The organism is Mycobacterium sp. NGS26 (assembly GCF_059813025.1).
Genome location: NZ_JCALDU010000008.1, coordinates 1 through 57,671, shown reverse-complemented (window position 1 = coordinate 57,671; position 57,671 = coordinate 1). Strand labels below are relative to the sequence as shown.

48 protein-coding genes and 3 pseudogenes are annotated in these 57,671 nt (G+C 67.2%); 35 read left to right on the top strand and 16 right to left on the bottom strand.

Translation table 11 applies throughout. From position 1 onward, the window contains the following. Positions 1-152 precede the first annotated feature (152 nt). The 6 genes from AC5Y6X_RS22980 to AC5Y6X_RS22955 all read left to right on the top strand — a co-directional run bounded on the left by AC5Y6X_RS22980 (position 153) and on the right by AC5Y6X_RS22955 (position 7,625). Complete coding sequence (locus AC5Y6X_RS22980; RefSeq protein WP_499989456.1) at positions 153-1,601, top strand: aldehyde dehydrogenase; 1,449 nt, start codon at positions 153-155, stop codon at positions 1,599-1,601. Positions 1,602-1,686: 85 nt separating this feature from the next. Beyond that, positions 1,687-2,769 carry an SMP-30/gluconolactonase/LRE family protein gene (locus AC5Y6X_RS22975; protein ID WP_499989455.1) on the top strand — a complete coding sequence of 361 codons (1,083 nt, stop codon included), beginning with the start codon at positions 1,687-1,689 and terminating at the stop codon, positions 2,767-2,769. Positions 2,770-2,820: 51 nt separating this feature from the next. Next, positions 2,821-4,071 carry a cytochrome P450 gene (locus AC5Y6X_RS22970; RefSeq protein ID WP_499989454.1) on the top strand — a complete coding sequence of 417 codons (1,251 nt, stop codon included), beginning with the start codon at positions 2,821-2,823 and terminating at the stop codon, positions 4,069-4,071. A gap of 30 nt (positions 4,072-4,101) precedes the next feature. Then, the gene (locus AC5Y6X_RS22965; protein ID WP_499989453.1) at positions 4,102-5,271 is read left to right on the top strand and encodes an acyl-CoA dehydrogenase family protein; all 1,170 of its coding nucleotides are present in this window, start codon (positions 4,102-4,104) and stop codon (positions 5,269-5,271) included. Between the two features lie 78 nt (positions 5,272-5,349). Further along, positions 5,350-6,546, top strand: a complete 1,197-nt coding sequence (locus AC5Y6X_RS22960; protein ID WP_499989452.1) for an acyl-CoA dehydrogenase family protein — start codon at positions 5,350-5,352, stop codon at positions 6,544-6,546. Continuing rightward, positions 6,543-7,625: an acyl-CoA dehydrogenase family protein gene (locus AC5Y6X_RS22955; RefSeq protein WP_499989451.1), complete on the top strand. Its 1,083-nt coding sequence runs from the start codon at positions 6,543-6,545 to the stop codon at positions 7,623-7,625. Before AC5Y6X_RS22960 ends, AC5Y6X_RS22955 begins: the two co-directional genes overlap by 4 nt. Positions 7,626-7,744: 119 nt before the next feature. Here the strand turns inward: AC5Y6X_RS22955 and AC5Y6X_RS22950 are convergent, their stop codons facing one another. After that, the gene (locus AC5Y6X_RS22950; RefSeq protein ID WP_499989674.1) at positions 7,745-10,561 is read right to left on the bottom strand and encodes an MMPL/RND family transporter; all 2,817 of its coding nucleotides are present in this window, start codon (positions 10,559-10,561) and stop codon (positions 7,745-7,747) included. Positions 10,562-10,620: 59 nt separating this feature from the next. Then, a complete protein-coding gene (locus AC5Y6X_RS22945) occupies positions 10,621-11,043 on the bottom strand; it encodes an MmpS family transport accessory protein (RefSeq protein WP_499989450.1) in 423 nt (140 codons plus the stop codon). A 183-nt stretch (positions 11,044-11,226) separates the two neighbouring features. Between AC5Y6X_RS22945 and AC5Y6X_RS22940 the strand changes: the two genes are divergently transcribed. From AC5Y6X_RS22940 to AC5Y6X_RS22925, 4 genes are all read left to right on the top strand, one after another. Continuing rightward, on the top strand, positions 11,227-11,919 hold the full coding sequence (locus AC5Y6X_RS22940) for a TetR/AcrR family transcriptional regulator (RefSeq protein WP_499989449.1): 693 nt from the start codon (positions 11,227-11,229) through the stop codon (positions 11,917-11,919). Positions 11,920-12,106: 187 nt separating this feature from the next. Further along, positions 12,107-12,652 (top strand): MmpS family transport accessory protein, encoded by a 546-nt coding sequence (locus tag AC5Y6X_RS22935; protein WP_499989448.1) that lies wholly within the window; start codon positions 12,107-12,109, stop codon positions 12,650-12,652. After that, positions 12,649-15,579, top strand: coding sequence for an MMPL/RND family transporter (locus tag AC5Y6X_RS22930; protein ID WP_499989447.1), 2,931 nt, complete (start codon positions 12,649-12,651; stop codon positions 15,577-15,579). The genes AC5Y6X_RS22935 and AC5Y6X_RS22930 overlap by 4 nt, the downstream gene beginning before the upstream one ends. A gap of 45 nt (positions 15,580-15,624) precedes the next feature. Then, positions 15,625-16,908 (top strand): acyl-CoA dehydrogenase family protein, encoded by a 1,284-nt coding sequence (locus AC5Y6X_RS22925; protein WP_499989446.1) that lies wholly within the window; start codon positions 15,625-15,627, stop codon positions 16,906-16,908. 22 nt (positions 16,909-16,930) lie between these two features. Here the strand turns inward: AC5Y6X_RS22925 and AC5Y6X_RS22920 are convergent, their stop codons facing one another. The 4 genes from AC5Y6X_RS22920 to AC5Y6X_RS22905 form a co-directional block, all read right to left on the bottom strand. Continuing rightward, complete coding sequence (locus AC5Y6X_RS22920) at positions 16,931-17,434, bottom strand: DUF5078 domain-containing protein (protein ID WP_499989445.1); 504 nt, start codon at positions 17,432-17,434, stop codon at positions 16,931-16,933. 65 nt (positions 17,435-17,499) lie between these two features. After that, entirely contained in the window at positions 17,500-18,414 is a 915-nt protein-coding gene (locus AC5Y6X_RS22915) for a crotonase/enoyl-CoA hydratase family protein (RefSeq protein WP_499989444.1), read from the bottom strand. Positions 18,415-18,429: 15 nt separating this feature from the next. After that, positions 18,430-18,750 (bottom strand): hypothetical protein, encoded by a 321-nt coding sequence (locus AC5Y6X_RS22910; RefSeq protein ID WP_499989673.1) that lies wholly within the window; start codon positions 18,748-18,750, stop codon positions 18,430-18,432. 2 nt (positions 18,751-18,752) lie between these two features. Further along, positions 18,753-20,759 (bottom strand): prolyl oligopeptidase family serine peptidase, encoded by a 2,007-nt coding sequence (locus AC5Y6X_RS22905; RefSeq protein ID WP_499989672.1) that lies wholly within the window; start codon positions 20,757-20,759, stop codon positions 18,753-18,755. 98 nt (positions 20,760-20,857) lie between these two features. Here AC5Y6X_RS22905 and exaC point away from each other — a divergent pair, with 98 nt between their 5' ends. The 6 genes from exaC (at position 20,858) to AC5Y6X_RS22875 (ending at position 25,514) form a co-directional block, all read left to right on the top strand. After that, complete coding sequence (gene exaC, locus AC5Y6X_RS22900; protein ID WP_499989443.1) at positions 20,858-22,381, top strand: acetaldehyde dehydrogenase ExaC; 1,524 nt, start codon at positions 20,858-20,860, stop codon at positions 22,379-22,381. Then, the gene (locus tag AC5Y6X_RS22895) at positions 22,382-22,903 is read left to right on the top strand and encodes a DUF779 domain-containing protein (RefSeq protein ID WP_499989442.1); all 522 of its coding nucleotides are present in this window, start codon (positions 22,382-22,384) and stop codon (positions 22,901-22,903) included. It abuts the gene before it with no gap. Positions 22,904-22,913: 10 nt separating this feature from the next. Further along, a complete protein-coding gene (locus AC5Y6X_RS22890) occupies positions 22,914-23,192 on the top strand; it encodes a putative holin (protein WP_499989441.1) in 279 nt (92 codons plus the stop codon). Between the two features lies 1 nt (position 23,193). Beyond that, a complete protein-coding gene (locus AC5Y6X_RS22885) occupies positions 23,194-23,733 on the top strand; it encodes a hypothetical protein (RefSeq protein WP_499989671.1) in 540 nt (179 codons plus the stop codon). A 105-nt stretch (positions 23,734-23,838) separates the two neighbouring features. Continuing rightward, positions 23,839-25,233, top strand: coding sequence for a dihydrolipoyl dehydrogenase (gene lpdA / locus AC5Y6X_RS22880; protein WP_499989440.1), 1,395 nt, complete (start codon positions 23,839-23,841; stop codon positions 25,231-25,233). Positions 25,234-25,235: 2 nt separating this feature from the next. Further along, positions 25,236-25,514, top strand: coding sequence for a hypothetical protein (locus AC5Y6X_RS22875; protein WP_499989439.1), 279 nt, complete (start codon positions 25,236-25,238; stop codon positions 25,512-25,514). Here AC5Y6X_RS22875 and AC5Y6X_RS22870 read toward each other — a convergent pair whose 3' ends face one another. Both AC5Y6X_RS22870 and ramB read right to left on the bottom strand, forming a co-directional pair. Then, on the bottom strand, positions 25,515-25,994 hold the full coding sequence (locus AC5Y6X_RS22870; RefSeq protein WP_499989670.1) for a carboxymuconolactone decarboxylase family protein: 480 nt from the start codon (positions 25,992-25,994) through the stop codon (positions 25,515-25,517). An 83-nt stretch (positions 25,995-26,077) separates the two neighbouring features. Further along, positions 26,078-27,493, bottom strand: a complete 1,416-nt coding sequence (gene ramB / locus AC5Y6X_RS22865; protein WP_324682020.1) for an acetate metabolism transcriptional regulator RamB — start codon at positions 27,491-27,493, stop codon at positions 26,078-26,080. Positions 27,494-27,655: 162 nt separating this feature from the next. Here ramB and AC5Y6X_RS22860 point away from each other — a divergent pair, with 162 nt between their 5' ends. The 4 genes from AC5Y6X_RS22860 (at position 27,656) to AC5Y6X_RS22845 (ending at position 31,885) form a co-directional block, all read left to right on the top strand. Then, entirely contained in the window at positions 27,656-28,450 is a 795-nt protein-coding gene (locus tag AC5Y6X_RS22860) for an acyl-ACP thioesterase domain-containing protein (protein ID WP_324682019.1), read from the top strand. A gap of 279 nt (positions 28,451-28,729) precedes the next feature. Further along, on the top strand, positions 28,730-30,016 hold the full coding sequence (aceA, locus tag AC5Y6X_RS22855) for an isocitrate lyase (protein ID WP_499989438.1): 1,287 nt from the start codon (positions 28,730-28,732) through the stop codon (positions 30,014-30,016). An 86-nt stretch (positions 30,017-30,102) separates the two neighbouring features. After that, on the top strand, positions 30,103-30,954 hold the full coding sequence (locus AC5Y6X_RS22850) for a 3-hydroxybutyryl-CoA dehydrogenase (protein WP_499989437.1): 852 nt from the start codon (positions 30,103-30,105) through the stop codon (positions 30,952-30,954). Between the two features lie 70 nt (positions 30,955-31,024). Beyond that, positions 31,025-31,885: a cyclopropane mycolic acid synthase family methyltransferase gene (locus AC5Y6X_RS22845; protein WP_499989436.1), complete on the top strand. Its 861-nt coding sequence runs from the start codon at positions 31,025-31,027 to the stop codon at positions 31,883-31,885. A 3-nt stretch (positions 31,886-31,888) separates the two neighbouring features. On the opposite strand, the gene pcaA is transcribed toward AC5Y6X_RS22845, so the two are convergent. From pcaA to AC5Y6X_RS22830, 3 genes are all read right to left on the bottom strand, one after another. After that, the gene (pcaA, locus tag AC5Y6X_RS22840) at positions 31,889-32,752 is read right to left on the bottom strand and encodes a cyclopropane mycolic acid synthase PcaA (RefSeq protein ID WP_499989435.1); all 864 of its coding nucleotides are present in this window, start codon (positions 32,750-32,752) and stop codon (positions 31,889-31,891) included. Between the two features lie 74 nt (positions 32,753-32,826). Beyond that, positions 32,827-33,837: a prenyltransferase gene (locus tag AC5Y6X_RS22835; RefSeq protein ID WP_499989434.1), complete on the bottom strand. Its 1,011-nt coding sequence runs from the start codon at positions 33,835-33,837 to the stop codon at positions 32,827-32,829. After that, on the bottom strand, positions 33,830-34,534 hold the full coding sequence (locus AC5Y6X_RS22830; RefSeq protein WP_324682011.1) for a TetR/AcrR family transcriptional regulator: 705 nt from the start codon (positions 34,532-34,534) through the stop codon (positions 33,830-33,832). Before AC5Y6X_RS22830 ends, AC5Y6X_RS22835 begins: the two co-directional genes overlap by 8 nt. Before the next feature lie 97 nt (positions 34,535-34,631). On the opposite strand from AC5Y6X_RS22830, the gene AC5Y6X_RS22825 reads away from it, so the two are divergent. The 6 genes and pseudogenes from AC5Y6X_RS22825 (at position 34,632) to deoC (ending at position 38,842) form a co-directional block, all read left to right on the top strand. Further along, positions 34,632-35,993 carry a DUF445 domain-containing protein gene (locus tag AC5Y6X_RS22825; RefSeq protein ID WP_499989433.1) on the top strand — a complete coding sequence of 454 codons (1,362 nt, stop codon included), beginning with the start codon at positions 34,632-34,634 and terminating at the stop codon, positions 35,991-35,993. A gap of 84 nt (positions 35,994-36,077) precedes the next feature. Further along, positions 36,078-36,498, top strand: a pseudogene (locus AC5Y6X_RS22820) (helix-turn-helix domain-containing protein); the annotation flags it as partial. Between the two features lie 233 nt (positions 36,499-36,731). Beyond that, entirely contained in the window at positions 36,732-37,322 is a 591-nt protein-coding gene (locus tag AC5Y6X_RS22815; protein ID WP_324682008.1) for a heparin-binding hemagglutinin, read from the top strand. A gap of 116 nt (positions 37,323-37,438) precedes the next feature. Continuing rightward, positions 37,439-37,726, top strand: coding sequence for a DUF2516 family protein (locus tag AC5Y6X_RS22810; protein ID WP_499989432.1), 288 nt, complete (start codon positions 37,439-37,441; stop codon positions 37,724-37,726). 4 nt (positions 37,727-37,730) lie between these two features. Then, complete coding sequence (locus AC5Y6X_RS22805) at positions 37,731-38,171, top strand: DUF2599 domain-containing protein (protein ID WP_499989431.1); 441 nt, start codon at positions 37,731-37,733, stop codon at positions 38,169-38,171. After that, complete coding sequence (gene deoC, locus AC5Y6X_RS22800) at positions 38,171-38,842, top strand: deoxyribose-phosphate aldolase (protein WP_499989430.1); 672 nt, start codon at positions 38,171-38,173, stop codon at positions 38,840-38,842. The genes AC5Y6X_RS22805 and deoC overlap by 1 nt, the downstream gene beginning before the upstream one ends. Before the next feature lie 29 nt (positions 38,843-38,871). Here deoC and AC5Y6X_RS22795 read toward each other — a convergent pair whose 3' ends face one another. The 3 genes from AC5Y6X_RS22795 to AC5Y6X_RS22785 are packed head-to-tail and all read right to left on the bottom strand — an operon-like array spanning position 38,872 to position 41,337. After that, positions 38,872-39,969, bottom strand: a complete 1,098-nt coding sequence (locus tag AC5Y6X_RS22795) for an LmeA family phospholipid-binding protein (protein ID WP_499989429.1) — start codon at positions 39,967-39,969, stop codon at positions 38,872-38,874. After that, positions 39,966-40,799: a carbon-nitrogen hydrolase family protein gene (locus AC5Y6X_RS22790; RefSeq protein ID WP_499989428.1), complete on the bottom strand. Its 834-nt coding sequence runs from the start codon at positions 40,797-40,799 to the stop codon at positions 39,966-39,968. Before AC5Y6X_RS22790 ends, AC5Y6X_RS22795 begins: the two co-directional genes overlap by 4 nt. Positions 40,800-40,809: 10 nt before the next feature. Further along, a complete protein-coding gene (locus tag AC5Y6X_RS22785; protein WP_499989427.1) occupies positions 40,810-41,337 on the bottom strand; it encodes a DUF2505 domain-containing protein in 528 nt (175 codons plus the stop codon). Between the two features lie 40 nt (positions 41,338-41,377). On the opposite strand from AC5Y6X_RS22785, the gene AC5Y6X_RS22780 reads away from it, so the two are divergent. Then, positions 41,378-42,475 (top strand): UDP-N-acetylmuramate dehydrogenase, encoded by a 1,098-nt coding sequence (locus tag AC5Y6X_RS22780; protein ID WP_499989426.1) that lies wholly within the window; start codon positions 41,378-41,380, stop codon positions 42,473-42,475. A gap of 81 nt (positions 42,476-42,556) precedes the next feature. Then, positions 42,557-43,876 (top strand): L,D-transpeptidase, encoded by a 1,320-nt coding sequence (locus AC5Y6X_RS22775; protein ID WP_324681998.1) that lies wholly within the window; start codon positions 42,557-42,559, stop codon positions 43,874-43,876. Here the strand turns inward: AC5Y6X_RS22775 and AC5Y6X_RS22770 are convergent. Continuing rightward, positions 43,860-44,603 (bottom strand): SDR family oxidoreductase, encoded by a 744-nt coding sequence (locus tag AC5Y6X_RS22770; RefSeq protein ID WP_324681997.1) that lies wholly within the window; start codon positions 44,601-44,603, stop codon positions 43,860-43,862. The two genes, AC5Y6X_RS22775 and AC5Y6X_RS22770, sit on opposite strands and share 17 nt — an antisense overlap. Positions 44,604-44,845: 242 nt before the next feature. Here AC5Y6X_RS22770 and AC5Y6X_RS22765 point away from each other — a divergent pair, with 242 nt between their 5' ends. The 6 genes and pseudogenes from AC5Y6X_RS22765 to regX all read left to right on the top strand — a co-directional run bounded on the left by AC5Y6X_RS22765 (position 44,846) and on the right by regX (position 50,953). Next, positions 44,846-46,081, top strand: coding sequence for an ROK family protein (locus AC5Y6X_RS22765; protein ID WP_324682058.1), 1,236 nt, complete (start codon positions 44,846-44,848; stop codon positions 46,079-46,081). 39 nt (positions 46,082-46,120) lie between these two features. Next, the gene (gene mshA / locus AC5Y6X_RS22760) at positions 46,121-47,464 is read left to right on the top strand and encodes a D-inositol-3-phosphate glycosyltransferase (RefSeq protein WP_324681995.1); all 1,344 of its coding nucleotides are present in this window, start codon (positions 46,121-46,123) and stop codon (positions 47,462-47,464) included. Beyond that, positions 47,461-48,046: pseudogene (locus AC5Y6X_RS22755) on the top strand (type III secretion system chaperone family protein); the annotation flags it as partial. The gene mshA and the pseudogene AC5Y6X_RS22755, both read left to right, overlap by 4 nt. A gap of 53 nt (positions 48,047-48,099) precedes the next feature. After that, a complete protein-coding gene (locus AC5Y6X_RS22750; protein WP_324681993.1) occupies positions 48,100-48,849 on the top strand; it encodes a phosphoglyceromutase in 750 nt (249 codons plus the stop codon). Positions 48,850-48,999: 150 nt separating this feature from the next. Then, entirely contained in the window at positions 49,000-50,220 is a 1,221-nt protein-coding gene (locus AC5Y6X_RS22745; RefSeq protein WP_324681991.1) for a sensor histidine kinase, read from the top strand. A 49-nt stretch (positions 50,221-50,269) separates the two neighbouring features. Continuing rightward, positions 50,270-50,953 carry a two-component sensory transduction protein RegX gene (gene regX / locus AC5Y6X_RS22740; protein ID WP_324681990.1) on the top strand — a complete coding sequence of 228 codons (684 nt, stop codon included), beginning with the start codon at positions 50,270-50,272 and terminating at the stop codon, positions 50,951-50,953. 11 nt (positions 50,954-50,964) lie between these two features. On the opposite strand, the gene AC5Y6X_RS22735 is transcribed toward regX, so the two are convergent. Beyond that, a complete protein-coding gene (locus tag AC5Y6X_RS22735; RefSeq protein WP_324681988.1) occupies positions 50,965-51,426 on the bottom strand; it encodes a DUF6941 family protein in 462 nt (153 codons plus the stop codon). 596 nt (positions 51,427-52,022) lie between these two features. On the opposite strand from AC5Y6X_RS22735, the pseudogene AC5Y6X_RS22730 reads away from it, so the two are divergent. Next, positions 52,023-52,691: pseudogene (locus tag AC5Y6X_RS22730) on the top strand (PPE family protein); the annotation flags it as partial. Positions 52,692-57,671: the final 4,980 nt, after the last annotated feature.

Sequence of the window (57,671 nt, the reverse complement as noted above, 5' to 3'; positions counted from 1 at the left end):
CGACTGGTGCGGGACGGCCGGCAGATCCCCTTGCCCTCAATTCCTGATACTTCGCGGAAGGCTGTATACCGGCAGTAGGCGGGCGCATCAGCGGCGCGTACGGCACAACGCCGCGTCGATCTTCTTTGCCCAGACAGGGATACGGAGTTGTGATGTTCAAGCGTGATCAGCTTTTCATCGGCGGTCAGTGGGCGACGCCCAGCAGTGGACAGACCATCACCGTCTATGACAGTGCCACCGAGGAGCCCGTCGGCGTGGTGCCTGAGCCCACCACTGCCGAAATCGATCGAGCTATTGCTGAGGCCCGGCACGCGTTCGACGAAGGCCCGTGGCCACGAATGATGCCCACTGAGCGCGCGGCGTACCTCATTCGCATCGCCAAAGCCCTAGATGAGCGCACTGAAGAGCTCGCTCGCACACAGACCCAAGAAGTGGGATGTCCCTACTTGTTCTGTCTCTACGGGCACGCCCGCGCCGGCGCCGGATGGTTCCGGTACTACGCCGAGATGGCCGACTCGGAATTGTGGACACAGACTCGATCGAGGTCCGACGGCCTTCCTACGTCGACGCTTGTCCGTGAACCGGTAGGCGTGGTTGCGGCGATCGCCCCCTGGAACGCGCCACACTATCTATGCTGCAGCAAGCTCGCTCCGGCGCTTCTTGCCGGCTGCACGGTTGTTCTCAAGCCGGCCGCTGAGGCCGCCTTGGACGGCTACCTGTTGGCCGATGCCGTCCATGCTGCCGGGTTGCCTCAGGGCGTTGTGAGCATTTTGCCTGGCGGCCGTGATGCCGGTGACCACCTCATCCGATCGACTCAGATCGATAAAGTCAGCTTTACCGGGAGTACAGCAGTAGGTCGGCATATCGCTGCCGTTGCCGGTCAAAACCTCGTTCGCGTGAGCCTCGAACTCGGCGGCAAAAGTGCTGCCATCATCGCCGATGATGCCGAACCCGACAAAGTTCTTCCCACGCTGGTGTTCGGCTCCACAGTCAACAACGGCCAAGCGTGTGCTGCGTTGACGCGAATCTTGGTTCCGCAGCCACGGCTGTCGGAGTGGACAGATGCGATCGGCGCCGCGTTCGACGCGATCGAAGTCGGCGATCCATTTGACGAGAAGGTAACGGTAGGCCCATTGGTCAGCAAGCGGCAGCAAGACCGAGTGCTCGGATACCTTTCACTCGCTAGGAAAGAAGGTGGCAAGTTTGTCGCCGGTGGTGGAACGCCTCCCGAACTCACCCGAGGTTGGTACATCGCTCCGACTGTCATCGCCGGACTCACAAACCACGCGCGTGTGTCTCGGGAAGAGATTTTCGGTCCGGTAGTAGTAGTCCTGCCGCACCAAGGGGACGAGGATGCCGTCCGTATCGCGAACGACTCCGAATACGGATTGTACAGTGCGGTCTACAGTTCTGACGAGGAAAGGGCGCGCTCGATCGCGGCAGGCGTGCGCGCCGGAGGCTGCGTCATCAACGGGGTCTTCCTCGACAACGCCACTCCATTCGGTGGATATAAGGCCTCTGGAATCGGGCGAGAGGGCGGACCTGAGGGGTTCTGCGAGTACACCGAAATCAAGAGCATCACAGTGCTTCCTCAAGGTTAACCGGCGCAGGAACGCGCGAGTCGAATGGTCGGCAGAGGAGTCGGGCGCGCGAACTCGACGCAACGCGGACAGCGAGGGTGAAGAAGTGACGGAACGACGCAGCGTCCGGTTAGTTGGCGTAATCGAGGGATGCACCAACCCCGAAAGCGCGGAACTTCTCGACGATGGTGAGACCATCGTGTTCGGTAATTGCGCACTAACGCTCGGTGTTTCGAGCTTCCGGGGCGGGATGGGGGTGGTCTACAGACGCGGAGAATCGTTCATCTCCCGCGCACGACTCAACGAGAGCGGCACGCTATCTGTTGAGGAACGCCGCCTGGTGGATGGGCTCACTGCAACCCTGGGTTGTGACGTATTGCGGACTGACACCGCGGCGTTTCCGCGAGGAACCGTTTTCCATGTCGCCGGCGGTGGCCCAGTTACTGCCGATGGCGTCGAGCTAGTCGATCCAGACCCCCACGTGCTGATCTACGACCCGGCTCGCGGCGAGGTTTTGGGACTGCTACCGCTGAATGCTGAAAGTCGAATTGGCGAGCGGTTCAACGGACTCGAACAACCGAACGGCTGTGCGGTCGATACCGGAGGCAACCTATTCGTCACCGATATTCCGAACACCAACCCCGATCCGGATCCGGCCGCACCGCCGCCGGTACCACCGGCGGTGTATCGCATCCCGGTCGATGCGATTGCACCTTTGATAGCTGGCGCTCGGGAATCAGCCGATGCCGTCCAACGCGTCGTAATGCCGGGGTATGTCAACGGGGTGACCGTCTCTCCGATCGATGGGCGTGCTTATGCGGTCAGCTGCTCGACAATCGACCCCGCAAATGGGGGACTGTATCGGCTCGATCATCAGGATTTTGAAACCGAGCTGCAGCCGCCGCCAGTTTACAGAGACTTGGGTGTCCTTGATGGCGTTGGGATTACGCGTCGCGGCACGGCCCTGGTATCAAACCCGCTGGAAGGAAACATCGTCGCGATACCGCCCGGCGGACGGCCAATGGTCCTTGATCAGGGCGCAGACTGTCCGGTCCGATTTCCCGCCGACTTCAATGTCGTCTACCCGCGGGTGCTGGAGGGCGAGCCGGCGCTCCTCGTACCCGACATCGGGATCGGCTCTGAACCGGGCGCCGCGACCGTCGCCGTGCTCGACATATCAGGCTTGTGATACCCGCTCTGAATACATCGCCGTCGAATTCTTTCGAAAGGTGCATCACACATGACGACCGACTTGAAGATTCCGAGTCACGTCCCGCCCGAACTCGTCGTTGACTACGACCCCGTAATCGGACCGGAGGTAAACGCGTTCCCGCCATCCGCTCTCGACGGCGGCTTACGGGAGCGGTATCGGGTGTTCTACACGCCGTTTGGCGTCGGGCACTGGGTGTTCACTCGGTACGCGGACATCCGTGCGATCTATGAGGATCCGGAGCTGTTCGTTCAAGAGGGAACGTTACCTGGGGTTGCAGGCACGTTCGCGGCGTCAATGATTCCGCTGACCCTCAACCAGCCCGAGCATCGCTCGTGGCGCAAGGTGCTGCAACCCATGTTCAGTCCGAAGCGGCTGCGGAGTCTGGAGGACATCATTAGGCAGACGGCGGTCGAGCAGATACGCGAGATCGGCCCGGCGGGGCGATGCGACCTCGCGACGGACTTTGCGATTGCCCTTCCGGCAGCGACCTTCTGCGGACTGCTCGGGTTGCCTCAGAGTGACTTTCGTTCATTCAATCAGCTCGCTTTCGACATGGTCTATACGCCGGACCAGGTACGGAAGGAGCAAGGCCACGAAGCGGCGATGGCATTCCGCGTGGCAAAAAGCCAAGAGATAGTAGGTCTGGTGTCGGAGCTCATCGAGAGGCGCCGCACCGAGCCGAGCGGTGACATCGTGTCGTTCCTGCTGTCAGCCGCGTACGAAGATCGACCGCTGACGGACGCCGAGATCCTCAACATCACGCATCTGCTGTTTTTCGCCGGAACGGACTCCACAGGCGCAATGATCACCTACAGCCTGATGTTTCTGGCAGCTCATCCTGAATACAAACAGCGCCTGCTGGACTCACCGGAGATCATCCCGCAGGCCACTGAGGAACTCATTCGCTATCACGGATTTCACAACATCACCCGCGACGTCTCCCGCGATACCGAGTTCGCTGGCGTACAGCTCAAACGTGGCGACCGAGTCATGTTGCCAAACGGAAGCGCAAATCACGACAGCAGGATGTATCCAGCGGGAGATACGGTCGATTTTGATCGCCAACCGCGTGGCGCAGTTACTTTCGGCGCGGGTCCGCACAGATGCATAGGTTCGCCACTGGCGGTGCTGCAAGTCAAGGTCGCGTTAGAAGAGTTCGTGAAAGCGTTGCCGGACTACGCGATCGCACCCGACGACGTCGTCAAGTACGCATGCATGACCAATAAGTCGATCCCCAGTCGCGTTCCCATCGTCTACACGCCACGGACGTTCGGCTAGTCGGCGCATGTCTATCCCTAGGAGGACCGCATGACACCCTTCCGCCCGAGCATGTTCACCGACGAGCACGACGCATTTCGAGCGATGGTGCGCGACTTCGTCGACCGGGAAATCAATCCCAACATCGACACATGGGAACACGCGGGCATATTTCCGGCCCACGAACTCATGCCGAAACTAGGACGACTCGGACTGCTTGGCTTGGAGTACGACGAAGCGGTGGGAGGTGCTGGCGCCGACCATAGCTTTTCAGTGGTGTTGGGCGAAGAGCTGGGTCGTATCGATGCAGGCGGCGTGTCGATGGGGATTGCCGTACAGACTCATATGGCTACGCCCTCATTGGCGGAGTTCGGCTCTGTTGAACTGAAGGACAGGTACCTGAAGCCAACGATCGCCGGCGAGATGGTGTCCTCGATAGCCGTGACCGAGCCGGATGCAGGTTCAGATGTGGCCGGGATACGAACCAAAGCCGTGCGTGACGGCGGTGACTGGGTGATCAGCGGGACCAAAACCTTCATCACAAATGGAACGCAGGCGGACTGGCTCTGCTTGCTCGCGCGGACCTCTGACGAAGGCGGATACCGCGGAATGAGCCAAATTGTATTCCCGACGAACACCCCGGGATTCTCCGTCAGCAACAAGCTGCGCAAGCTTGGGAACAAATCCTCAGACACAGCCGAGCTGGCATTCGACCGTTGCCGTGTGCCGGTGTCGAACACGATCGGAACGATCGGCCGTGGCTTTCAGCAACAGATGCGGCAGTTTCAGCCGGAGCGCATGATCGCGGTGTATATCGCGGTCGGACAGATCGAAAGAGCCCTTGAGCGCACAGTCGACTATCTGCGGAGTCGAGAGGTGTTCGGGAAGCCACTGCTCGAGCACCAACACATTCAGATGAAACTCGCCGAGCTGGTCGCAGAACTGGACATGCTGCGTCAGTACAGCTACAGCACGGCGGAGGCATACAGGCGAGGGGAAGACACGAGCTACGCGGCTACGATAGCCAAACTGACCGCGGGGCGGTTGAACCGCCAGGTCTCCGACACACTGATCCAATTCCACGGTGGCATCGGGTATATGGAGGAAACCTGGGTATCGCGTTACTTTCGCGACAGCCGGCTGCTTTCCATCGCCGGGGGCGCCGATGAGGTGATGCTACGAACCCTCGCCAAGATGTCGGGTTGGCCGACGTCGCCGTGATGTGCACCATGCTGCCCGTTGCCCTGTCGAGATGACGGTCGAGGGTGTCAGTACCAACGTCAATGGAGGTTGCTTCTCATGGACTTGAATTACGGACCCGAGTATGAACGGTTTCGGGACGAGGTCCGCGCATTCATCGCCGATGAGTGGAACGAGGGAAGCAAGCGCTCTGATGCCGAAGCTGTTGGCCAGCTCCGGAGACGTGCCATCGAACGTGGTTACCTATACCGTCACGTGCCCAAAAGGTTCGGTGGCTCTGGACAAGAACCCGATGGGCTACGGGCGGAGATCATTCGAGAGGAGTTCGCTGCCGCAAAAGCGCCGTACCAGGTCGAGGGTATTGGCGTCGAGATGGTTGTGCCGACCTTGCTCGAGTGGGGTGAGGAGTGGCAGAAGGCGAGGTTCATTCCCCCCACCCTGTTTGGTGAGATGGTGTGGTGCCAAGGTTATAGCGAGCCAGGCGCCGGCTCGGATCTCGCTTCGTTGTCGACCTCTGCCATTCTCGAGGATGGCCACTGGATCATCAATGGACAAAAGATCTGGACAACCAACGGGCACAGAGCCGACTTCATGTTCGCTCTGGTCAGGACCGAGCCAGACGCCCCGAACAAGTGGGCGGGACTGTCCTATCTTCTGCTCGACATGAATCAGCCGGGTGTTGATGTTCGACCTCTGCGCCAGATCGATGGCGGTGCGGAATTCAACGAAGTTTTTTTGACTGATGCGACCACCCCGGCAGACCACATCGTCGGAGAGCGGGGCCAAGGTTGGTCCGTAGCCAATAGCACCCTTAAACATGAGCGTGCGATGGTCGGCAGCGCGAAACGGTCAGAAGCTCTGTTCCGTAGTCTGGTGAAATTGGCGCAGCGCGCTGATATCGACGGGATACCCGCGATCGAACACGATCACATCCGAGATCGCCTCGCCGTACTCATGGGATACCTAGAGGCACATCGTTTTTCGGAGTTTCTGCAATTTACTCGTGCGCTCAGCGGACAAGTAGCTGGCCGGCTCAGATACAAGAACAAGCTGATGAACACCGACTTCGGCCAGCAGGTGGCCGCACTCGCCCTCGAGATTCTCGGCGAAACAGCAGCGTTGGCGCCGCGCCCGAAGGCGAAGGGGGCAGTCCCAGGGAACGAAAGGTGGATGACTCAGTTCCTTGGATCTCTGGGGTTGTCGATCGCCGGCGGTACCTCAAACATTCAGAGAAACATCATCGCGGAGCGCGGTCTAGGACTTCCGCGTGATCGAAACGCAGGAGCGCGGTCATGAAGTTCGATCTCGACGAAGATCAGCGCACCATCGCCGAAACTGTGGACGATCTGATGTTGCGCAAGTTTCCGCTCACACGGGTACGACACGTGGTTAATGCAGACGCGGAAAGGGATCGGGTGCTCGAGGAGTTGCACACTGCGCTTTCCGAACTTGGCGTTTTCGGGATGGTGGTCCCCGAAGAGTTCGGTGGAGCCGGCCTAGAGTTGCTCGATGTAGCAGTCGTCGTCGAGCGGCTCGGTTATGCGGCTGCACCGGGTCCCCTGCTCGGGCCTGTCGTTGGAGCGCTGGCCCTTCAGAGGTGTGATGCAAGCGCATTGCGTGACAAGTGGTTAACGGCTATCGCTCACGGGGACACTCGAGTGGCTGTCGCGTACGCTCCCAGAATCAGGTGGGACGGCCATGCATTCGCATTCAAATCTAATGCGGCTGGTGATAGCAGTGTATCGATCATGGGGGGCGAGGATTGTGTTGAATTGCTTCTGGTGGCGACGCCGGATGGAATCGTTGCCGTAGAGGACATTACGGATACGGGTCCAGCGCAGCCACTCGATGGTCTGGATCCAACGAGAATGGTGTCATCGATCAAGCTGACCGGACGTCACGGTCAATTGTTGTCTGGCGATCCAGGCTTGACGACGGACGTACCTAATGCTGCAAGGGTCTTGCTGGCTGCCGATGCGTACGGCGGATCATCGAGGTGCGTAGATCTCGCCGTCGAATACGTTAAGACTCGCGAACAGTTTGGCGTTCCGATCGGAGCCTTTCAGGCGGTCAAGCATCAACTTGCCGACATGGATGTGGCAACTGAGCCCGCGCAAGGCCTCTACTGGTATGCAGCACACGTCTTCGATCGCCAGCCCGCAGAAGCTGTCAAGTATGCAGCGCTTGCCAAAGCGCACATCACCGAGCGCTACGTCGAAGTCGCTCGCCAGCTGATAGAGGTCTATGGCGGAATCGGTTTCACATGGGAATGCGACGCTCATCTCTTCCTGAAAAGAGCAGTACTCGACCGGCTGCACTTCGGACTGCCGCGAACCCTGCGCAGCATCATTGCCCAGGAGTCGGGTTGGAGATGACGCGTGGAAATCGCCCCGCCACGGCTCACTGCTGCGTTTGAACAGCAATCGGATCATCACGATCTCGAAGTTAGGGGATGCCGTATTCATGGACGTCTAGCCGGGCCGCGCGCAAACGTTCAGTCGGTATAGGCGAGGGAACGGTGCGGCTCGACCGGCCGCGACGGAACCCTGGGCGGGCGGGAACGCACCCGCATCGGCCACCAGAACCAGCGGCCCAGCAGCGCGGCGATGGACGGCGTCATGAAGGCACGCACGATCAGCGTGTCGAACAGCAGGCCGAGGCCGATCGTGGTGCCGACCTGCCCGATCATCCGGACGTCGCTGACGACCATGGACGCCATCGTGAACGCGAACACCAGGCCCGCGTTGGTCACCACCTTGCCGGTGCCGCCCATCGAACGGATGATGCCGGTGTTCAGGCCGGCGTGAATCTCCTGCTTGAACCGGGAGACCAACAACAGGTTGTAGTCGGAACCCACGGCCAACAACACGATGACCGACATCGCGAGCACGATCCAGTGCAATTGGATTCCCAGGATGTGCTGCCAGGCCAGCACGGACAGCCCGAAGGAAGCGCCCAGCGAAATCGCCACCGTGCCAACGATCACCGCGGCGGCGACCAGCGCGCGGGTGAGGATCAGCATGATGATGAAAATCAGGCACAGCGACGAGATTCCGGCGATCACCAGATCCCATTTGGCGCCCTCGGAGATGTCCTTGAAGACCGCCCCGGTTCCGGCCAGGTAGATCTTCGCGTCCTCCAAAGGCGTCCCCTTGGTTGACTCTTCGGCCGCGGTGCGGATCTTGTCGATGCTCGCGATGCCCTCGGCCGATGCGGGGTCTCCGCGATGCAGGATGATGAAGCGCGCCGCGTGCCCGTTCGGCGACAGGAAGCTGTTCATCGCGCGCTTGAAGTCCTTGTTCTTGAAGACCTCCGGCGGCAGGTAGAACGAGTCGTCGTTCTTGGACGCGTCGAAGGCGTGGCCCATCGCCGTTGCGTTGTCGCTCATCTCGTCCATCTGGGCGAAGATTCCCGACATGGTGCTGTGCATGTCGAGCATCATGGTCCGCATGTTCTCCATGGTCGCGATCATCGGCGGGAACTGGGCGATCATCTGCGGCATCAGCCGATCCAGATCCTTGATGTCGCCCACCAGCGTGTCGAGCTTGTCGGTGATCTGATCGACCCCGTCGAGCGCGTCGAATATCTGCCGAATCGACCAGCACATCGGGATGTCGAAACAGTGCTTCTCCCAATAGAAATAGCTACGGACCGGCCGCCAGAAATCGTCGAAGTCCGCGATGCGGTCGCGTAGGTCCTTGGTGATCTGCTGCATCTCCTCGGTGTCGCCGACCATGCGGTGCGTGGTGGCGACGAGCTGCCGCATCAGGTCGTACATCCGCTGCATGGTCGCGATCGTCTTGGTCATCTCGTCGGCCTGCTTGAGCATGTTGTTCATCTGGTCGCGCTGGTATTTCATGCTCTGCATCTGAGCGGCGCTCTGCATGCTCATCTGGAACGGGATCGACGTGTGATCCATCGTCGTTCCGTCGGGCCGCGTAATCGCCTGCACGCGCGAGATCCCCGGAACCCGGAAGATGCCCTTGGCCAACCGGTCGAGGACCAGGAAGTCCGTCGGATTGCGCATGTCGTGGTCCGCGTCGATCATCAGGATCTCCGGCTTCATCCGGGCCTGCGAGAAGTGGCGATCCGCGGCCATCAGGCCCGCGTTGGCGGGGATGAAGTCGGGCAGGTACCCGCGGTCGTTGTAATTGGCCTTGTAGCCGGGCAGGGTCACCAGGCCGACGAGGGCGATGCCGAACGTGACGGCCAGAATCGGCACCGGCCAGCGGACCACCGCGGTGCCGATCCGTCGCCAGCCGCGGACCCCGAGCTTGCGCTTCGGATCGAACACGCCGAACCGGCCGGCGACGATCAGCACCGCGGGGCCGAGCGTCAGCGCGACCGCCACCGCGGTCAGCATCCCGACCGCACACGGAACGCCGAGGGTCTGGAAGTACGGCATCCGGGCGAAGCTGAGGCAAAACGTCGCCCCGGCGATGGTCAGGCCGGAGCCCAGGATGACGTGCGCCGTCCCGCGGTACATGGTGTAGAAGGCCGTTTCCCTGTCCTCGCCGGCCTGCCGGGCCTCCTGGTAGCGGCCGACGATGAAGATCCCGTAGTCCGTGCCGGCCGCGATCGCCAGCGAAGTGAGCAGGCTGACCGCGAAGGTGGACAGCCCCAACAGGCCGAAGTGGCCCATCAGCGCGACGGCCCCTCGCGCCGCGGTCAATTCGAGTCCGACGGTGACCAACAGCAGGACCACGGTGGCGATCGATCGGTAGACGAGCAGCAACATGATGAGGATCACCGCGATCGTCGTCGCGGTGATCCTGAGCATCGACTTGTCGCCGCTGTGGTGCAGGTCGGCGGCGAGCGCCGCCACCCCGGTCACGTAGACCTTGACCCCGGGCGGCGGTGGGGTGCTGTTCACGATCGTGCGGACGGCGTCGACGGACTCGTTGGCCAGCAGCTCGCCCTGATTGCCGGCCAGGTTCACCTGGACGGTGGCGGCCTTGCCGTCGTTGCTTTGCGCGCCCGCGGCCGTGAGCGGATCGCCCCAGAAGTCCTGGACGCTCAGCACGTGCTTCTTGTCGTCGCGCAGCTTGCGGATCATCGCGTCGTAGAACTTGTGCGCGTCGTCGCCCAGGGGCTGGCTGCCCTCCAGCACGATCACCGCCGAGCTGTCGGTCTCGCCCTCGTTGAACGCGTGGCCGATGTGTTGCAGCGCCACGAACGACGGCGCGTCCCGGGGGCTCAGCGACACGGACCGCTCCTGCCCGACGACTTCCAGCGACGGGACGAACAGGCTCAGCGCGACCACGATCCCGACCCAGAACAGGATGATCGGCACCGCGAGGCCGTGGATCATCCTGGCGAGGAACGGACGGTCGGCGTGGGTGTCGGCAGTGCTGGCGAATTGTGTTGTGGTCACGCGGATTTCACCAGGCAGAAGGTGTAGGCGTGGACCTCGTTGGAGATTCTTTCGGCCTTGACGACGTCGTCGACGGTGATGCGGCAGCCGACGCTGTCGCCGCTGGCGCGCGCCACGAGGCTACCCATCACGGCGGCCTTGTCGGTGGTGACGCGCAGCGCCCACGGCAGCGCGGCCCCGTCGACGCGCTGGGGGTCGCCGTTGACGTCGAAGTAGCTGATGTCCGCGGTCGTGCCGGGCGGGCCGAAGACCTCGTAGACGATGCGTTTCGGGTTGAACGGCTTGGGGTTTTGCAGGTTGCTGTCCGCGTAGGATTCCCGCTTTGCGGAGCCGAAGTAGCCGTGCACCCGGAACACGATGAACCCCCCGATCACCAGTACCGCCACGATGACCAGTGGGATCCATGTCCGGGACAGCACCTTGAAAATTCGGAATCCCTTTCAACGGTCGGCCCGAGTGCGAAGCAGTAGCGGTGGGACCGTTGACTCCTTCCCCTCGCGCGCTGGAGTGTAACGCTTACCACGTGCGTAACAGAGGGCTCGGTGTGGGCTCGGTGTGGGCCAGCGCAAATCACACGATGTGCGTTATACAAATCACACGATGTGCGTTATCCTCACCCGGTGGCGCAACTCACATTTCAGCGCGCCCGCACCGAGGAGAACAAGCGTCAGCGTGCGGCGGCCCTCGTCGAGGCCGCGCGCTCGCTGGCGCTCGAGACCGGCGTCGCCTCAGTCACTTTGACCGCGGTCGCCGGCCGCGCCGGGATCCACTACTCCGCGGTGCGCCGCTACTTCACCTCGCACAAGGAGGTGCTGCTGCACCTCGCCGCCGAGGGGTGGGCGCGCTGGTCGGCCACCGTGTGCGAGGAGTTGGCCAAGCCCGGGCCGATGACGCCGGCGCGGGTGGCCGAGACGCTGGCCAACGGGCTGGCCGCCGACCCGCTGTTCTGCGACCTGCTGTCCAACCTCCACCTGCACCTCGAGCACGAGGTGGAGATCGACCGGGTGGTCGAGATCAGGCGCAACATCGCCGCCGCCGCGGTCGCGCTGGCCGACGCCATCGAGCGCGCGCTGCCCGCGCTGGGCCGTTCCGGCGCCTTCGACATCCTGATCGCCGCCTACTCGTTGGCATCGGCCTTCTGGCACATCGCCAACCCGCCGGAGCGGCTCACCGACGCCTACGCCGAGGAGCCCGACGCCCTTCCGCCGGAGTGGAACATCGACTTCGCGTCCGCCCTCACCCGAGTGCTGACGGCCACCTGCATCGGCCTCATCTCGGAGTCGGAGTCGTCATGAGGTCGTCATGAACAGGAAAGGAGACCAAGGCGCTGTGGCTTGGCGAACTGCAACCCGTGCGAACGACGCCGAGGTTTCCGAGCGCTCGGGGGGCAGTGCGGTGGCCAACGCGTTCAAGAGGGTCATCGCTAGGGTTACGCTTAGGCCAACTAATGTTTCGGCCCGTGGGGGAGGACTTGAAGCGCCCATGACGACGACTGAGCCAAGGACCGAGCCGCTGAGGAAGCAGGACTCCGCCGGCGGCGAGGGCAACAAGGTCGCCCCGCAGCGCACCAAGAAGGGGTTGCTGAGCCGTTTCTGGCTGGTGCTCACGATCGCAGCTGTCGTCGCGGTATCGGGATTCGTGGTGTACCGGCTGCACGGCGTCTTCGGCGTTCACCGCGGTTCGTTCGGTGGCGGCACCTCGGGCGAGGTCCTCGACGAGTTCAACGCCAAGACGATCACGCTCCAGGTCTGGGGCCCGCCGGGCAGCACGGCAACCATCAACTACCTCGACGAGAACTCCCACCCGCAGCAGGCCCTCAACGTGCCCCTGCCCTGGAGCAAGGTATTGAGTTCGACCAAGCCCGGCATCCCGGCAAACCTGGTGGCGCAAGGAGACGGCAGTTGGATCGCCTGCCAGTTCGTGGTGAACAAGCACGACGGGAGCGGTGACGTCATCAAGACCCCGAATCGGTCGGATCCCAATCAAACCGTGAACGCCTTCGTCTACTGCCTGGACAAGTCCGCATGAGCGAGCCGGGCGAGGCTCCGCCGCGCGTCGATCAGCCGCTGATCCCGCCGTTCCTGCCGCGGATGATCCATCGGCTGGCCCTGCCGATCGTGCTGGTGTGGCTGGGCATCGTTTTCGTCACCAACACCGTGGCCCCGCAGCTGGAGGTCGTCGCCAAAACCCACTCGGTGTCGATGAGTCCGACCGACGCGGCATCCTTTCAGTCGATGATGAAGGTCGGATCGACGTTCAAAGAGTTCAACTCCGACAACTCGGCCATGATCCTGCTGGAGGGCGACAAGCCACTCGGGCCGGAAGCGCACCGCTACTACGACGAGATCGTCAGGCGCGTCGAGCAAGACAAGAAACACGTTCAGCACGTCCAGGATTTCTGGAGCGATCCGCTGACGGCGGCGGGTTCCCAGAGCCACGATCAGAAGGCCGCGTACGTCCAGGTTTACCTCACCGGCAACATGGGCGGCGGGCAGGCGACCGAGTCCGCCTTGGCCGTCCGCAAGATCGTGGACTCGGTGCCCGCGCCGCCGGGAATCAAGGCTTACGTCACCGGGGCGGGTCCGCTGTTCGCCGATCAGTCCCACGCGGGTGAGAAGGGCGTCGCGACGGTCACGCTCGTCACCTTCCTTGTCATCGTGCTGATGCTGTTGTTCGTCTACCGCTCGTTCGTCACCATGCTGATCATGCTGGGGATGGTGTTCATCGAGCTGGCGGCTGCCCGCGGTGTCGTCGCGACGCTCGGTAACTACGGCGTCATGGGGCTGTCGACCTTCGCCAACAACATGCTGGTGCTTATGGCGATCGCCGCCGGGACGGACTACGCGATCTTCGTGGTCGGGCGCTATCACGAGGCCCGTGGTCTGGGCGAGACCCGCGAACAAGCGTTCTACACCATGTTCCACAGCACCGCGCACGTCGTGCTGGGATCGGGCCTGACCATCGCCGGCGCGATGTATTGCCTGAGCTTCTGCCGGCTGCCGTACTTCCAGTCGCTGGGGGTGCCCTGTGCGGTCGGCATGCTTGTCGCGGTGCTCGCGGCCTTGACGCTGGCTCCGGCGATCCTGACGGTGGCGTCATTCTTCAAGCTCCTGGATCCGAAGCGAAAGCTGCAGACTCGGGGCTGGCGTCGCATCGGCACCGCGGTCGTCCGCTGGCCCGCACCGGTTCTCGCGGTGACGGTCGGGGTCGCGCTGGTTGGTCTGCTCGCCCTGCCCGGTTACAAGACGGACTACGACAACCGCCACTTCCTGCCGGCGGACACCCCGGCCAATGTCGGTTATGCCGCCGCGGACCGGCACTTCGACCAGGCCCGGCTCAATCCTGAGCTGTTGATGATCGAGACCGATCACGACCTGCGTAACCCGGCCGATTTCTTGGTCCTGGACAAGGTTGCCAAGGCGGTGTTCCACATCCCCGGCATCGGCCGGGTCCAGACCATCACCCGGCCGTTGGGCACGCCGCTCGACCACAGCACCCTCGGTTTCCAGATGAGTGCACAAGCCGCAGGGCGGATCCAGACCCAGCACTATCAGGAGGAGCAGGCGGCAAACCTGCTCAAGCAGGCGGACGAGCTGCGCAAGACGATGGCAACGCTGCGTGAGCAGATGCAGGTGACCCAGGACCTCAGCAACACGACGCACGAAACCACCAGGCTCACAAAGGAAACCGTGCGGATCACTGAGGCGTTGCGCGACGACATCGCCAACTTCGACGACTTCTTCCGGCCGATCCGCAGCTACTTCTATTGGGAGAAGCACTGTTTCGACATTCCGGTCTGCTGGGCGCTACGGTCGGTCCTGAACGCGCTCGACGGCATCGACCAGGTGGCCGAGAACATCGTGGAGCTCAGCGCGAACCTGGACAAGCTGGATCGGATCCAGCCGCAGCTGGTGGCGCTGATCCCGCCGCAGATCGAGAGTCAGCAGCACAACCTCGACACCATCATGTCGAACTATGCGATCACACAGGGTCTCAACGACCAGGCGAAGGCGCAGGCCGACAACGCCACCGCCCAGGGCGATGCCTTCGACAAGGCGAAGAACGACGACACGTTCTACCTTCCGCCGGAGGCGTTCAAGAGCCCGGACTTCGCCCGGGGTCTCAAAAATTTCATCTCGCCCGACGGCCACGCCGTCCGGTTGATCATCTCCCATGAGGGCGACCCGGCGAGTCCTGAAGGCATCAAACACATCGAACCGATCAAGCAGGCCGTGCACGAGGCGATCAAGGGCACGCCCTGGGAGGGCGCCAAGGTCTACCTCGGCGGCACCGCCGCGACGTACAAGGACATGCACGACGGCTCCAACATCGACCTGCTGATCGCCGGAATTGCCGCAGCCACACTGATTTTCATCATCATGCTGGTGATCACCCGAAGCGCCGTGGCCGCCTTTGTGATCGTCGGTACGGTGTTGCTGTCACTGGGCGCCTCGTTCGGACTCTCCGTGCTGCTATGGCAGTACATCCTGGGCATGAAGTTGCACTGGATGGTGCTGGCAATGGCGATCATCCTGCTGCTGGCGGTCGGCTCGGACTACAACCTGCTGCTGATATCGCGGTTCAAGGAGGAAATCCACGCGGGGCTCAGAACGGGGACGATCCGCGCGATGGCCGGTTCGGGCTCGGTGGTGACCTCCGCCGGTCTGGTGTTCGCCGCGACCATGGCCACGTTCATGTTCAGCCCGCTGCTGGTGATGGCCCAGGTGGGTACGACGATCGCGCTGGGTTTGTTGTTCGACACCCTGGTCGTGCGAGCGTTCATGACACCGTCGCTGGCCACCCTGCTCGGGCGCTGGTTCTGGTGGCCGCAGCACGTGCGTCCACGGCCGGCCAGTACCATGCTGCGACCGTACGGACCGCGTCCCGCCGTGCGCGATTTGCTCCTCAAGGACGCCGACGAGCGCCCGGCGGGCGGGGTGGTACAGGCGCGCTGATCCTTGCATTGACAGCGTCGCCAGCATAGCAGAACGTAGACCACCATGGCGTGGGACTTCTCGACCGATCCGGACTTTCAGCGCAAGCTCGACTGGGTCGAGGAGTTCTGCCGCGAGGAGATCGAGCCGCTGGGGTTGGTGTTCCCCTACGCGGTCCGCTCGCCCGACCCCGCGGTGAAGGCCTACGTCCGGGGCCTGCAGCAGCAGATCAAGGACCAGGGGCTGTGGGCGATCTTCCTCGACAAGGAACTGGGCGGCCCCGGCTTCGGGCAGCTCAAGCTGGCGCTGCTGAACGAGGTCATCGGCCGCTATCCGGCCGCCCCGCAGATGTTCGGCGCCGCCGCCCCCGACACCGGCAACATCGAGATGCTCGCCGCCTACGGCACCGAGGAGCAGAAGCGGCGCTGGTTGCGGCCGCTGCTCGACCAGGAGATGTTCTCGGCCTACTCGATGACCGAGCCCCAGGGCGGGTCCGACCCCAACCTGTTCAAGACGCGCGCCGTGCGCGACGGCGACGAGTGGGTCATCAACGGGGAGAAGTGGTTCACGTCGGCGGGCCGCGTCGCCGACATCCTCTTCGTCATGTGCACCAACGGCATGTTCGTCGTGCCGCGCAAGACGCCGGGGGTGGAGATCCAGCCGGAGCCGCGCAACCACAACCACATCGTCTACCGGGACGTCCGGGTTCCGCTCGACCACCTGCTCGGCCCCGAGGACGGGGCGAAAACCCTGGCGCAGCGCCGCCTCGGCGGCGGGCGCATCCACCACGCGATGCGCACCATCGCCCAGTGCAAGCTGGCGTTCGACATGATGTGCGAGCGGGCGCTGTCGCGGGAGTCGCACGGCAAGGTGATCGCCGAACACCAGATGGTGCAGGAGAGGATCGCCGACTCCTACGCCGCGATTCGCATGCTGCGGCTGTTGGTGCTCGAAACCGCTTGGAAGATCGACAATTCCAGCACCAAGGACGCCCGCACCGACATCGCGACCGTCAAGTTCACGATGGCCAGGGTGCTGCGCGAGGTGTCGTTCAACGCCCTGCACATCCTCGGGTCACTCGGCACCACCGACCTCACCCCGTTGCAGGCGATGTATGCGGGCGCGCCGGCGATGGGCCTCGCCGACGGCGCCGACGAGGTGCACAAGGCCACCGTGGCCCGCCGCGTGCTCCGGGACTACCGGCCGCAGGAGCACCCGTACTGGCCCACCGAGTACCTCCCCGCCAAGCGCGCGGCGGCGTGGGCGAAGTTCGAGCCGAAGTTTGCGGCCGACCCCGAGTTGCGCGCGGCGGCGGAGGCCTACCAGAAGTACTTTTCCGGCCGGCGCTGACTCGAGCGGCCGCGACTCCGCGTTACTGCACCCGACCCTTGGGAGGTCCAGGCCACCCAGGCGGACCAGTTGGCTCGGCCCAGTCCCAGACCGACATGTCGCCGGGCGGGTACTGGTTGCAGATGTCGGTGGCCTTGGCGACGACGCCCTTGTTGTTGAAGAAGATCTTCATGTGGTTGGGCCAGGCCTCCCACAGCGGATCGCCCTGGGGCGCATAGAAGTTCTCGGAATAGTTCCTGCGGTCCCCCGGCGACAGCGAGTAGAACCAGTGCGCCTTGTCGATCGTCGCCTGCTGGACGTTCGGGTGGTTGTCGAAGTCGATCATGTAGCGCTGGTAGTACACCGGGCTGGTGTCCCGGGCGGCCGCCAGGATCTGCTCCGCGTCGCAGGTGGTGTTGATCATCCGGCGCGGGATCGGGAAGTCTTCGGTGGAATCGGCCGTGGCGGTCGTCGGGAAAATCGCAGCGGCGACGCCCAGGGCGAGGAACATGGTGCCTGCACGCAGGCTGGTGCTGAGCCGAGACATAGAGGCTACGGTAGCACTTTCCCGGGTCCCGCGAACAGCGGATCGAAAATTCGTAACCTAGCTTACTAAGCACCGCTATCAGGGACGATGACGTGCGACGGGTCCGGCCGCAGCTCGGCGGGGGCCTGGCTGTAGTCGCCGAACGGGCCGTCGCGGCGCTCGACCGCGGCCCGCACACCCTGGGTTTGGGCCGTGTTGATGAAGTCGAGCGCGTCGGGGGTGTTGCGCATCAGGCCGTCGAGGATGCCGCCCAGCGTCTGGGTCGACGCCAGGCCCATGTTCTCGTAGGCCTGGTTGACGATCAGCTTCTGCGCCTGCAGCTGGGACAGCGGGATGCGGGCCAGCTCGGTGGCGATCTCGGCGACCCGCGCCTCGAGGCGCTCGAACGGCACCGCCTCGTTGATCAGCTCCACCTCGGCGGCCTGCACGCCGGTCAGCGGCCGGCCCGTCAGCGAGTGCCATTTCGCCCTGGCGAGGCTCAACCGGTACAGCCACATCCCGGTCAGGTAGGCCCCCCACATCCGGCTGTACGGGGTGCCGATCACCGCGTCCTCGCTGGCGACGACGATGTCGGCGCACAGCGCGTAGTCGCTGGCCCCGCCCACGCACCAGCCGTGGACCTGGGCGATCACCGGCTTGGACGCCCGCCAGATGGCCATGAACTTCTGCGTCGGCCCGGTCTCGCGGGCGGTGACCATCGCGAAATCCTTGCCCGGGTCCCACCGGCCGTCGGTCATCATGGCATCGCCCCAGTGCTGGAAGCCGCCGCCGAAGTCGTAGCCGCCGGAGAAGGCGCGGCCGGCGCCGCGCAGCACGATGACCTTGATGTCGGGGTCGCGCTCGGCGCGCCCCACCGCCGCCTCGATCTCGTCGGGCATCGGCGGGACGATCGTGTTGAGCTGGTCCGGGCGGTTCAGCGTGATGGTGGCGACCGGTCCGGCCGTGCTGTACAGCAGCGTCTCGAAGTCTGGCTGTTTCATAGCGCCAAGTGTCGGTCAGGGCTGTTCGGCGGGCGGATCGGGTTCGCGGTTTTCCGGGTCCGACGCGTAAATCCGGTCACCGATCTTCAGGTAGGGCGTCGTCAGGTAGGCCGTCAGCACGACGATGGCGCCGAAGATCAGCGTCGTCATGACACCGTTCGGCCAGAGTTGGCCGGTGCCGAAGGCGAAAAAGAGGATGCCCAGGGCCGACACCCCCCAGTAGAAGTAGCGGCCCTTGCGACGGTCGGCGATGAAGCGAAACCGCGACTGCGCCCAACCGGCGAGGATCAGGACCAGCCCGGCGACGATCAGGCCGAGTTCGATGACGTCGAGGATCTTCACGGTTGGCCTCCCAGCATCCGCCACAGGAACGAGAAACTCAGCGCCGACTTGAACGCGACCTGCTCGTTGTCGGCCGCGCCGGCGTGCCCGCCCTCGATGTTCTCGTAGTACCACGCCTTGTGGCCGGCGGCCTGCAACGCCGCCGCCATCTTGCGGGCATGGCCCGGGTGTACCCGGTCGTCGCGGGTGGACGTGGTGAACAGCACCGGCGGGTACCGTCGTGCCGGCGAAATGTTCTGGTACGGCGAGTATTTCGAGATGAACGCCCAGTCGTCCGGGTTGTCCGGGTCGCCGTACTCGGCCACCCAGGAGGCGCCCGCGAGCAGCAGGTGGTAGCGCCTCATGTCCAGCAGCGGCACGTCGCACACCAGCGCGCCGAACTTCTCCGGGTACTGGGTGAGCATGATGCCCATCAGCAGCCCGCCGTTGCTGCCGCCGCGGGCGCCGAGCTGCTCGACGGTCGTGACGCCGCGGCTCACCAGATCGGTTGCCACCGCGGCGAAATCCTCGGCCACCTTGTGCCGGCCCTCGCGCATCGCCTGGGTGTGCCAGCCGGGCCCGTACTCGCCGCCGCCGCGGATGTTCGCCATCACGAAGGTCCCGCCGCGGGCCAGCCACAGCCGGCCCAACACGCCGTCGTACCCGGGCGTCCTGGCCACCTCGAACCCGCCGTAGCCGCTCAGCAGGGTGGGGCCCGGGCCGTCGGCGTCGCGGGGCCGCACCACGAAGTAGGGGATCGAAGTCCCGTCGTCCGACGTCACGAAATACTGTGCCACGGATAGGTTTTCGGCGTCGAAGAACGCCGGCGCGGATTTGATCGGCTCCAGTTTCCCGTCGCCGGCGCCGCGCATCAGCCGCGACGGCGTGACGAATCCGCTGGAGTCGAGGAAGAACTCGTCGCCGGTGTGGTCGGCGGCGGCCACGACGGTGTTGGTGGCGGGCGGGATGCCCGGCACCGGCTCGCGCCGCCACTCGCCGGGCGTGGCCATCTCCACGCGGCTGGCCACGTCGGCCAGGGTGACGATCAGCAGCCGATCCTTGGTCCACGCGTAGTGGTTCAGCGCGGTGTGCCCGTCGGGCTCGAACACCACCCGCAATTGCGCCGTGCCGGCGAGGAATTCGTCGTAGTCGGCGGCCAGCAGCGAACCCGCGGCGTACACCGCGTCGCGGAAGTACCAGTCGCTGCGCAGCTCGATCAGTATCCACTCGCGGTGCACCGACACGCCGGCGTCGGTGGGCGCGTCGATGCGGATCAGCTCCGGGCCACGCAGCTCGTAGATCTCGTCGTTCCAGAAGTCGAGAGCGCGGCCCAGCAGGGTGCGCTCGAAGCCGGGTGTCCGGTCCACCGAGGCGGAGACGCGGACGTCGGAAGCGGTGCCCTCGAACACGGTCTGCGCGTCGGCCAGCGGCGTGCCCCGCCGCCACCGCTTGATCACCCGCGGGTAGCCCGATTCGGTGAGCGAGCCGGGACCGAAATCGGTGCCCACCAGCACGGTGTCCGGGTCGGCCCAGGCGACCTGCGACTTGGCCTCGGGCAGCGCGAACCCGTCGTCAACGAATTGCCTTGTCGCCATGTCGAATTCGCGCACGACGGACGCGTCCGAGCCGCCGGGGGACAGGCCGATCAGCGCGCGGGTGTATTCGGGTTCGATGACGCCGGCGCCGGCCCACACCCACTTCTCGCCGTCGGCGCGGCCCAGCTCGTCGACGTCGATCAGCACATCCCACTCGGGGGCGTCGGTGCGGTAGCTGTCCAGGGTGGTGCGCCGCCACAGTCCGCGCGGGTTGGCGGCGTCGCGCCAGAAGTTGTACAGGTGCTCGCCGCGGCGCACGACGTAGGGGATTCGCGCGTCGGTGTCGAGCACCTCGAGCGCCTCGGCGCGCATCCGCTCGAAGGACGCGTCGCAGAATTCGGTCAGCGTCGGCTCGTTGCGGGCCCGCACCCAGTCCAGCGCCGCGTCGCCGGTGACCTCCTCGAGCCACAGGTACGGGTCGTCGGTCATGTCGGCGCCGGCGGCGGCCTCGGAAGTCATGGAGCCCATTGTGGACCCGGCGGTAGTGTGAGTTACATCGCACAAGGACAGAACAGGAGTGAGAGCAGATGACTGTTTTCGCACGTCCGGGCGCCGCCGGGGCATTGATGTCATACGAATCCCGGTACGACAACTTCATCGGGGGCCAGTGGGTCGCGCCGGCGGGCGGCCGCTACTTCGAGAACCCGACGCCGGTGACCGGCCAGACGTTCTGCGAGGTGGCCCGCTCCGACGAGGCCGACGTCGACAAGGCGCTGGACGCCGCGCACGCCGCGGCCCCGGCGTGGGGCAAGACGGCGCCCGCCGAGCGGGCGGCGATCCTGAACAAGATCGCCGACCGCATCGAGGAGAACACGGCCGCGCTGGCCGTCGCCGAGGTCTGGGACAACGGCAAGCCGATCCGCGAGGCGCTGGCCGCCGACATCCCGCTGGCCGCCGACCACTTCCGCTACTTCGCGGCGGCGATCCGCGCGCAGGAGGGCTCGCTGTCGCAGATCGACTCCGACACCGTCGCGTATCACTTCCACGAGCCGTTGGGCGTGGTGGGGCAGATCATCCCGTGGAACTTCCCCATCCTGATGGCCTCCTGGAAGATGGCGCCGGCGCTGGCGGCCGGCAACGCGGTGGTGCTCAAACCCGCCGAGCAGACCCCGGTGTCGGTGCTCTACCTGATGTCGCTGATCGCCGACCTGCTGCCGGCCGGCGTGGTCAACGTCGTCAACGGGTTTGGCGCCGAGGCCGGCAGGCCGCTGGCGTCGAGCAACCGGATCGCCAAGGTGGCGTTCACCGGGGAGACCACCACCGGGCGGCTGATCATGCAGTACGCGTCGCAGAACCTGATCCCGGTCACCCTGGAGCTCGGCGGCAAGAGCCCCAACATCTTCTTCTCCGACGTGATGGCCGCCCATGACGACTTCCAGGACAAGGCGCTGGAGGGGTTCACCATGTTCGCCCTCAACCAGGGCGAGGTGTGCACCTGCCCGTCCCGCAGCCTGATCCAGGCCGACATCTACGACGAGTTCCTCGAGCTGGCCGCGATCCGCACCAAGGCCGTCCGGCAGGGCGACCCGCTGGACAGCGAGACGATGCTGGGCTCGCAGGCGTCCAACGACCAGATGGAAAAGATCCTGTCCTACATCGAGATAGGCAAGGACGAGGGCGCCAAGATCATCACCGGTGGGGAGCGCGCCGAGCTGGGCGGCGACCTGTCCGGCGGCTTCTACATGCAGCCGACGATCTTCGCCGGCAACAACAAGATGCGGATCTTCCAGGAGGAGATCTTCGGGCCGGTGGTGGCGGTGACGTCGTTCTCCGACTACGACGACGCGATCTCGATCGCCAACGACACCCTCTACGGCCTGGGCGCGGGGGTGTGGTCGAGGGACGGCAACACCGCCTACCGGGCCGGCCGCGACATCCAGGCCGGCCGGGTGTGGGTCAACTGCTACCACGTGTACCCGGCGCACGCCGCGTTCGGCGGCTACAAGCAGTCGGGCATCGGCCGGGAGAACCACAAGATGATGCTCGACCACTACCAGCAGACCAAGAACCTGATGGTGTCCTACTCGCAGAAGGCGCAGGGGTTCTTCTAGATGGGTCTCGGGCCTCCATCAGGAGTTGTGCTGACCGCTGCGGCCGCCGAACTGCTGGCGCGGCTGCAGGATCGGCACGGCCCGGTGATGTTCCACCAGTCCGGCGGCTGCTGCGACGGGTCCTCGCCGATGTGCTACCCGCGCGGGGACTTCATCGTCGGCGACCGCGACGTGCTGCTCGGCGTGCTCGACGTGGGCGACGACTCCGACGGGGTTCCGGTGTGGATTTCCGGCCCGCAGTACGACGCCCACTATCGGGGCGACAAGCGCACCCAGCTGGTCATCGACGTGGTGCCCGGCCGCGGCGGCGGCTTCAGCCTCGAGGCGCCCGAGGGGGTGCGGTTCCTGTCCCGCGGCCGGGTGCTGGCCGACGCCGAAAAGGCCGAACTGCAAGGCACTCCCGTGATCACCGGGGCGGCCTACGAGCGCGGCGAACGCCCGCCGGTGCGCGGCGCGGTGGTGGAGCTGAACTCGGCGGCCGCGCCGGAAACGTGCCCCGTTGGGGGTCGGGAATCGCAGTAAGGTCGTCACCGTGATCCCGCTTCCACGTCCCTGGCTGCTGGCCGGCGCCATGCTGGTCGGCAGCGCGGTCGGGCTGCTGGCGGGGGTGGCGTTCGCCGTCGCGGTCCACGCCAGCATTCGCCCGGACGTCGCCATCGCGCTGGTGGTCGGGGTGCCCAGCCTGATCGGGCTGGTGACGATCGTGTTGTCCGGGCGTCGCTGGGTCACCATGGTCGGCGCGTTCATCCTGGCGGTGGCGCCGGGCTGGTTCGGCGCCCTCGTCGCTCTGCGGGTGGCCGCCGGTGCCTGAGTTGCCCGACGAGGACCGCGACACCCACCCGCGCACCGAGGCGTTCGTGCCGGATTTCGGCGACTCCGACGACGACAGCGGCGCGCAGCCGATCGCCCAATCCGCTGGGGCCGCCGACAAACCCGAGCCGCCCGCGGCGGAGCCGTCGGCGCCCGAGGAGGGGGCGGAGCCCGAGGCGCCCGCGACGCCGGCGCCGCCGGTCACCGTGCCCGGCCGCTACCAATACCTCAAGTGGTGGAAGTTGGTGCTGGTGATCCTCGGCGTGTGGGTCGTCACCGGTGAGGTGGGGCTGAGCCTCTTCTATTGGTGGTATCACACCATCGACAAGACGCTGCCGGTCTTCATGGTGCTGGTCTACGTCGTCGCCTGCGTGGTCGGCGGCGTGCTGCTGGCGATGGTGCAGGGCAGGCCGTTGATCTCGGCGCTGTCGATCGCGGTGATGTCCGGGCCGTTCGCGTCCGTCGCGGCCGCCGCCCCGCTGTACGGCTATTACTACTGCGAGCGGGTGGGCCACTGCCTGATCGGCGTCATCCCGTACTGATCCGAGCCGCGACCGTGTGGCCTATGGACGAGTCGAAGGCAGTTCGCATACCTACGGCCCACACTCGGCGCCGCGGGGTTGGGGCGGCCCCACTAGTCTGGGGCCGTGACCCACTATGACGTCGTCGTGCTCGGGGCCGGCCCCGGCGGTTATGTCGCAGCGATTCGTGCCGCGCAGCTGGGCTTGAACACCGCAATCGTCGAACCGAAGTACTGGGGCGGCGTCTGCCTCAACGTCGGCTGCATCCCGTCCAAGGCGCTGCTGCGCAACGCCGAGCTCGCTCACATCTTCACCAAGGAGGCCAAGGCCTTCGGCATCGGCGGCGAGGCGACCTTCGACTACGGGGTCGCCTTCGACCGCAGCCGCAAGGTGGCCGAGGGCCGCGTCGCCGGCGTGCACTTCCTGATGAAGAAGAACAAGATCACCGAGATCCACGGGTACGGCCGGTTCACCGACCCCCGAACGCTGTCGGTGGATCTCAACGACGGGGGCACCGAGACCGTCACGTTCGACAACGCCATCATCGCCACCGGCAGCAGCACCCGGCTGGTTCCGGGAACGTCGCTGTCGGCCAACGTGGTCACCTACGAGGAGCTGATCCTGACCCGCGAGCTGCCGGCGTCGATCATCATCGCCGGGGCCGGGGCCATCGGCATGGAGTTCGGCTATGTGCTGAAGAACTACGGCGTCGACGTCACCATCGTCGAGTTCCTGCCGCGGGCGCTGCCCAACGAGGACGCCGAAGTGTCCAAGGAGATCGAGAAGCAGTTCAAGAAGCTGGGCGTCAAGGTGCTGACGGGAACCAAGGTCGAGTCCATCTCCGACGACGGCGCGGTGGTGCGGGTGACCGTCAGCAAGGATGGGAACGCCGAGGAGCTCAAGGCCGAAAAGGTGTTGCAGGCCATCGGTTTTGCGCCCAACGTCGAGGGCTACGGCCTGGAGGCGGCCGGCGTCGCGCTCACCGACAGCAAGGCCATCGGCGTCAACGACTACATGGTCACCAGCGTCCCGCACATCTACGCGATCGGCGACGTCACCGGAAAGCTGATGCTGGCCCACGTCGCCGAGGCCATGGGTGTGGTTGCGGCCGAAACCATCGCCGGCGCAGAGACTTTGGCTCTCGGCGACTACCGGATGCTGCCGCGCGCCACGTTCTGCCAGCCCAACGTCGCCAGCTTCGGGCTCACCGAGCAGCAGGCCCGCGACGAGGGCCACGACGTGGTGGTGGCCAAGTTCCCGTTCACCGCCAACGGCAAGGCCCACGGCGTCGGCGACCCCAGCGGCTTCGTCAAGCTGGTCGCCGACGCCAAGCATGGCGAGCTGCTCGGCGGGCACCTGATCGGCCACGACGTCTCCGAGCTGCTGCCGGAGCTGACCCTGGCGCAGAAGTGGGACCTGACGGCCACCGAGCTGGCCCGCAACGTGCACACCCATCCGACGATGTCGGAGGCGCTGCAGGAGTGCTTCCACGGCCTGACCGGCCACATGATCAACTTCTGAGCATGACCGGCATCACCAGCGAGACCGTCGTCGGCGCGATCGGCGGGGTGGTCGTCGGGTATGTGCTGTGGCTGATCGCCATTTCGATCGGGGACAACGCGACGGCGGGCCGGTGGGGCCCGCTGGTGTTGCTGATCTCGGTGGTGCTGGGAACCGGCGCGGCGCTGTGGGGGTTGTGGCTGCGCCGGCGCGGCAAACGGCTGTGGGCGGCGTTCGCCTTCGCGCTGCCGGTCCTTCCGGTGGCGCTGACGCTGGCCGTGCTGGCCGACGTCTACCTGTAGCTAGCCCGGCCTGTCCAACGGGATGTTCAGCGCGGCCATGGTCGCGGCCAGCCCGTCGTATTGGCTTGTGAGCAAACAGAATTCGATCAGCTGGCGCCGATCCAGGTGAGCCGCCAGCCGCTGCCAGCTGGCGTCGGTGACCGTGCGGTCCTGGACGAACTCGTCCGTGGCCGCCAGCAGCGCCCGCTGCCGCTCGGTGAGTGCCTCGCCGCCGTCGGGCCAGGCGAAGATGGCGGCCTGCAGGTCGTCGTCCAGTCCCTGCTTGCGCGCCATCCCGCGATGGTGCTGCAGCTCGTATTCGCACCCGCGCACGTGCGCGACCCGCAGGATCACCAGCTCGGTGTCGACCGCCGGCAGCCGCCCCCGCAGCAGCCGCCCGCTGTACATCGACCAGGTCCAGAACAGCAGCTGGCGCTGCCCCAGGGTGGTGAACAGGTGCATCTCCGGCACCCGCATCCGGCGCGCGGCCAGCTTCGCCATCAGCCAGTTGATCGGGCCCAGCTCCCGGAACCGGCCCGGCGGGATGCGGCCGGTGTGATCGGCCTGACCGTCGTGCGCCGCGGTCACGGCTGCTTCACCAGGTAGGGCGACACGGTGCTGCGGTGCTCGTCGAGATCGAGCGCGCGCCCCAGCGCGGGGAACGCCCGCTGCGGGCAGTTGTCGCGTTCGCACACCCGGCAACCCGCGCCGATCGGCGTCGCCACGTCTCCCGACAAGTCGAGTCCTTCCGAGTAGACGAGCCGGTGCGCGTGCCGCAGTTCGCAGCCCAGCCCGATCGCGAAGGTTTTACCCGGCTGACCATACCGCGCGGCGCGGCGCTCCACGGTGCGTGCCACCCACATGTAGTTGCGGCCGTCGGGCATCTGGGCGATCTGCACCAGGATCTTGCCCGGGTTGGCGAACGTCTCGTAGACGTTCCACAGCGGGCAGGTGCCGCCGCTCGAGGAGAAGTGAAAACCCGTGGCGGACTGGCGCTTTGACATGTTGCCTGCGCGGTCGACCCGGATGAACGAAAACGGCACGCCCCGCATCGACGGCCGCTGCAGCGTCGAAAGCCGGTGCGCGATGGTCTCGTAGCTCACCGAGTAGAACGCCGACAGCCGTTCGACGTCGTAGCGGAAATTCTCGGCGACGTCGTGGAATTGGCGATACGGCAGCACCGCGGCCGCCGCGAAGTAGTTGGCCAGCCCCAGCCGGGCCAGCGTGCGCGACTCGTCGCTGGTGAACTTGCCCTGCTCGACCATGCTGTCGATCAGGTCGCCGAACTCGAGGTAGGCCAGCTCGGCGGCCATCTTGAACACCTGCTGCCCCGACGCCAGGTGACTGCTGATCTCCAGCGTCTTGGTCTGCGGGTCGTAGCGGTGCAGCACGGTGTCGCCGAGATCGATGCGCCGGTTGATGTGCACGCCGTGCACCTCGGTGAGGCGGCGGGTCAGCTCGCTGGCCAGGTCGCCGTGGTGCAGGCGCATCTGGGTGGTCAGCTCCTCGGCGGCGGTGTCCAGCTCGTGCAGGTAGTTCTGCCGCTCGTAGAAGTAGTCGCGCACCTCCTCGTGCGGCATGGTGATCGACCCGGTGCCGCTGCCGTCGAAGAACCGCTCCTCGGTGGCCGCGGCCAGCTGCGCGGTGGTGATCCGGTAGCGCCGGTGCAGGTTGACCAGCGCGCGGGCCAGCGCGGGATGCGCGTTCACCATCTCGGCGACCTCGGGCGGCTCGACGTCGATGCCCAGGTCGCGGTCCATCGTCACCTCGCGCAGCTCGGCGACGAGCCGGGTGTCGTCCTGGGGCGCGAAGAAGGTCGCGTCCACCCCGAACACCTCGCTGATCCGGAGCAGCACGGCCACCGTCAGCGGCCGGACGTCGTGCTCGATCTGGTTGAGGTAGCTGGGCGAGATCTCCAGCATCTGGGCCAGCGCGGCCTGGCTGAACCCGCGCTCGCTGCGCAACTGGCGAACGCGCGAGCCGACGAATGTCTTGGGCACCCGACCGAGCGTACCCGCACCTGCGAAGACGCCGTTGGCAGAGTTGGCACGACGGCGCGATCCGATCGCGATTGGCGTTTTGAAGTTGCCATTTGGCATCATGCGCAGCGGCGCCCGGGGTTAACCTGGGATACCGATGCGGAGGGAACGGGGAGCGAAGCCGTGAGCCTGGACAAGACAATGATGCCGGTGCCCGACGGCCACCCGGATGTATTCGATCGCGAATGGCCGCTGCGGGTCGGCGACATCGACCGCACCGGCCGGCTGCGGCTGGACGCGGCCTGCCGGCACATCCAGGACATCGGCCAGGACCAGCTGCGCGAGATGGGTTTCGAGGAGACCCACCCGCTGTGGATCGTCCGGCGCACCATGGTGGACCTGATCCGCCCGATCGAATTCCAGGACATGCTGCGCTGCCGGCGCTGGTGCTCGGGCACCTCGAACCGGTGGTGCGAGATGCGGGTCCGCATCGACGGGCGCAAGGGCGGCCTGATCGAGTCCGAGGCGTTCTGGATCAACATCAACCGGGAGACCCAGATGCCCGCGCGCATCGCCGACGACTTCCTGGCGGGCCTGCACAAGACCACGTCTATCGATCGGCTGCGCTGGAAGGGCTACCTGAAGCCGGGCAGCCGCGACGACGCGACCGAGATCCACGAGTTCCCGGTCCGGGTCACCGACATCGACCTGTTCGACCACATGAACAACTCGGTGTACTGGAGCGTGGTCGAGGACTACCTGGCCTCGCATCCCGAGCTGCTGCAGGTGCCGCTGCGCACCACCATCGAGCACGAGGCGCCGGTCGCCCTGGGCGACAAGCTCGAGATCATCTCGCACATTCACCCGGCCGGCTCCACCGACCAGTTCGGCCCCGGGCTGACCGATCGCACTGTTACAACCCTCACATACGCCGTCGGCGACGAGACCAAAGCCGTCGCCGCGCTCTTCTCCCTGTAGGCCAAACGGGGCGCTAAGCGGCTTGCTCAATTTTCCGTCTTGACCTGCGGCGTTGCGGTTACCGGCCGGTAGCTTCTGAAACGGTTAAGTTCCTACGCGGCTTCGCAAGATTTGCAAATTCGACGAAACTCGTTGCGGAAATTGGCAAATGAAACGGGTGGACCAGGGCGAACCCGCTGTGCCAAGGTCGAGTTAGCACGCCAGTGAAGTTGAGCCTCCAGCTACCGCCGGACGGCGGAGTGGCGTCAACCGTTCACCGTTTGCAAAGGAGTTAACCCAATGTCTGTCGTTGGCACCCCGAAGAGCGCCGAGCAGATCCAGCACGACTGGGACACCAACCCGCGCTGGAAGAACGTCAGCCGCACCTACACCGCCGAGGACGTCGTCGCCCTGCAGGGCAGCGTGGTCGAGGAGCACACCCTGGCCCGCCGCGGCGCCGAGGTGCTCTGGGAGCAGCTGCACGACCTGGAGTGGATCAACGCGCTGGGCGCGCTGACCGGCAACATGGCCGTCCAGCAGGTGCGCGCCGGCCTGAAGGCCATCTACCTGTCGGGCTGGCAGGTCGCCGGCGACGCCAACCTGTCCGGCCACACCTATCCCGACCAGAGCCTGTACCCGGCCAACTCGGTGCCGCAGGTGATCCGCCGAATCAACAACGCGCTGCTGCGCGCCGACGAGATCGCCAAGGTCGAGGGCGACCGGTCGGTGGAGAACTGGCTGGCGCCGATCGTCGCCGACGGCGAGGCCGGCTTCGGCGGCGCGCTCAACGTCTACGAGCTGCAGAAGGCGATGATCGCCGCGGGCGTCGCGGGCTCGCACTGGGAGGACCAGCTGGCCTCGGAGAAGAAGTGCGGCCACCTCGGTGGCAAGGTGCTGATCCCGACCCAGCAGCACATCCGCACGCTGACGTCGGCCCGGCTGGCGGCCGACGTGGCCGACGTGCCCACGGTGGTGATCGCCCGCACCGACGCCGAGGCCGCGACGCTGATCACCTCTGACGTCGACGAGCGCGACCAGCCGTTCATCACCGGCGAGCGGACCAAGGAGGGCTTCTACCGGGTGCGCAACGGCCTCGAGCCCTGCATCGCCCGGGCCCGGGCCTACGCCCCCTACTCCGACCTGATCTGGATGGAGACCGGCACGCCGGACCTGGAGCTGGCCGCGAAGTTCGCCGAGGGCGTCAAGGCGGAGTTCCCCGACCAGATGCTGGCCTACAACTGCTCGCCGTCGTTCAACTGGCGCAAGCACCTCGACGACGCCACCATCGCCAAGTTCCAAAAGGAGCTTGCCGCAATGGGATTCAAGTTCCAGTTCATCACGCTGGCCGGCTTCCACGCGCTGAATTACTCGATGTTCGACCTGGCCTACGGCTACGCCCGCAACCAGATGAGCGCGTACGTCGAGCTGCAGGAGCGCGAGTTCGCCGCCGAGGAGCGGGGTTACACCGCGACCAAGCACCAGCGCGAGGTGGGCGCCGGTTACTTCGACCGGATCGCCACCACGGTGGACCCGAGCTCGTCGACGACCGCCCTGACCGGCTCGACCGAAGAGGGCCAGTTCCACTGAGTTAGTCTGCCGAGCAGACGCAAAAGCACCCTTTTCCGCCCGAAATGAGGTGCTTTTGCGTCTGTTCGCGCATGTGAGGAGGCACAGTGATCCAGCGAGTGGGTGTGATCGGGGCCGGGCAGATGGGGTCCGGCATCGCCGAGGTCGCGGTCCGCGCCGGCGTCGCCGTGACGGTGTACGAGCCCAGCGAGGAGCTGCTCACGGCCGGACGCAACCGCATCGTCAAGTCGCTGGAGCGCGGCGTCAGCGCGGGCAAGGTGACCGAGCGGGAGCGCGACCGCGCGCTGGACGGGCTGACCTTCACCACGGACCTGGGCGACCTGGCCGACCGGCAGCTGGTGATCGAGGCGATCGTCGAGGACGAGGCGGTCAAGGCCAAGGTCTTCGCCGAGCTCGACCGGGTCATCACCGACCCCGACGCGGTGCTGGCGTCGAACACGTCGAGCATCCCGATCATGAAGATCGCCGCGGCCACCAAGAACCCGCGACGCGTGCTGGGCCTGCATTTCTTCAACCCGGTCCCGGTGCTGCCGCTGGTCGAGCTGGTGAGCACGCTGGTCACCGACGACGCCGCGGCCACCCGCGCCGAGGAGTTCGCCAGCGCGGTCCTGGGCAAGCAGGTGGTGCGCTGCTCCGACCGGTCCGGCTTCGTGGTGAACGCGCTACTGGTGCCCTACCTGCTGTCTGCGATCCGGATGGTCGAGGCGGGTTTCGCCACCGTGGAGGACGTCGACAAGGCCGTCGTCGCCGGGCTCTCGCACCCGATGGGCCCGCTGCGGCTGTCCGACCTCGTCGGGCTGGACACCCTCAAGCTGATCGCGGACAAGATGTTCGAGGAATTCAAGGAGCCCCTTTACGGTCCGCCGCCGCTGCTGCTGCGCATGGTGGAGGCGGGTCGGCTGGGCAAGAAATCGGGCCAGGGGTTCTATTCGTACTGACGCGGTCCGTCGGTTGGTTCGGCGTCGGGTAGCATACTCGCGACAACCAACGAGAGGTATTTCGCAGAGCATGGCTCAATTGAGGCCGTATTACGAAGAGTCCCAATCCATCTACGACGTTTCAGACGAATTTTTCGCATTATTCCTAGACCCGACGATGGGCTACACCTGCGCCTATTTCGAGCGTGACGACATGACGCTCGAGGAGGCCCAGAACGCCAAGTTCGACCTGGCGTTGGGAAAGCTGAACCTCGAGCCGGGGATGACGCTGCTCGACGTCGGTTGCGGTTGGGGCGGGGCGCTGCAACGGGCGATCCAGAAGTACGACGTCAACGTCATCGGAATCACGTTGAGCCACAACCAGTTCGAGTACAGCAAGGCAAAGCTGGCCGGGCTGTCGACCGGGCGCAACGTCGAGGTGCGGTTGCAGGGCTGGGAAGAGTTCGAGGACAAGGTCGACCGGATCGTGTCGATCGGCGCCTTCGAGGCGTTCAAGTCGGAGCGCTGGCCCGCGTTTTTCGAACGCGCCCACGACCTTCTTCCCCGCGACGGCAGAATGTTGTTGCACACCATTTTGACGTACACCCAAAAACAGCTGCACGAGCAAGGCGTCAAGCTCACGATGAGCGACGTGCGATTCATGCGATTCATCGGCGCGGAAATTTTCCCGGGCGGGCAGTTGCCGGCGCAGGAGGATATTTTCAAATGTGCGCAGGGCGCCGGGTTCTCGGTGGAAAAAGTGCAATTGCTGCGGGAGCATTACGCGCGCACGCTGAACATGTGGGCCGCCAACCTTGCGGCCAACGAGGACGAGGCGGTCGCCACCCAGTCGCAAGAGGTCTACGACCGCTACATGCGCTACCTACAGGGCTGCGAGGACTTCTTCCGCCGGGGCATCACCAGCGTGGGACAATTCACCCTGGTGAAGTAGTCGCTACTTCTCACAGGTGAACTGGGCGACGTCGGTGTAGCCGCCGCGGAACAGCTTGGCGCAGCCGGTCAGGTAGTGCATGTAGCGGTCATAGACCTCCTGCGACTGCGTCGCGACGGCCTGGGCCCGGTTGGCCTCGAGCGCCGCGGCCCAGGCGTCGAGGGTGCGCGCGTAGTGCAGCTGCAGCGACTGCACCCGGGTCACCTCGAAGCCGGCCGCGCCCGCGTGCTCCTCGACCGACGGGATGGTCGGCAGCCAGCCGCCGGGGAAGATCTCGGCCAGGATGAATTGGGTGAAGTGCACGATCTCGTGCGTCAACTTCATGCCGCGGGCCCGGGCGTCCTTGAAGGTGGGGCGGGTGATGGTGTGCAGCAGCATCACGCCCGCGGCGGGCAGCGCCCGGTACGCCATCTCGAAGAAGCGCGTATACCGTTGGCGGCCAAAGTGTTCGAAGGCGCCAATCGACACGATGCGGTCGACGGGCTCGTCGAACTTCTCCCAGCCCTCCAGCAACACCCGCGCCGAGCGGGGCGTGTCCATCCGGTCGAACCCCTTCCGGACATGCTCGGCCTGGTTCTCCGACAACGTCAGGCCCACGACGTTGACGTCGTATGTCTCGATGGCGCGCCGCATGGTCGCGCCCCAGCCGCACCCGATGTCCAGCAGCGTCATCCCCGGCTCCAGGTCCAACTTGCACAGCGCCAGGTCGATCTTGGCCAGCTGGGCCTCTTCCAGCGTCATGTCGTCGCACTCGAAGTACGCGCAGCTGTAGGTCTGGGTGGGGTCGAGGAACAGCCGGAAGAAGTCGTCCGACAGGTCGTAGTGGGCTTGCACGTTCCCGAAATGCGGCGTGAGTTGCACAGCCATATAGAGGCAGAGCCTTTCCGTTTCAGTGCATGCTAGCCGCCGCGATCGCGCGCGTCGCATTCAGCGCGCCGGGCTCACCAAACCCGCAGCACGGCGCCGATCGCGAGGCCGGCCACCAGCAGCGCACCGGCCTGCCGCACGTGCACCCACGCCAGCGCGGCATACCACAGCGGCCACACCGGGAAGTTCGGCGGCGGCTCGGCGGGCTTCGGCCGTCTGAAGTACGGCCACACCTTCGCCAGCCGGGGCAGCGCGGCGGCGACCACCAACGCGGGCCAGGGCATCGCGCCCGCCGCGACGGCCACCGCGACCAGCACATAGAAGCCGACCATCATGCCCAGCGTCGCGACGCGGGCGCGCGCCTCGCCGAGCAGCACCGGCAGCGTCCGGATCCCGAGCGGCTCGTCGTAGGGGATCTTGTCGATGTGCTTGCCCATCAACACAGTCGTGCACAACAAGCCGTAGGGCAGCGAGGCCAGCACGACGTCCCAGCCGACCGCTCCGACGGCGGAGTAGTACGTTCCGCACACCATCAGCGGACCCCAGACGACGAAGACGTCGGGCTCGCCCAGGCCGCGCTTCTTCAGCCGCAGCGGCGGGGCCGTGTAGGCGACGCTGAGGGCGAACCCGCCGAGCGCGAACGCGAGCACGGGCCAGCCGCGGGCCCACGTCAGCGCGACCAGGATCGCCAGGTCGGCGACGTTCACCAGCAGGATCGCCAGCCCCAGCGTGCGCCGGCTGATCAGCCCGGACAGCACCGGGTGCGGGGCGTACAGCGCGCGCGGGTAGCTGGCGCTGTCGGTGCCGACCCGGGTGTCGTAGAGGTCGTTCATCAGGTTGTTTGCGGTGTGCGCCAAGGTGATTCCGAGCACCGCCAACACCAGCCACCGCCAGTCCAGGCCGGGCTTGCCGACCGCGAGCAGCGCGGCCACCAGGCCGGACACCAGCGTCATCGGCAGCACCGCCGCGCGGGTGACGACCAGCCACCGCGTGACGGTGTCGACCGGCCCGTCCGGGGGCGGGTTGGTGGTGCGCAGCGCGTATGCCCACGACCTCAGCCGCGAGGCCACGCCCGGCTCAGTCATCGGCCGGGGGCGGGACGATCGGCGAGGGATGCGGCTCCTCGCGGAACTTTTCCAGTGATCCGCCGACCTCGACGATGCCGCACAGCGCGCTCCAGCTGAGCATGGTCAGGTAGTCGATCAGCTCGTCGCGGCTCATCCGGGGATCCGACATCCACGAGTGGGTGGCCAGCTGCACGCCGCCGACGATCAGGTAGGCCCACGGCTCGGCGCCGCGGGTGTCCATCCCGGCCTGCTGCATGCGCCGGCGCATCATCACCGCGAGCATCCGGGCGATGATGCGCTCGGAGTCGGCGATCACCTTGCTGTGGCTGGCCGAGCTGTTCGCCATCACGAACCGGTACGGCTCGGGCTCGTTCGCCACGGTGTCGACGTAGACCCGGATGACCTCGCGGGTCAGGTCGAAGCCGTCCAGGTTGGACGACAGCGCGGCCGCCATGTTGGGTATCAGCGTGGTCTGCGTGAACCGCATCATCACGGCCGTCGTCAGGTCGTTCTTGTCGACGAAGTAGCGGTAGAGCACGGTCTTGGAAACGCCGATCTCGGCCGCGATGTCGTCCATGCTCAGGAAGCGCCCGCGCTGCCGAATCGCCTCGATTGTGCCGTCGACCAACTCATTGCGGCGGTCGACCTTGTGCTGATGCCAGCGCCGCTTGCGACCATCCATCTTGGCGGTCGCAGCCGGGATTTGCTCTGTCACTGTCGCCGAATTCCGTTCCCTAGACGCCCTCGATGATACGGCCTGTGGGCACCTGGCCAGTGCGGTCACATTAATCGCCCGCGGCATAGATGATGGTGTGGTGGCACACCGAGCCGATGCGCCGGGCCCGCCGACGCGGCGGCCGAACCCGAAACCGTCGCCGACCCCGGCGCACGCGTCCTTCGCGGAATCGTTCGCCGGGGCCGACCCGGTGGCCGACGACGAGCGGCGCGTGGCGCTGCGCCGGATGAAGATCGTCGCGCTGAGTTTCCTGATCGGTGCCACCGGGGTGTTCCTCGCGTGCCGGTGGGCGCAGGGCCACTACGCCGTCGGGGCGTGGGTCGGCTACGTCGGCGCCGCCGCGGAGGCCGGCATGGTCGGCGCCCTGGCGGACTGGTTCGCCGTCACCGCGCTGTTCAAGCACCCGCTGGGCATACCGATCCCGCACACGGCGATCATCAAGCGGAAGAAGGACCAGCTCGGGGAGGGCCTGGGCACCTTCGTGCGGGAGAACTTCCTGTCGGCGCCCGTGGTGGAGACCAAGCTGCGCGACGCCCAGGTGCCCAGCCGGCTCGGCAAGTGGCTGTCGGAGCCGTCGCACGCCGAGCGGGTGGCCAGCGAGACCGCGACGGTACTGCGGGTGCTGGTGGAGCTGCTGCGCGACGAGGACGTCCAGCACGTCATCGACCGGATGATCGTGCGCCGCATCGCCGAGCCCCAGTGGGGCCCGCCGGTGGGCCGGGTGCTGGCCACCCTGCTGGCCGAGAACCGGCAGGAAGCGTTGATCCAGTTGCTCGCCGACCGGGCTTTTCAGTGGTCGCTGAACGCGGGGGAGATCATCCAGCGGGTGGTCGAGCGCGACTCGCCCAGCTGGTCGCCGCGGTTCATCGACCATCTCGTCGGGGACCGCATCCACCGCGAGCTGATGGATTTCACCGACAAGGTGCGCCGCAACCCCGACCACGAGTTGCGCCGTTCGGCGACGCGCTTCCTGTTCGAGTTCGCCAGCGACCTGCAGCACGACCCGGACACCATCGCGCGCGCCGAGGCCGTCAAGGAGCAGCTGATGGCCCGCGACGAGATCGCCGACGCCGCCGCGACGGCGTGGCGGACGGTGAAGCGGCTGGTGCTCGAGGGCGTCGACGACCCGTCCAGCGCGCTGCGGACCCGCATCGCCGACACGGTGGTTCTCGTCGGGGAATCCCTGCGCGACGACGCCGACCTGCGCGACAAGGTGGACAACTGGATAGTCCGGGCGGCCCAGCACCTGGTTTCGCAGTATGGGGTGGAGATCACAGCGATCATCACCGAGACGATCGAGCGCTGGGATGCCGAGGAGGCCAGCCGGCGCATCGAGCTGCACGTGGGCCGTGACCTGCAGTTCATCCGGATCAACGGGACCGTCGTCGGCTCGCTGGCGGGCCTGGCGATCTACACGGTGGTGCAGCTGCTTTTCTAGCGGTGCTAACAAGTGCTTGCAAAAGCAAGCACTTCTCCGTAGTCTGGTGGCCGTCACGACCGACCACCGACCCAGGAGCACGCAATGGCACCCGAGGAGAAGCTCTCCACCAAGGTGTCGACGGCGGCCTCCGAGGTGGCCTCCGACATCGGCAGCTTCATCCGCGACCTGCGGGAGAACGCCCAGGTCTCGGTGCGCCAACTCGCCGAACGGTCCGGTGTCAGCAATCCCTATCTCAGCCAGGTGGAGCGCGGCCTGCGCAAGCCGTCCGCCGACGTCCTGAACCAGATCGCCAAGGCGCTGCGCATCTCGGCCGAGGTGCTCTACGTGCGCGCCGGGATCCTCGAGCCCAGCGAGGCCAGCCAGGTCCGGGACGCCATCATCACCGACACCGCGATCACCGAGCGGCAAAAGCAAATCCTGCTCGACATCTACGCGTCATTCACCCAACAAAACGAATCCATCCAAGAGGAGTGTCCGACCGATTCCAACAGCGACTGATCGGGCCGAACCACCACGGCAAGGCCCCGCCACTCGCACCGATGACGCCGGTGACGTGTACACGGCGAGGCGTTCGGTTACCCAAAAGTAAGGGGCCAAACCGTTCCCGGCCAGTCGCGGACTGGAGGCATCTCGGTGCCAAAGACCCGACCAACCAGGAGGTTCCGCTCAACTTCCACACGTCTTCCAATACGTCAGCAATGCCGATAACGAAAAGAAATAACGAAAGGGAAAACAATGGCTGAAAACCCCAACATCGACGACTTGCGCGCCCCGTTGCTTGCCGCGCTCGGCGCCGCCGACCTGGCCCTGGCCACGGTCAACGACCTGATCGTCAACCTGCGTGAGCGTGCCGAGGAGACCCGCACCGAGACCCGCAGCCGGGTCGAGGAGCGGCGCGCCCGCCTGGCCAAGCTGCAGGAGGACCTGCCCGAGCAGCTCACCGAGCTGCGCGAGCGGTTCACCGCCGACGAGCTGCGCCGGGCCGCCGAGGGCTACGTGGAGGCCGCGACCAACCGGTACAACGAGCTGGTCGAGCGGGGCGAGGCCGCCCTGGAGCGGCTGCGCAGCCAGTCCGGCTTCGACGACGCGTCGGCGCGCGCACAGGGTCGCGTGGACCAGGCCGTCGAGCTGACCCAGGAGGCCCTGGGCACCGTCGCGTCGCAGACCCGCGCGGTCGGCGAGCGGGCGGCCAAGCTGGTCGGCATCGACCTGCCGGCGAAGAAGGCCCCGGCCAAGAAGGCGGCCAAGAAGGCGCCGGCGAAGAAGGCCCCGGCCAAGAAGGCCGCGGCCAAGAAGTCGACGGCCAAGAAGGTCACCCAGAAGTAGCGAGGCCCCGAGTTGCCCTGGGGGGGCAACTCGGATCCAGCTGCAGACTCGACTCCGAGTTGCCCCCGGGCAACTCGGAGTCGACGTTTTTGACGCCGCCCGCATACGCTTATGGCGTGAACCACCTCGTGGGTACCGTCATGTTGGTCTTGCAGGTCGCCGTCTTGGTTACGACGGTGTACGCGTTTGTGCACGCAGCGCTACAGCGACCCGACGCCTACACCGCCGCCGAGAAGCTGACCAAGCCGGTGTGGCTGGTGATCCTCGGCCTGGCTGTCGCGCTGACATCGATCCTGAGCTTCGTTTTCGGCGTGCTCGGCATGGCGATCGCAGCCTGCGCGGCCGGTGTCTATCTGGTCGACGTTCGGCCCAAACTCCTTGAGATTCAGGGCAAGTCGCGCTGACGGGATGAAGGCCCTGCTGGCATTGCCGGCGGCGGCGCTCGTCGCACCGGCCTGCTGGCTGACCGCGGCGTCCCCCGCCCCGGCGGACCCCGGCGCCGGCGCGGCGAGCTCGTCGTACGCGCCGCCGTTCATCGATCACACCGAATGGACGCAGTGGGCGGGCCTGGCCAGCTTGCGCGTTTTCCCGACGCCGTCCGGCCGCGCGGCCGCCCGGCAGCCCGCGACGCCGGCCGCGGCCGACGAGGCGTGGGCCGAGGTGCTGGCGCTGGCGCCGGGCGCCGACACCCCCGGCATGCGGGCGCAGTTCCTCTGCCACTGGGAGTTCGCCGAGACCGCGGAGCCGGGCAAGCCCAGCTGGAACCTCGAGCCGTGGCGGCCGGTCGTCGACGACGACCAAATGGTCGCCGCCGGCTGCAACCCCGGCGCCCCGGAAGGGGCGTTCTAGTGGCGGGCCGACCCACCCGGGCGCAGCTGGCGGCGCTGGTCGACCACACCCTGCTCAAGCCGGAGGCCACCGCGGCCGACGTGGCCGCGCTGGTCGCCGAGGCCGCCGAGCTGGGCGTCTACGCGGTGTGCGTGTCGCCGTCGATGGTGCCGGCCGCGATCGACGCCTGCGGCGTGCGGGTCGCCACGGTGGCGGGTTTCCCGTCGGGCAAGCACGTGTCGGCGGTCAAGGCGCAGGAGGCCGCGCAGGCGGTGGCGTCGGGCGCCGGTGAGGTCGACATGGTCATCGACGTCGGCGCCGCGCTGGCCGGCGAGTTCGGCGCGGTGCGCTCCGACATCGAGGCGGTCCGTTCGGCCGCCGCCGGGGCCGTGCTCAAGGTGATCGTGGAGTCGGCGGTGCTACTGGGCCGCGACGAGCGCACGCTGGTGGCCGCGTGCCGCGCCGCCGAGGCCGCCGGCGCGGACTTCGTCAAGACGTCGACGGGCTTTCATCCCGCGGGCGGGGCGTCGGTGCGCGCGGTCGCGCTGATGGCCGAGACCGTCGGCGGCCGGCTGGGCGTCAAGGCCAGCGGCGGCATCCGCACCGCGGCCGACGCCGTGGCGATGCTGGACGCGGGCGCGACCCGGCTGGGCCTGTCGGGCACCCGGGCCGTGCTCGACGGGCTGGGCTGACGGCTGTGCTCGACCGACTGGGCTGACTGTCAGAGGTTGGCGAAGCAGGGGTTCGTGTTGCCGGGCGGGATGTTCGCGTTCTGACTCGAAAAGTGGCTCACCACAGCGGAATCCGTCACCTGCACGCTGTCGGCGTGAATCCCCAGCGGGAAGTTCTTGGTCTGGTCGGAGGTGAACTTGTCCAGCGTCGACTGGACGCTTTCCTTCGGCATGGTGAAGCCGAGCGCATTGAAGCTGACGATCTGCAACTGCAGCCCGTTGCCCGACACCATCGGCTTCGCCGTGATGTTGTCCAGCATCCCCTTCAGCTCGACGGTGCCGTCGGCGGGATGGGTGGTCACGCTGTTGGTGACGAACGGCCCCAGCACCGGGATCGCGTTTTGCACCGACTGCTTGATGCCGTCGGTGGTCCAGGTGATGGTGGCGTCGAGCGATCCGATGGTGCCCTTGGAATCGGGGCTGGACCTGAGCCGAACATCCCTGATGTTGATTTGGATCTTCATGCCCTTGGCATCTTTGATCTGGTTGCCGGCGGTCGACACCGAGATGTTGCTGTAGTGATGGGTCAGCTGCTGCCACAGCATCAGCGGCGTCACCCCGAACGACGCCGTGGCCTGGTCCTTGGTCTCGCACGCCACCGCCTCGGCGACCTTGTTGTTGGCGACGTGGCGCACGTACAGCTCGGCGCCGATCAGCCCGGCGATGACGAGCGAGACCACGATGATGCAGACCAGCAGGATGGACAGCGGGTCGCGAAGGAAGCGTCGTTTTCTTTTCACCGGTGCCGGCTCTTCGTTCGGGGTGGCGATTCGTTCCGTCGCGCCCGCCGGCGCAGCGGGCGGGGGTCGGTGGCCGGGGCCCTGCATGCCGGCGCGGGGCGCGCCCAGCTGCTCGGTTCGCGGCTCCTGGGGCCGCGGCGGCCCCGGTGGCGGTTGCGGCGCCGGGCCGGGCCCGGGCTGCTGCGGTGGTTGGCCGGGGCCGCCGGTCGGGAACCGCTCGGTCGGCCGCTCGGTCGGCCGGTCAGGTGGCCGCTGACCGAAGGGCCCCTGATTGCCGGGACGGCCCCACGGCGACGGGCCCTCGTTCGGTGGTCCTGGCGGGCGGGGAGGGCCTGGTGGGTTCGTCACCCAACCGATTCTGCCCTATCGATGCGAGCAAAGCTCGACTGGTTTCGCAGCACCCCGATGCTCTCGCGGGCCTTGGCCACGGCGTCGACGTCGACGTCGACGACCACGAGTTCCGGCCGGGCACCCGCCGACGCGACCACCTCACCCAGCGGCGAGACCACCAGGCTGCCACCCACACCGGTCGGCGCGCCGGAACCTGAACCCGGGCCGTCGCCCGGGTCGGCCTGACCGGCCGCGACGACGTAGCTCATCGAGTCCAGCGCCCGGGCCCGGGCCAGCAGCGTCCACTGCTCGAGCTTGCCCGGGCCCGAACCCCAGGACGCGCAGACGGCGATCACCTGCGCGCCGCGCCGGGCCAGCTCGGTGTAGAGCTCCGGGAAACGGATGTCGTAGCAAACGGTCAACCCGACCCGCACGCCGTCGACCGCGACCACCACCGGCTCCTGCCCGGGCGCGACGGTGCGCGACTCGGTGAAGCCGAACGCGTCGTACAGATGGATCTTGTCGTAATGGGCGTCCGGCTCGTTGGGTCTGCCCGGCCCGGCCGCGATCAGCGTGTTCTTCACCCGCCCGTCGCCGGACGGGGTGAACATGCCGGCGATCACCGTGATGCCGGCGTCGGCGGCGATCCGCCGCACGCCGCTCGCCCAGGGCCCGTCGACGGGCTCGGCGACCGGTCCCAGCGGGACCCCGAACCGGCACATGGTCGCCTCGGGGAACACCACCAGCCGCGCGCCGGCGTCCGCGGCCCGGCCGGCGTACTCGCGGACCAGCTGCAGGTTTTGCGCCGGATCGGTGCCACTGAGGATCTGGGCCAACGCGATTCGCATGTGCGCCAGCTTAAGAGCCGCGGGTGCTGATCCACTCCGTGGTGAATCGCTGTTCGGCGACCACCAGGTCGGCCAGCCGGGTGCCGACGAAGTTCTCCAGCTTGCCCCCGATCAGCGGGACCCGCACGTGGACGGTGATCCGGCACTCCAGGCGGGAGGCCGCCGGCTTCCCCGTCGGGGCCAGCTCGGCGGTGCCCGACACGTTCGCCGGGGCGTTCACGATGGATCCCGCGACCGTTGCCAGCGCGACGCCGCCGGACACCGGGCCCCAGGTCTCCTCGCGCTTGATGCACAGATCGCCGCGGTGTATCTGGGTGATCAGGGCCGGCAGCTTGTCGCTGCGGATCACCTGCAGGGTGACCACGTCGATGGTGTCGTCGGTTCCGGACTCGCCGCCGAGCCGCAGCGACTCGAGCCTCGCCTCGTCGACGCCGGAGGCCGCCAGCCGCGCCAGCCAGTAGTCCTCCTCGCGGTAAGCCCGCAGTACCGCTTCGACGTCCCGTTCATAGTCAGCCGATATGTCGAATGAACGCGGCATAGCAGGCCAGGCTACCGTTACGGGCCATGAAACGGAGCTTATGAAACGGGGGGTCGGTTCGCTCTTCGCCGGTGCGCACGTCGCCGAGGAGGTGCCGCTGGCGCCGCTGACCACGCTGCGGGTCGGGCCCGTGGCGCGCCGGCTGATCACCTGCTCCAGCACGGAACAGGTGATCGCCGTTGTGCGGCAACTGGATTCGGAATCCGCCGACGGGAACGGTGGCCCGCCCCTGGTGTTCGCCGGCGGCTCCAACCTGGTGATCGACGACGGCCTGACCGGGCTCACCGCGGTGCGACTTGCCAACGGCCGCATCAGCATCGACGGCAACATGGTGCGCGCGGAGGCCGGTGCGGTGTGGGACGACGTGGTGCTCGCGGCCATCGAGCGCGGCCTGGGCGGGCTGGAATGCCTGTCCGGCATCCCCGGCTCGGCCGGCGCTACGCCGGTGCAGAACGTCGGGGCCTACGGCGCCGAGGTGTCCGACACCATCACCCGCGTCCGGCTGCTGGACCGGCGCAGCGGCGCGGTGCGCTGGGTGCCGGGCGGCGAGCTCGGCTTCGGTTACCGCACCAGCGTGTTCAAGCGGGCCGACGGCCTCGAAATCCCTTGCGTGGTACTGGAAGTCGAGTTCGCGTTGGACGCGTCGGGGCGCAGCGCGCCGCTGCGCTACGGCGAGCTGACGGCCGCGCTGAACGCCGGCAGCGGCGAGCGCGCGGACCCGCGGGACGTGCGCGAGGCGGTGCTGGCGCTGCGCGCCCGCAAGGGCATGGTGCTCGACGCGGCCGACCACGACACCTGGAGCGTGGGTTCGTTCTTCACCAACACCGTCGTCGCGCCCGAGGTCTACGAGCGGTTGGCGCGGCACTTTGGCGAGTCGATTCCGCACTGGCCGGCCCCGAATGGGGTCAAGCTGGCCGCCGGCTGGCTGGTGGAGCACGCCGGCTTCGGCAAGGGCTATCCGGACGACGAGCGGGCCCCGTGCCGGCTGTCCACCAAGCATGCGCTTGCTTTGACGAACCGCGGCGCCGCCCGCGCCGAGGACGTCATCGCCCTGGCCCGCACCATCCGTGACGGAGTCCGCGACGTGTTTGGCATCACACTGCAACCCGAACCCGTCCTGCTGGGGTGCAGGCTGTAGCGGTCGAATACGGGTGAGGCCACCCCGTCGGCGACTTGTGGTGGCGGGGCGAATGCCGTTCGGCCGGTATCTTTACTTGTCGTGAGCACATCCGGTTCCCCTCCGCCGATCAACCGGCGCTTGGCCTTGGCGGCCTTGGGGCTTGGTGTGTTCGCGCCCAACGTCCTGGCCGCGTGCGGGGGCACCGTGGCCAAGCAGGGCCAGAAGAAAGAGGCCGCGGCGCCGCACCTGAAATTCGAGCCGGCCGACGCCGCCTCGGACGTGGTTCCGACCGCGCCGGTGAGCGTTCACGTGGGCGACGGCTGGTTCCAGAAGGTGGCGCTGACGAACTCGTCGGGCAAGGCCGTCGCCGGAGCCTTCAACCCCGACCGCACCGTCTACACGGTCACCGAGCCGCTGGGCTACGACGCCACCTACACGTGGAGCGGTTCGGTCGTCGGCCACGACGGCAAGACCGTTCCGGTGTCGGGCAAGTTCACCACGGTGGCCCCCACCAAGAAGATCGGTGGCTCGTTCCAGCTGGCCGACGGCCAGACCGTCGGGGTGGCGGCGCCGATCATCATCCAGTTCGACGCGCTGATCGCCGACAAGGCCTCCGTCGAGAAGGCCCTCACCGTCACCACCAACCCGCCCGTGGAGGGCAGCTGGGCCTGGCTGCCCGACGAGGCGCAGGGCGCGCGCGTGCACTGGCGCCCCCGCGAGTACTACCCGGCGGGCACAACGGTCAACGTCGACGCCAGGCTCTACGGGCGGCCGTTCGGCGAGGGCGCCTACGGCGCCGACGACATCTCGCTGCACTTTCAGATCGGCCGGCGCCAGGTGGTCAAGGCCGAGGTCTCGTCGCACCGCATCCAGGTGATCCGGGACGAGGGCGTGATCATGGACTTCCCATGCAGCTACGGCGAGGCCGACAAGGCCCGCAACGTCACCCGCAACGGCATCCACGTGGTCACCGAGAAGTACGCCGACTTCTACATGTCCAACCCGGCGGCCGGCTACAGCCACGTGCACGAACGCTGGGCGGTGCGGATCTCGAACAACGGCGAGTTCATCCACGCCAACCCGGCCAGCTCCGGCGCCCAGGGCAACACCAACGTCACCAACGGCTGTATCAACCTGTCCACCGCCGACGCCGAGCAGTACTACGGCAGCGCGATCTACGGCGACCCCGTCGAGGTGACCGGGAGCTCGATCCAGCTGTCCTACTCCGACGGCGACATCTGGGACTGGGCGGTGGACTGGGACACCTGGGTGGCGATGTCGGCGCTGCCGCCACCCAACGCGCACCCGCCGGCGACGCAGATCCCGGTCACCGCGCCGGTGACGCCGACGGACGCGCCCACCCTGTCGGGGACCCCGACCACCACGACGACCACGACGACGTCTAGACCCGGCGGTTGAACCGCGACGCGCTGGCCTGGTCGCGCGGCCGGATGATGATCTGGTCGAGGTTGACGTGCGACGGCCGGGAGGCCACGAACCCGATCACCTCGGCGACGTCGGCGGCCGACAACGGCGTGATGCCGGAGTAGACGGCGTCCGCGCGCCGCTCGTCGCCGTCAAACCGGACCAGCGAGAACTCGGTTTCGACCGCGCCCGGCGCGATCTCGGTGAGCCGCACCGGCTTGCCCAGCAGCTCGCCGCGCAGCGTCCGGTGCAGCGCGCCCTGGGCGTGCTTGGCCGCGGTGTAGCCGGCTCCGCCGTCGTAGGTCTCCATCGCCGCGATCGAGGTGACGGTGACGATCAGGCCGTCGCCGGACTCGATCAGCTTGGGCAGCAGCGCGCGGGTGACCCGCAGGGTGCCCATCACGTTGGTCTCCCACATCCACCGCCAGTGCTCCAGGTCGGCGTCGGCGACGGGCTCGAGTCCCCGGGCGCCGCCGGCGTTGTTGACGAGCACGTCGACCCGGCCCAGGCCGCGCGCCAGCGCCGCGACGGCCGCGTCGTCTGTGACGTCGGCCACAACGGGCGTGCCGCCGACCTTGTTTGCCAGGGCGTTGATCCGGTCGGCCCGGCGCGCCACCGGCACCACGTGAAAGCCAAGGGCCGCAAGGGTTATCGCGGTCGCCTCGCCGATCCCGGAGCTCGCACCGGTGACGACCGCGACCCGCTCGTTAGCTGAATCCACCGAGACAACTCTAGTAACCGTGATAAATTTTCCGTGTGCAGTACAGCGCCTTGGTCGACACCACCGCCGCGTGTCTCTACGCGGCGGGTGCGTGTTGTTGCCGCGCACTTCGCCGCGCCTGACTTCCGGGTGTGGCCGAAGACCGGCCATCGGTAATCAAACAAAGGACGCTCGTGCGCTCGACCAGTCTCACCCACCATTCCCCCGGCCGCCAGGGTCGCCCGCGGTCGCACCGCCAGATCATGCCGCCGGCCCTGCACATCTCCGACTCGGCGGCCGCGTCCGTGTTCCGCGCGGTGCGGCTGCGCGGTCCGGTCGGGCGTGACGTCATCGCCGGGGTCACGTCCCTGAGCATTGCGACGGTCAACCGGCAGGTGATCGCGCTGCTCGAGGCCGGCCTGCTGCGGGAGCGCGCCGACCTGGCGGTGTCCGGTGCCATCGGGCGCCCGCGGGTGCCCGTCGAGGTCAACCACGAGCCGTTCGTCACGCTGGGCATCCACATCGGCGCGCGAACCACCAGCATCGTGGCCACCGACCTGTTCGGCCGCACGCTGGACACCGTCGAGACCCCGACCCCGCTGAGCCCCGCCGGGGCCGCGCTGGCGTCGCTGGCCGACAGCGCGTCCCGCTATCTGAGGCGCTGGCACCGGCGCCGCCTGCTGTGGGTGGGCGTGGCGATCGGCGGCACCGTCGACGGCGCCACCGGCCACGTCGACCACCCGAGGCTGGGCTGGCGGCAGGCGCCGGTCGGATCGGTGCTGGCCGACGCGCTGGGCCTGCCGGTCTCGGTGGCCTCCCACGTCGACGCCATGGCCGGCGCCGAGCTGCTGCTCGGCATGCGGCGCTTCGCGCCGAGCTCGCCCACCAGCCTCTACGTCTACGCCCGCGAGACCGTGGGCTATGCGCTGGTGATCGGCGGGCGCGTGCACTGCCCGGCCAGCGGCCCCGGCACCATCGCCGGCCTGCCCGCGCACTCGGAGCTGCTCGGCGGCACCGGGCAGCTGGAATCCACCGTCAGCGACGAGGCGGTGCTGGCCGCCGCGCGCCGGCTGCGGATCCTGCCGGCGGCCCCGCCGGGCCGCGCCGCCGGCTCCGCCACCGCCATGACCGACCTGCTGCGCGTCGCCCGGGCCGGAAACGAGCAGGCCAAGGAGCTGCTGGCGGAACGCGCCAGGGTGCTCGGCGAGGCCGTCGCGCTGCTGCGCGACGTGCTCAATCCCGACGAGCTGGTGGTCGGCGGCCAGGGGTTCACCGAGTATCCCGAGGCGATGGGCCAGGTGGAGGAGGCGTTCGCCGCGCGTTCGGTGCTGCCGCCGCGCGACATCCGCGTGACCGCGTTCGGCAACCGGGTCCAGGAGGCCGGGGCCGGCATCGTGTCGCTGGGCGGGCTGTACGCCGATCCGCTGGGCGCGATGCGGCGGGCCGGCGCGCTGGTAGCGCGGGTGCCCGACGCCGACCCGGACGAGTCCTCGGCCTGAGCCCAGGTCTGTGCCGCCCCGTGCTGTAAACATGAGAGGGTGCGGCACGACGACGTCTTCCGGCTGAACGACCCGCGCCGCATCGCGGTGCTGGCGGTGCACACCTCACCCCTGGCCCAGCCCGGAACCGGCGACGCCGGCGGCATGAACGTCTACGTCCTGCAGACCGCGCTGCACCTGGCCCGGCGGGGCATCGAGGTGGAGATCTTCACCCGGGCCACCGCGTCCGCCGATCCGCCGGTCGAGCGGGTGGCACCCGGCGTGCTGGTGCGCAACGTGGTGGCCGGTCCGTTCGAGGGCCTGGACAAATACGATCTGCCTACCCAGTTGTGCGCGTTCGCGGCCGGGGTGTTGCGCGCCGAGGCGTCCCACGACCCGGGCCACTACGACATCGTGCACTCGCACTACTGGCTGTCCGGTCAGGTCGGCTGGCTGGCCCGCGACCGCTGGTCGGTGCCGCTGGTGCACACCGCGCACACGCTGGCCGCGGTGAAGAACGCCGCACTGGCCGACGGGGACGCGCCCGAGCCGCCGCTGCGCACGGTGGGCGAGCAGCAGGTGGTCGACGAGGCGGACCGGCTGATCGTCAACACCGATGATGAAGCGAGACAACTGATTTCGATTCACCGCGCCGATCCGGCGAGCATCGACGTCGTGCATCCGGGGGTGGACCTCGACGTGTTCCGCCCGGGTGGTCGCCGGGCGGCCCGGGCCGCGCTGGGGCTGCCGCCCGACGAGGACATCGTGGCGTTCGTCGGGCGGATCCAGCCGCTGAAGGCGCCCGACATCGTGTTGCGCGCCGCGGCGAAGCTGCCGGGTGTGCGCATCGTGGTGGCCGGCGGGCCGTCGGGCAGCGGCCTGGCCGCCCCGGACGGGCTGGTCCGGCTCGCCGACGAACTGGGCATCACCGAGCGGGTGACGTTCCTGCCGCCGCAGTCCCGGGCGAACCTGGCCACCCTGTTCCGGGCCGCCGATCTGGTTGCGGTGCCGAGCTATTCGGAGTCGTTCGGTCTGGTCGCCGTCGAGGCGCAGGCCTGCGGGACGCCGGTGGTGGCGGCCGCCGTCGGCGGGCTGCCGGTGGCGGTGCGCGACGGGATCACCGGCACCCTGGTGGCCGGGCACGACGTCGACCGGTGGGCGGCGGCCATCGACGGCCTGCTGCGCCTGCGCGGCGAGCCGGCCGGCGCCGCGATGAGCCGGGCGGCGGCGGCCCACGCCGCGACGTTCTCCTGGGACAACACCACCGACGCGCTGCTGGCCAGCTACCGGCGCGCGATCGGCGATTTCGCCGCGGAACGCCAGCGCCGGGTCGGGGTGAGGGTGGACCGGGCGGCGGCGCGCAAGCCCCGTCGCTGGGCGTCGCGGCGCGGGGTGGGCGCATGAATTCCCGCGCCGGCGACGATGCAGAGCGCAGCGATGAGGAGGAGCGGCGCACGACGTCGGTGCAGGCGGTCATCGAGCGCGCGCTGCGAGCCAGCCACCTGACCTACTCGGAATTCCCTGGGGCGCATGGCGGATTGCCGGGACTGGTGGTCGAACTGCCCGGCGAGCGCAAGCTGAAGACCAACACCATCCTGAGCATCGGTGAGCATTCGGTGCGCGTCGAGGCGTTCGTGTGCCGCAAGCCCGACGAGAACCACGAGGGCGTCTACCGCTTCCTGCTCAGGCGCAACCGCCGGCTCTACGGGGTCGCCTACACGCTCGACAACGTCGGCGACATCTACCTGGTGGGCCGGATGTCGCTGGCGTCGGTCGACGCCGACGAGATCGACCGGGTGCTCGGCCAGGTGCTCGAGGCGGTGGATTCGGACTTCAACACGTTGCTGGAGTTGGGTTTTCGCTCGTCGATCCAGAAGGAGTGGGAGTGGCGGGTGTCTCGCGGCGAGTCGCTGAAGAACCTGCAGGCGTTCGCCCATCTCATCGACGAAGACGACGATGCAGAGCGCGAAGCGCGATGAGGAGGAGTCGAGCAATAATCGACGACGAGGACGATTCGGACGCGTGAGAGACTTGCCGGCATGGGTGACACTGCCACGCTGGTACTGCTGCGCCACGGCGAGAGCGACTGGAACGCCCTCAACCTGTTCACCGGCTGGGTCGACGTCGGCCTGACCGACAAGGGCCGGGCCGAGGCGGTTCGCAGTGGCGAGTTGCTGGCCGAACAGGATCTGCTTCCCGACGTGTTGTACACGTCGCTGCTGCGGCGCGCGATCATCACCGCGGACCTGGCCCTGGACCGCGCCGACCGGCTGTGGATCCCCGTGCGGCGCAGCTGGCGGCTCAACGAGCGCCACTACGGGGCGCTGCAGGGTTTGGACAAGGCCGAGACCCAGGCCCGCTACGGCGAGGAGCAGTTCATGGCCTGGCGGCGCAGCTACGACACGCCGCCCCCGCCGATCGAGCGCGGCAGCGAGTTCAGCCAGGACGCCGACCCGCGGTACGCCGACATCGGCGGCGGCCCGCTGACCGAATGCCTGAAGGACGTGGTGGCGCGCTTCCTGCCGTACTTCACCGACGTCGTCGTCCCCGATCTGCGGTCGGGCAAGACGGTGCTGATCGTGGCGCACGGCAACTCGCTGCGGGCGCTGGTCAAGCACCTGGACCGGATGTCCGACGAGGAGATCGTCGGCCTGAACATCCCGACCGGCGTCCCGCTGCGCTACGACCTGGACGACCGGCTGCGGCCGGTGTTGCCGGGCGGCACCTACCTGGACCCCGAGGCGGCCGCGGCCGGCGCCGCCGCGGTGGCCAGCCAGGGCCGGGGCTGACGTGCCTCGGTGTTTTCGCGTGTATTGGGGCCCCGTTTGCCAAACATCGCGTAAACGGCAGCCGAACACCTGTAGCGCAGGATGTGACTTGTCCGATTTTGGCCTCGCTGCGCTAGGGCAGTGTTCAGGAAGATTTGTAGGATTTTCTATGTGACTGTGTTCTCGGCGCTGTTGCTGGCCGGGGTTTTGTCCGTGCTGGCGGTCGCCGCAGGCGTTGCGATCGGGACCCGGCTGTCGCCGCGGGTGGTCCAACGCCGGCAACGCGTCTCCAGCGAGTGGACCGGGATCACCGTCGCGCAGATGCTGCAGCGCATCGCGGCGCTGATGCCGGTGGGCGTCGCGGTGGTGGATTCCCATCGCGACGTGGTCTACCTCAACGATCGAGCCAGGGAGTTGGGCCTGGTGCGCGACCGGCAGCTCGACGACCAGGCCTGGCAGGCCGCGCAGCAGGCGCTGACCGGCGTCGACGTCGAGTTCGACCTGCACCCGGCCAAGCGCGCGGGGGGCCGGTCGGGGTTGTCGGTGCACGGGCAGGCCCGGCTGCTCAGCGAGGAGGACCGCCGGTTCGCGGTGGTGTTCGCCCACGACCAGTCCGACTACGCCCGCATGGAGGCCACGCGGCGCGACTTCGTCGCCAACGTCAGCCACGAGCTCAAGACCCCGGTCGGGGCCATGGCCCTGCTCGCCGAGGCGCTGCTGGCGTCGGCGGACGACTCCGAGACCGTGCGCCGGTTCGCCGAGAAGGTGCTCGTCGAGGCCAACCGGCTGGGCGACATGGTCGGCGAGCTGATCGAGCTGTCCCGGCTGCAGGGCGCCGAGCGGTTGCCCAACGTCACCGACGTCGACGTGGATACCGTTGTCTCCGAAGCGATTTCACGCCACAAGGTGGCCGCCGACACCGCGAACATCCAGATCCGCACCGACGCGCCCAGCGGGTTGCGGGTGCTTGGCGACGAAACGCTGTTGGTGACCGCGCTGGCCAACCTGGTCTCCAATGCGATCGCCTATTCGCCGCCGGGCACGCCGGTGTCGATCAGCCGTCGTCGCCGCGGGGACAACGTCGAGATCGCGGTCACCGACCGGGGCATCGGGATCGCGCTCGAGGACCAGGAACGGGTCTTCGAGCGTTTCTTCCGGGGCGACAAGGCGCGTTCGCGGGCCACCGGCGGCAGTGGGCTGGGGCTGGCCATCGTCAAGCACGTCGCGGCCAACCACAACGGCACCATCGGCGTGTGGAGCAAACCGGGAACCGGATCGACGTTCACCCTGTCCATCCCGGCCTCCCCGGACAACGACGGACAACCCGAGCAACCCCGGGGCCGCGAGGTGCGGCCCCACTCGGCCCAACGAGAGGAAGAGCTGAGCAGATGACCCGCGCTTACGACGTTGCAGAGCGCAGCGATGAGGAGGAGTGGCGCGCATGACCAGTGTGCTGATCATCGAGGACGAGGAATCGCTGGCCGACCCGCTGGCATTCCTCCTGCGCAAAGAGGGCTTCGAGGCCACGGTGGTGACTGATGGGCAAGCGGCGCTCGCCGAGTTCGACCGGGCCGGCGCCGACATCGTGCTGCTCGATTTGATGCTGCCGGGGATGTCCGGCACCGACGTCTGCAAGCAGTTGCGCGCCCGATCCAGCGTGCCCGTGATCATGGTGACCGCCCGCGACAGCGAGATCGACAAGGTCGTCGGTCTGGAACTGGGCGCGGACGACTATGTGACCAAGCCGTATTCCGCCCGCGAGTTGATCGCGCGGATCCGGGCCGTGTTGCGCCGCGGTGGCGACGACGACTCCGAGATCAGCGACGGCGTGCTGGAGTCCGGGCCGGTCCGCATGGACGTCGAACGCCACGTCGTGTCGGTCAACGGGGACACGATCACGTTGCCGCTCAAGGAATTCGACTTGCTGGAATACCTGATGCGCAACAGCGGCCGCGTGCTCACGCGCGGGCAGCTGATCGATCGGGTGTGGGGCGCGGACTACGTCGGTGACACCAAGACGCTCGACGTCCACGTCAAGCGGCTGCGGTCCAAGATCGAGGCCGACCCGGCCAATCCGGTGCACCTGGTGACCGTGCGGGGGCTGGGTTACAAGCTCGAGGGCTGAGCGCTAGCTGATCAATTCGTCGTAATGGTCACGCCCGTCTGCCCGACCAGTCGGTAATGCAGACGGCGCAGGACGGTGTCGTCGACGCTGATGGTGAAGACGTATGTGCCCAGCTTCTCCAACCGCAGCACGGGAATGTTGATAGCGAAAGCGACGGATTGGGTCTCGCCGGGCTCGAGGTGGCGCGGTCGGCCGACGTTGAATCGGAATTGGGTGCGGAACGGTTCGTGTTCGTCCGATCCCGTCTCGACCTCGACCGGGTGCCCGTCTGCGTCCTCCAGTCGTACGTCGACCGCGTGCTCCTGGTTGGTCGCCGTCCACGGCACCTCGATGATGATCCCGAGACCCACCGAGACCGTATAGGGTTCCGAGCGCCCGGCAGGGATGATGGCCCGGTCTATGCCGCCACCGGCGACGTACAGCAAGTTGTTCTGCGCCTCGGCATGGTTACACAGAATTGCCGTTAATTCCATGGGTTGCTCCCGTTACGACGGCTGCTAGCAGGGCGGTCACACCATATCCGATGCGGCGCGACGGCCGCCATAAGGCGCGCTGGCTCGTCAATAAATGCCCGCGGCGCGGCGCGTGAGGCTGGAGGTCTGCGGTCAGGCCGAAACATGTTGCGCGCCAATGCAAGCCACCATTGGTCGTCCGGACCGAAACAAGATGCGGCCCAAGGGCGTCGCTGACAGGCCGGGCCCAGCCTTGCCACACGGCAGACGGTTGCTGTTGCCAAGCCTGGTGCGCCGTGGCGCTTGAGGGGGCCGCTGGTCCTCGGGCGTTCTCGCCGCGCCTTCGACGATCCACCGATCACCCATCTGGCGGACGACGGCGGGGCAGTGATCCGCATCCGGCGGCCCTCCGCGACCTGCGGTGGTCAGTGGCCGCTGCAGGGCTGGTCCCGGACCCATCGCGGGTCGGAATGAGTCCCAAAGAAATGGCCAAAACCCTGCATGCCTGCAGTAACATAACTTGTTCAACACTGGTCCAATGGTTTGGTTTATGCGGAATTAACATGACCGTCAGTTTCAAACAGGCCGCGCGGCGCTGACCTGGGCACCGGAAAGCCATGGAATTCGCGTCGCTGCCCCCGGAGGTCAACTCCGGGCGCATGTATAGCGGCCCCGGGGCGGGGCCGCTATTGGCGGCGGCGGCGGGTTGGGACGCGCTGGCCGCCGCGCTGGAGTCCGCCGCCAGCGGCTATTCCGCGGTAATTGCGGGGCTGATCAGCCAGGGGTGGTCGGGCCCGACGTCGCTGCTAATGGCGGCGGCGGTGGCCCCCTATGCGGAGTGGCTGGCTGCCACGGGCGCCCAGGCCGCGCAATCGGCTGCCCAGGCCTACGCGGCGGCGGCGGCCTACGAGGCGGCGTTTGCGATGACGGTGCCGCCGCCGGTGATCGCGGAAAACCGGGCGCGGCTGGCGGCGTTGGTGGCGACCAATATTTTGGGACAGAACACCCCGGCGATCATGGCCACCGAAGCCCAGTACATGGAGATGTGGGCCCAAGACGCCGCCGCGATGTATGCCTATGAGGCTGCGTCGGCGGTCGCGAGCGTCCTGTCCCCATTCAGCGAGCCGCCGCAGACCACGAACCCGGCCGGGCAGGCCGCCCAGGCCGGCGCGGTGGCCCGGGCCGCCGGCGACGCCACCAGCACCCGCACCCAATCCCTGACGCAGCTCGGCTCGCCCACGCAGCTCGGCTCGCCCGGCGTCACCCAACAGCTGACCTCGGCCGCGGAGACGGAGCAACTGACCTCGACCGCCGGCACCCAGCAGCTCGGCTCGACCGCCGAGGCGCAGCAGCTCGGCTCGACCGCCGCCACCCAGCAGCTCGGCTCGACCGCGGTGCCGCAGCAGCTCGGCTCGACCGCGGTGCCGCAGCAGCTGATCTCGCCTACGGTGTCTCAGCAGCTCGGCTCGCCTGCGGCGTCTCAGCAGCTGACGACGCCCGCGGTGTCACAGCAGCTGACCTCGCCTGCCGTCTCTCAGCAGCTCAGCACGCCCGCCGCGTCCCCTCAGCCGACCTCGACCGCCGCCTATCAGCTGGCCTCGCCCGCGGCCTCCAACCAGCCGGCCGCGACGGCCACCACCCCGCAGTCGGCTGCGCCGGCGGCTTCTCAGCAGGCTGCCGCGACTGCCGCCACCCCACAGTCGGCCGCGCCGGCGGCGTCTCAGCAGGCGGCCGCGACTGCCGCCACCCCGCAGTCGGCCGCGCCGGCGGCGTCTCAGCAGGCGGCGTCGACCGCAGCCTCCCAGCCGTTCTCGGTGACTCACGTAATCGTCAACGGCGCCGATTCGATAGACCTCCAAGGCACCATCGGCAGCGGCCAAACCGTCGAAATCACCACAGGCCAACAAGCCGTCACCTTGTCCGGCCAGACCCTCACCGTCGCGAACGGCGGCACCCTTCTCATCGACTCCGGCGGCACCTACACCAACAGCGGTGCCTTCGCCATCAACGCCGGCGGCGTGGTCACCAACAGCGGCGCCCTGACCGTGAGCTCGGGCGGCACCCTGACCGACGGCGGCACCCTGACCGTGGGCTCGGGCGGCGTGCTCACCGATAGCGGCACCCTGACCGTGAGTTCCGGTGGTGTCCTCACCGATAGCGGCACCCTGACCGTGGGCTCGGGCGGCGTGCTCACCGATAGCGGCACCCTGACCGTGAGCTCCGGCGGCGTCCTCACCGACAACGGCGCCCTCACCGTGAGCTCCGGCGGCAGCCTGACGGACAGCGGCACCCTCACAGTGAGCTCCGGCCAGACCCTGACCGTCAACGCCGGCGGCGTCCTCACCGACAACGGCAGCCTCACCATCAGCTCCGGCGGCACCCTCACCGACAACGGCACCGTGACCGTCACCGGCGGCGGCACGCTGACTGACGCCGGCACCGTCAACGTCGGCGGCACCTTGACCGACACCGGCACCCTCAACGTCGGCACCAGCACCACCACCGGCACCCTCACCGTCGACTCGGGCGGCACCCTCGACGCCACCGGCGGCACCGTCAACATCAACATCGCGAACAACAGCACGCTCACCGCCAACGCCGGTGGCGCCATCATCGGCACTCACCCCACCGTCACCCTCAACGGCGTCACCTACATCGATCCGCTCCTGCCATCCACCATCAACAGCGGCAACTCCGTCACCATCACGAGCGGCCAGCTCTACACCGTCCCGGTTGGCGGAACCACCATCCAGAGCGGCGGCTCTATCACCATCCAATCCGGCGGCGCGCTCACCGTCGACAACGCCATCACCGTCCAATCCGGCGGCACCATCAGCAACAGCGGCACCATCACGATCAATGCCGGCGTCACGCTGTCCGACAGCGGTACCGTCACGGTCAACTCCGGGGGCGCGGTCACCAACCTCGGCACCATCACCGTCGGCTCGGGCGGCCTGTTCACCGACAGCGGCACCCTCACCGTCAACACCGGCACGATCACCGTCAACAGCGGCGGGACGCTGACCGTCAGCGGTTCCACCGTCAATCTGACCATCAACGGGACTCTCACCAACAACGGCACGGTGACCCTCACCAGCGGCGGCAGCCTGACCGTGGGCAGCAATAACGTCACCAACACCGGCGGCGCCATCAACGTCGGCACGGCCACCGCCAACAGCGGCACGTTCACCATCAACGCCGGCCAAACCTTCACCGACACCGGCAGCGTCACCGTCAACGCCGGCGGCACCCTCAATGTCAGCGGCACCCTGAACGTCACCACCGGTACCCTCACGGACAGCGGCACGGTGACTATCAATTCCACCGGCGTCCTCACCGACAGCAGCACCACCAGCGGTGCGGTCACCATCAACTCCGGTGGCCTGCTCACCGAAAGCGGCACCCTCAACCTCAACACCACCGGCGGTGCCGTCACCCTCGTCGACAATGGCACCCTCACCCTCAACCACGCCGTCACCCTGCCCTCCAGCGGCACCAGCACCGGCACCATCCAGGTGGGCTCCACCGGCACCCTCAACGTCAACAGCGGCTTCACTCTGAGCGTCGCGAATCATGGCGCGGTCACCGTTAGCTCCGGTGGCAGCGTTTCCGACAGCGGCACCATCACCATCAGCACCGGCGGTACCCTCACGGACAGCGGCACGGTGACTATCAATTCCACCGGCGTCCTCACCGACAGCAGCACCACTGCCGGTGCGGTCACCATCAACTCCGGTGGCCTGCTCACCGAAAGCGGCACGCTGAACCTCAACACCAGCGGCGGTGCCGTCACCCTCGTCAACAATGGCACCCTCACCCTCAACCACGCCGTCACCCTGCCCTCCAGCGGCACCAGCACCGGCACCATCCAGGTGGGCTCCACCGGCACCCTCAACGTCAATAGCGGCTTCACTCTGAGCGTCGCGAATCATGGCGCGGTCACAGTGAGCTCCGGCGGCAGCGTTTCCGACAGCGGCACCATCACCATCAGCACCGGTGGCACGCTGACCGACAGCGGCACCGTCACCATCAACTCGGGCGGCACCCTCACCGATAGCAGCACGACCGCCGGTGCGGTGACCATCAACTCCGGGGGCTTGCTCACCGACAGCGGCACCCTGAACCTCAACACCAGCGGCGGTGCCGTCACCCTCGTCGACAACGGCACCCTGACCATCAACTCCAGCACCGCGGTCACCCTGCCCTCCAGCGGCACCAGCACGGGCACGATCCAGGTCGGCTCCACCGGCGTGCTCAACGTCACCAGTGGCGACACGCTCGCCATCGCGAATCATGGCGCGGTCACCGTTAGCTCCGGGGGCAGCGTTTCCGACAGTGGCACCATCACCATCAGCACCGGTGGCACCCTGACCGACAGCGGCACCGTCACCATCAACGCCGGCGGCACTCTCACCGACAGCAGCACCACCAGCGGCGCCCTCACCATCAATGCCGGCGGCTTGCTCACCGACAGCGGCAACCTCACCATTAGCGCCGGCGCCAACCTCGTCGACAACGGCACCTTGACCGTCACTGGCGGCGGCAGCGTGTCTGACGGCGGCACCTTGACTGTGGGGACCGGCACCGCAGGCAGCGGCACTCTGAACATCAGCACGGGCGGCGCCGACACCGGCAACCTTGTCACCGTCACCGGCACGCTGACCGACAACGGCACGGTCACCATCAATACCGGTGGCACTCTGACCGACTCCGGCACCTTGACCATCGGCTCCGGGCTCACCCTCACCGATAACGGCACCCTGACCATCAGCTCTCCCCAGACCGTCACCCTTACCGGCAGCACCATCACGGTCGGCTCCACCGGCAACCTCAATATCAACGGCACCCTGACCGTCAGCACCGGCACCCTTTCCGACAGCGGCACCGTCACCATCAACTCCGGCGGCACCCTCGCAGATAGCAGCACCACCAGTGGTGCGGTCACCATCAACTCCGGTGGCTTGCTCACCGACAGCGGCACCCTCAACCTCACCTCCGGCGCCACCCTCATCGACAACGGAACCCTCACCCTCAACAGCGGTGTGACCCTGACCGGCAGCACCATCAACGTCGGCTCCACCGGCGCTTTGAATGTCAACTCCGGGGTCACCTTGGCGGTGAACGCCGGGGGGACGTTGACTGACACCGGGACGGTCACGGTGTCGGGCACGTTGACCGATTCCGGCACCGTGACGGTGGGCACGGCGAGTGCCAATAGTGGGACGTTGACGGTGGGTAGCACTGGGCCGGGTAGCGGCACGGTGAATGTCAGCTCCGGAGTGACCTTGACGGTGAATGCCGGGGGCACGTTGACCGATACCGGCAGCGTGACGGTGTCGGGCACGTTGACCGATTCGGGCACCGTGACGGTGGGCACGGCGAGTGCCAATAGCGGCACGTTGACGGTGGGTAGCACGGGTCCGGGTAGCGGGACCTTGGCGGTCAATGGCGGTCTGACGGTCAATGCCGGGGGCACGTTGACTGATACCGGCAGCGTGACGGTGTCGGGCACGTTGACGGATTCGGGCACGGTGACGGTGGGCACCGGCAGCGCGAATAGTGGGACGTTGACCGTGGGTAGCACCGGGCCGGGCAGTGGCACTTTGGCGGTCAACGGGGGTCTGACCGTCAACGCCGGCGGGACGCTGACTGATACCGGCACCGTGAGTGTGTCGGGCACGTTGACCGATTCGGGCACCGTGACGGTGGGTACCGCGAGTGCCAATAGCGGCACATTGACCGTGGGTAGCACCGGTCCGGGTAGCGGCACGGTGAATGTCAGCTCCGGGGTGACATTAACGGTGAACTCCGGGGGCACCCTGACGGATACCGGCAGCGTGACGGTGTCGGGCACGTTGACGGACTCGGGCACCGTGACGGTGGGTACCGCGACCGCCAATAGTGGCACGTTGACGGTGGGTAGCACGGGGCCCGGTAGCGGCGCCCTGGCGGTCAACGGTGGCCTGACGGTCAATGCCGGCGGGACGTTGACCGACACCGGCACGGTGAGCGTCTCAGGCACGTTGACGGACTCGGGCACCCTGACCGTGGGCACCGCGAGCGCCAATAGCGGCACGTTGACGGTGGGTAGCACCGGCCCGGGCAGCGGCACCCTGGCGGTCAATGGCGGCCTGACTGTCAACGCCGGCGGCACCCTGACCGACACCGGCACGGTCACGGTGTCGGGCACATTGACCGATTCGGGCACCGTGACGGTGGGCACCGGCACCGCCAATAGCGGCACGTTGACGGTGGGTAGCACCGGT

Excerpts from the sequence above, each read along its gene's own strand:
- AC5Y6X_RS22750 (WP_324681993.1), top strand. The coding sequence starts at position 48,100 with ATGGGTGACACTGCCACGCTGGTACTGCTGCGCCACGGCGAGAGCGAC.
- aceA (WP_499989438.1), top strand. The coding sequence starts at position 28,730 with ATGTCTGTCGTTGGCACCCCGAAGAGCGCCGAGCAGATCCAGCACGAC.
- AC5Y6X_RS22970 (WP_499989454.1), top strand. The coding sequence starts at position 2,821 with ATGACGACCGACTTGAAGATTCCGAGTCACGTCCCGCCCGAACTCGTC.
- exaC (WP_499989443.1), top strand. The coding sequence starts at position 20,858 with ATGACTGTTTTCGCACGTCCGGGCGCCGCCGGGGCATTGATGTCATAC.
- AC5Y6X_RS22765 (WP_324682058.1), top strand. The coding sequence starts at position 44,846 with ATGCCGCCGGCCCTGCACATCTCCGACTCGGCGGCCGCGTCCGTGTTC.
- AC5Y6X_RS22790 (WP_499989428.1), bottom strand. The coding sequence starts at position 40,799 with ATGCGAATCGCGTTGGCCCAGATCCTCAGTGGCACCGATCCGGCGCAA.
- AC5Y6X_RS22935 (WP_499989448.1), top strand. The coding sequence starts at position 12,107 with ATGACGACGACTGAGCCAAGGACCGAGCCGCTGAGGAAGCAGGACTCC.
- AC5Y6X_RS22835 (WP_499989434.1), bottom strand. The coding sequence starts at position 33,837 with ATGACTGAGCCGGGCGTGGCCTCGCGGCTGAGGTCGTGGGCATACGCG.
- AC5Y6X_RS22955 (WP_499989451.1), top strand. The coding sequence starts at position 6,543 with ATGAAGTTCGATCTCGACGAAGATCAGCGCACCATCGCCGAAACTGTG.
- AC5Y6X_RS22915 (WP_499989444.1), bottom strand. The coding sequence starts at position 18,414 with ATGAAACAGCCAGACTTCGAGACGCTGCTGTACAGCACGGCCGGACCG.
- AC5Y6X_RS22965 (WP_499989453.1), top strand. The coding sequence starts at position 4,102 with ATGACACCCTTCCGCCCGAGCATGTTCACCGACGAGCACGACGCATTT.
- AC5Y6X_RS22845 (WP_499989436.1), top strand. The coding sequence starts at position 31,025 with ATGGCTCAATTGAGGCCGTATTACGAAGAGTCCCAATCCATCTACGAC.
- AC5Y6X_RS22960 (WP_499989452.1), top strand. The coding sequence starts at position 5,350 with ATGGACTTGAATTACGGACCCGAGTATGAACGGTTTCGGGACGAGGTC.
- AC5Y6X_RS22980 (WP_499989456.1), top strand. The coding sequence starts at position 153 with ATGTTCAAGCGTGATCAGCTTTTCATCGGCGGTCAGTGGGCGACGCCC.
- AC5Y6X_RS22875 (WP_499989439.1), top strand. The coding sequence starts at position 25,236 with ATGACCGGCATCACCAGCGAGACCGTCGTCGGCGCGATCGGCGGGGTG.
- AC5Y6X_RS22950 (WP_499989674.1), bottom strand. The coding sequence starts at position 10,561 with ATGATCCACGGCCTCGCGGTGCCGATCATCCTGTTCTGGGTCGGGATC.
- AC5Y6X_RS22930 (WP_499989447.1), top strand. The coding sequence starts at position 12,649 with ATGAGCGAGCCGGGCGAGGCTCCGCCGCGCGTCGATCAGCCGCTGATC.
- AC5Y6X_RS22870 (WP_499989670.1), bottom strand. The coding sequence starts at position 25,994 with ATGGCGAAGCTGGCCGCGCGCCGGATGCGGGTGCCGGAGATGCACCTG.
- AC5Y6X_RS22805 (WP_499989431.1), top strand. The coding sequence starts at position 37,731 with ATGAAGGCCCTGCTGGCATTGCCGGCGGCGGCGCTCGTCGCACCGGCC.
- AC5Y6X_RS22925 (WP_499989446.1), top strand. The coding sequence starts at position 15,625 with ATGGCGTGGGACTTCTCGACCGATCCGGACTTTCAGCGCAAGCTCGAC.
- AC5Y6X_RS22895 (WP_499989442.1), top strand. The coding sequence starts at position 22,382 with ATGGGTCTCGGGCCTCCATCAGGAGTTGTGCTGACCGCTGCGGCCGCC.
- regX (WP_324681990.1), top strand. The coding sequence starts at position 50,270 with ATGACCAGTGTGCTGATCATCGAGGACGAGGAATCGCTGGCCGACCCG.
- pcaA (WP_499989435.1), bottom strand. The coding sequence starts at position 32,752 with ATGGCTGTGCAACTCACGCCGCATTTCGGGAACGTGCAAGCCCACTAC.
- AC5Y6X_RS22905 (WP_499989672.1), bottom strand. The coding sequence starts at position 20,759 with ATGACCGACGACCCGTACCTGTGGCTCGAGGAGGTCACCGGCGACGCG.
- AC5Y6X_RS22735 (WP_324681988.1), bottom strand. The coding sequence starts at position 51,426 with ATGGAATTAACGGCAATTCTGTGTAACCATGCCGAGGCGCAGAACAAC.
- AC5Y6X_RS22815 (WP_324682008.1), top strand. The coding sequence starts at position 36,732 with ATGGCTGAAAACCCCAACATCGACGACTTGCGCGCCCCGTTGCTTGCC.
- AC5Y6X_RS22785 (WP_499989427.1), bottom strand. The coding sequence starts at position 41,337 with ATGCCGCGTTCATTCGACATATCGGCTGACTATGAACGGGACGTCGAA.
- AC5Y6X_RS22780 (WP_499989426.1), top strand. The coding sequence starts at position 41,378 with ATGAAACGGGGGGTCGGTTCGCTCTTCGCCGGTGCGCACGTCGCCGAG.
- AC5Y6X_RS22920 (WP_499989445.1), bottom strand. The coding sequence starts at position 17,434 with ATGTCTCGGCTCAGCACCAGCCTGCGTGCAGGCACCATGTTCCTCGCC.